At 69.7% G+C, this 57,671-nt stretch carries 45 protein-coding genes, 1 tRNA gene and 5 pseudogenes (1 of these 51 running past the window's edge); 16 read left to right on the forward strand and 35 right to left on the reverse strand.

The window, feature by feature from the left end:
* The 3 genes from JNW87_RS01930 to JNW87_RS01940 all read right to left on the reverse strand — a co-directional run.
* Positions 1 to 678: acetamidase/formamidase family protein (locus JNW87_RS01930; protein ID WP_238452837.1), on the reverse strand; the 678-nt coding region annotated here is incomplete at its 3' end.
* Positions 675 to 2,108, reverse strand: coding sequence for an APC family permease (locus JNW87_RS01935; protein WP_238452838.1), 1,434 nt, complete (start codon positions 2,106 to 2,108; stop codon positions 675 to 677). The genes JNW87_RS01930 and JNW87_RS01935, both read right to left, overlap by 4 nt.
* 121 nt (positions 2,109 to 2,229) lie before the next feature.
* Positions 2,230 to 2,613, reverse strand: a complete 384-nt coding sequence (locus JNW87_RS01940) for a hypothetical protein (RefSeq protein WP_238452862.1) — start codon at positions 2,611 to 2,613, stop codon at positions 2,230 to 2,232.
* Positions 2,614 to 2,869: 256 nt separating this feature from the next.
* Between JNW87_RS01940 and JNW87_RS01945 the strand changes: the two genes are divergently transcribed.
* The gene (locus JNW87_RS01945; protein WP_238452839.1) at positions 2,870 to 5,983 is read left to right on the forward strand and encodes an orotidine 5'-phosphate decarboxylase / HUMPS family protein; all 3,114 of its coding nucleotides are present in this window, start codon (positions 2,870 to 2,872) and stop codon (positions 5,981 to 5,983) included.
* Positions 5,980 to 6,459 (forward strand): GNAT family N-acetyltransferase, encoded by a 480-nt coding sequence (locus tag JNW87_RS01950; RefSeq protein WP_238452840.1) that lies wholly within the window; start codon positions 5,980 to 5,982, stop codon positions 6,457 to 6,459. The genes JNW87_RS01945 and JNW87_RS01950 overlap by 4 nt, the downstream gene beginning before the upstream one ends.
* 215 nt (positions 6,460 to 6,674) lie before the next feature.
* Here the strand turns inward: JNW87_RS01950 and JNW87_RS01955 are convergent, their stop codons facing one another.
* The 8 genes from JNW87_RS01955 to JNW87_RS01990 all read right to left on the reverse strand — a co-directional run bounded on the left by JNW87_RS01955 (position 6,675) and on the right by JNW87_RS01990 (position 15,529).
* On the reverse strand, positions 6,675 to 6,818 hold the full coding sequence (locus JNW87_RS01955) for a hypothetical protein (RefSeq protein ID WP_238452841.1): 144 nt from the start codon (positions 6,816 to 6,818) through the stop codon (positions 6,675 to 6,677).
* Positions 6,819 to 7,374: 556 nt separating this feature from the next.
* Entirely contained in the window at positions 7,375 to 8,313 is a 939-nt protein-coding gene (locus JNW87_RS01960) for a replication-relaxation family protein (protein ID WP_238452842.1), read from the reverse strand.
* Positions 8,314 to 8,761: 448 nt separating this feature from the next.
* On the reverse strand, positions 8,762 to 9,517 hold the full coding sequence (locus JNW87_RS01965; protein WP_309233877.1) for a DUF2637 domain-containing protein: 756 nt from the start codon (positions 9,515 to 9,517) through the stop codon (positions 8,762 to 8,764).
* Positions 9,518 to 10,905: 1,388 nt separating this feature from the next.
* On the reverse strand, positions 10,906 to 11,391 hold the full coding sequence (locus JNW87_RS01970; protein WP_238452843.1) for a hypothetical protein: 486 nt from the start codon (positions 11,389 to 11,391) through the stop codon (positions 10,906 to 10,908).
* 634 nt (positions 11,392 to 12,025) lie between these two features.
* The gene (locus JNW87_RS01975) at positions 12,026 to 12,703 is read right to left on the reverse strand and encodes an adenylate/guanylate cyclase domain-containing protein (protein WP_238452844.1); all 678 of its coding nucleotides are present in this window, start codon (positions 12,701 to 12,703) and stop codon (positions 12,026 to 12,028) included.
* A 265-nt stretch (positions 12,704 to 12,968) separates the two neighbouring features.
* Positions 12,969 to 14,573 carry a recombinase family protein gene (locus JNW87_RS01980; RefSeq protein WP_238452845.1) on the reverse strand — a complete coding sequence of 535 codons (1,605 nt, stop codon included), beginning with the start codon at positions 14,571 to 14,573 and terminating at the stop codon, positions 12,969 to 12,971.
* Between the two features lie 52 nt (positions 14,574 to 14,625).
* Positions 14,626 to 15,078: a SigE family RNA polymerase sigma factor gene (locus tag JNW87_RS01985; RefSeq protein WP_238452846.1), complete on the reverse strand. Its 453-nt coding sequence runs from the start codon at positions 15,076 to 15,078 to the stop codon at positions 14,626 to 14,628.
* Between the two features lie 103 nt (positions 15,079 to 15,181).
* Positions 15,182 to 15,529 (reverse strand): hypothetical protein, encoded by a 348-nt coding sequence (locus tag JNW87_RS01990; RefSeq protein ID WP_375373449.1) that lies wholly within the window; start codon positions 15,527 to 15,529, stop codon positions 15,182 to 15,184.
* Positions 15,530 to 15,803: 274 nt separating this feature from the next.
* On the opposite strand from JNW87_RS01990, the gene JNW87_RS01995 reads away from it, so the two are divergent.
* Entirely contained in the window at positions 15,804 to 16,391 is a 588-nt protein-coding gene (locus JNW87_RS01995) for a helix-turn-helix transcriptional regulator (RefSeq protein ID WP_238452848.1), read from the forward strand.
* On the opposite strand, the gene JNW87_RS41210 is transcribed toward JNW87_RS01995, so the two are convergent.
* Positions 16,363 to 16,677, reverse strand: a complete 315-nt coding sequence (locus tag JNW87_RS41210) for a hypothetical protein (protein ID WP_255543319.1) — start codon at positions 16,675 to 16,677, stop codon at positions 16,363 to 16,365. The two genes, JNW87_RS01995 and JNW87_RS41210, sit on opposite strands and share 29 nt — an antisense overlap.
* On the opposite strand from JNW87_RS41210, the pseudogene scpB reads away from it, so the two are divergent.
* The 5 genes and pseudogenes from scpB to JNW87_RS02020 form a co-directional block, all read left to right on the forward strand.
* Positions 16,580 to 17,152: pseudogene (gene scpB, locus JNW87_RS02000) on the forward strand (SMC-Scp complex subunit ScpB); the annotation flags it as partial. The gene JNW87_RS41210 and the pseudogene scpB sit on opposite strands and share 98 nt — an antisense overlap.
* Positions 17,139 to 17,900 (forward strand): pseudouridine synthase, encoded by a 762-nt coding sequence (locus tag JNW87_RS02005; RefSeq protein WP_109805725.1) that lies wholly within the window; start codon positions 17,139 to 17,141, stop codon positions 17,898 to 17,900. The pseudogene scpB and the gene JNW87_RS02005, both read left to right, overlap by 14 nt.
* 191 nt (positions 17,901 to 18,091) lie before the next feature.
* Positions 18,092 to 18,772 carry a (d)CMP kinase gene (gene cmk, locus JNW87_RS02010; protein ID WP_109805726.1) on the forward strand — a complete coding sequence of 227 codons (681 nt, stop codon included), beginning with the start codon at positions 18,092 to 18,094 and terminating at the stop codon, positions 18,770 to 18,772.
* Positions 18,769 to 20,174: pseudogene (gene der, locus JNW87_RS02015) on the forward strand (ribosome biogenesis GTPase Der). Before cmk ends, der begins: the two are co-directional and overlap by 4 nt.
* A 183-nt stretch (positions 20,175 to 20,357) precedes the next feature.
* Positions 20,358 to 20,431, forward strand: a tRNA-Pro gene (locus tag JNW87_RS02020).
* A gap of 113 nt (positions 20,432 to 20,544) precedes the next feature.
* Here JNW87_RS02020 and JNW87_RS02025 read toward each other — a convergent pair.
* From JNW87_RS02025 to JNW87_RS02040, 4 genes and pseudogenes are all read right to left on the reverse strand, one after another.
* Positions 20,545 to 21,761 (reverse strand): annotated as a pseudogene (locus JNW87_RS02025) (tyrosine-type recombinase/integrase).
* Between the two features lie 3 nt (positions 21,762 to 21,764).
* Positions 21,765 to 21,974, reverse strand: coding sequence for an AlpA family transcriptional regulator (locus JNW87_RS02030; RefSeq protein ID WP_109802420.1), 210 nt, complete (start codon positions 21,972 to 21,974; stop codon positions 21,765 to 21,767).
* Positions 21,975 to 23,214: 1,240 nt separating this feature from the next.
* On the reverse strand, positions 23,215 to 23,574 hold the full coding sequence (locus tag JNW87_RS02035; protein WP_238452850.1) for a hypothetical protein: 360 nt from the start codon (positions 23,572 to 23,574) through the stop codon (positions 23,215 to 23,217).
* A gap of 116 nt (positions 23,575 to 23,690) precedes the next feature.
* The gene (locus JNW87_RS02040) at positions 23,691 to 24,785 is read right to left on the reverse strand and encodes a hypothetical protein (RefSeq protein ID WP_238452851.1); all 1,095 of its coding nucleotides are present in this window, start codon (positions 24,783 to 24,785) and stop codon (positions 23,691 to 23,693) included.
* A 440-nt stretch (positions 24,786 to 25,225) separates the two neighbouring features.
* On the opposite strand from JNW87_RS02040, the gene JNW87_RS02045 reads away from it, so the two are divergent.
* The 3 genes from JNW87_RS02045 to JNW87_RS02055 all read left to right on the forward strand — a co-directional run bounded on the left by JNW87_RS02045 (position 25,226) and on the right by JNW87_RS02055 (position 30,623).
* A complete protein-coding gene (locus tag JNW87_RS02045) occupies positions 25,226 to 28,078 on the forward strand; it encodes a transcriptional regulator (protein ID WP_238452852.1) in 2,853 nt (950 codons plus the stop codon).
* A 231-nt stretch (positions 28,079 to 28,309) separates the two neighbouring features.
* Positions 28,310 to 28,447: a hypothetical protein gene (locus JNW87_RS40370; protein ID WP_109802424.1), complete on the forward strand. Its 138-nt coding sequence runs from the start codon at positions 28,310 to 28,312 to the stop codon at positions 28,445 to 28,447.
* A gap of 118 nt (positions 28,448 to 28,565) precedes the next feature.
* Positions 28,566 to 30,623 (forward strand): NACHT domain-containing protein, encoded by a 2,058-nt coding sequence (locus JNW87_RS02055; RefSeq protein WP_238452853.1) that lies wholly within the window; start codon positions 28,566 to 28,568, stop codon positions 30,621 to 30,623.
* Positions 30,624 to 30,644: 21 nt separating this feature from the next.
* On the opposite strand, the gene JNW87_RS02060 is transcribed toward JNW87_RS02055, so the two are convergent.
* From JNW87_RS02060 to JNW87_RS02135, 16 genes are all read right to left on the reverse strand, one after another.
* Positions 30,645 to 31,667, reverse strand: coding sequence for a C40 family peptidase (locus JNW87_RS02060; protein WP_109802426.1), 1,023 nt, complete (start codon positions 31,665 to 31,667; stop codon positions 30,645 to 30,647).
* Complete coding sequence (locus tag JNW87_RS02065; RefSeq protein WP_109802427.1) at positions 31,664 to 31,960, reverse strand: hypothetical protein; 297 nt, start codon at positions 31,958 to 31,960, stop codon at positions 31,664 to 31,666. Before JNW87_RS02065 ends, JNW87_RS02060 begins: the two co-directional genes overlap by 4 nt.
* A 228-nt stretch (positions 31,961 to 32,188) precedes the next feature.
* Positions 32,189 to 32,533 carry a hypothetical protein gene (locus JNW87_RS02070; protein ID WP_146231106.1) on the reverse strand — a complete coding sequence of 115 codons (345 nt, stop codon included), beginning with the start codon at positions 32,531 to 32,533 and terminating at the stop codon, positions 32,189 to 32,191.
* 94 nt (positions 32,534 to 32,627) lie between these two features.
* Complete coding sequence (locus JNW87_RS02075) at positions 32,628 to 32,849, reverse strand: hypothetical protein (protein ID WP_109802429.1); 222 nt, start codon at positions 32,847 to 32,849, stop codon at positions 32,628 to 32,630.
* A gap of 211 nt (positions 32,850 to 33,060) precedes the next feature.
* Positions 33,061 to 33,459, reverse strand: coding sequence for a hypothetical protein (locus JNW87_RS02080; RefSeq protein ID WP_109802430.1), 399 nt, complete (start codon positions 33,457 to 33,459; stop codon positions 33,061 to 33,063).
* A 119-nt stretch (positions 33,460 to 33,578) separates the two neighbouring features.
* Complete coding sequence (locus tag JNW87_RS02085) at positions 33,579 to 34,562, reverse strand: DUF932 domain-containing protein (RefSeq protein WP_109802431.1); 984 nt, start codon at positions 34,560 to 34,562, stop codon at positions 33,579 to 33,581.
* A gap of 72 nt (positions 34,563 to 34,634) precedes the next feature.
* Positions 34,635 to 34,883, reverse strand: coding sequence for a hypothetical protein (locus JNW87_RS02090; RefSeq protein WP_109802432.1), 249 nt, complete (start codon positions 34,881 to 34,883; stop codon positions 34,635 to 34,637).
* Positions 34,884 to 34,939: 56 nt separating this feature from the next.
* Positions 34,940 to 36,301, reverse strand: coding sequence for a helix-turn-helix domain-containing protein (locus JNW87_RS02095; protein WP_238452854.1), 1,362 nt, complete (start codon positions 36,299 to 36,301; stop codon positions 34,940 to 34,942).
* 175 nt (positions 36,302 to 36,476) lie between these two features.
* Positions 36,477 to 37,067 (reverse strand): hypothetical protein, encoded by a 591-nt coding sequence (locus JNW87_RS02100; protein ID WP_109802434.1) that lies wholly within the window; start codon positions 37,065 to 37,067, stop codon positions 36,477 to 36,479.
* Positions 37,068 to 37,076: 9 nt separating this feature from the next.
* Positions 37,077 to 37,781: a hypothetical protein gene (locus JNW87_RS02105; protein ID WP_238452855.1), complete on the reverse strand. Its 705-nt coding sequence runs from the start codon at positions 37,779 to 37,781 to the stop codon at positions 37,077 to 37,079.
* 96 nt (positions 37,782 to 37,877) lie between these two features.
* Entirely contained in the window at positions 37,878 to 38,579 is a 702-nt protein-coding gene (locus tag JNW87_RS02110) for a hypothetical protein (protein WP_109802436.1), read from the reverse strand.
* Positions 38,580 to 38,897: 318 nt separating this feature from the next.
* Positions 38,898 to 39,755, reverse strand: a complete 858-nt coding sequence (locus tag JNW87_RS02115; protein ID WP_109802437.1) for a replication-relaxation family protein — start codon at positions 39,753 to 39,755, stop codon at positions 38,898 to 38,900.
* 204 nt (positions 39,756 to 39,959) lie between these two features.
* Positions 39,960 to 42,434 carry a type IV secretory system conjugative DNA transfer family protein gene (locus JNW87_RS02120; protein ID WP_109802438.1) on the reverse strand — a complete coding sequence of 825 codons (2,475 nt, stop codon included), beginning with the start codon at positions 42,432 to 42,434 and terminating at the stop codon, positions 39,960 to 39,962.
* A complete protein-coding gene (locus JNW87_RS02125) occupies positions 42,431 to 44,182 on the reverse strand; it encodes a VirB4 family type IV secretion system protein (protein ID WP_236647958.1) in 1,752 nt (583 codons plus the stop codon). The genes JNW87_RS02120 and JNW87_RS02125 overlap by 4 nt, the downstream gene beginning before the upstream one ends.
* Positions 44,179 to 45,069 carry a PrgI family protein gene (locus JNW87_RS02130; protein ID WP_109802439.1) on the reverse strand — a complete coding sequence of 297 codons (891 nt, stop codon included), beginning with the start codon at positions 45,067 to 45,069 and terminating at the stop codon, positions 44,179 to 44,181. Before JNW87_RS02130 ends, JNW87_RS02125 begins: the two co-directional genes overlap by 4 nt.
* Positions 45,066 to 45,224, reverse strand: a complete 159-nt coding sequence (locus JNW87_RS02135) for a hypothetical protein (RefSeq protein ID WP_161557860.1) — start codon at positions 45,222 to 45,224, stop codon at positions 45,066 to 45,068. Before JNW87_RS02135 ends, JNW87_RS02130 begins: the two co-directional genes overlap by 4 nt.
* 255 nt (positions 45,225 to 45,479) lie before the next feature.
* Between JNW87_RS02135 and JNW87_RS40375 the strand changes: the two are divergent.
* The 3 genes and pseudogenes from JNW87_RS40375 to JNW87_RS02150 form a co-directional block, all read left to right on the forward strand.
* A pseudogene (locus tag JNW87_RS40375) lies at positions 45,480 to 45,761 on the forward strand (AAA family ATPase); the annotation flags it as partial.
* A 181-nt stretch (positions 45,762 to 45,942) separates the two neighbouring features.
* Positions 45,943 to 46,125, forward strand: a complete 183-nt coding sequence (locus JNW87_RS40380) for a hypothetical protein (protein WP_236647959.1) — start codon at positions 45,943 to 45,945, stop codon at positions 46,123 to 46,125.
* Between the two features lie 33 nt (positions 46,126 to 46,158).
* The gene (locus tag JNW87_RS02150; RefSeq protein ID WP_238452856.1) at positions 46,159 to 48,075 is read left to right on the forward strand and encodes a VWA domain-containing protein; all 1,917 of its coding nucleotides are present in this window, start codon (positions 46,159 to 46,161) and stop codon (positions 48,073 to 48,075) included.
* A gap of 584 nt (positions 48,076 to 48,659) precedes the next feature.
* Here the strand turns inward: JNW87_RS02150 and JNW87_RS02155 are convergent.
* The 3 genes from JNW87_RS02155 to JNW87_RS02165 all read right to left on the reverse strand — a co-directional run bounded on the left by JNW87_RS02155 (position 48,660) and on the right by JNW87_RS02165 (position 56,385).
* Positions 48,660 to 49,187, reverse strand: a complete 528-nt coding sequence (locus JNW87_RS02155; protein WP_109802440.1) for a hypothetical protein — start codon at positions 49,185 to 49,187, stop codon at positions 48,660 to 48,662.
* A 71-nt stretch (positions 49,188 to 49,258) separates the two neighbouring features.
* Positions 49,259 to 54,550 (reverse strand): ricin-type beta-trefoil lectin domain protein, encoded by a 5,292-nt coding sequence (locus JNW87_RS02160; RefSeq protein ID WP_309233878.1) that lies wholly within the window; start codon positions 54,548 to 54,550, stop codon positions 49,259 to 49,261.
* Between the two features lie 17 nt (positions 54,551 to 54,567).
* Positions 54,568 to 56,385: a hypothetical protein gene (locus JNW87_RS02165; RefSeq protein WP_238452857.1), complete on the reverse strand. Its 1,818-nt coding sequence runs from the start codon at positions 56,383 to 56,385 to the stop codon at positions 54,568 to 54,570.
* An 886-nt stretch (positions 56,386 to 57,271) separates the two neighbouring features.
* Between JNW87_RS02165 and JNW87_RS02170 the strand changes: the two are divergent.
* Both JNW87_RS02170 and JNW87_RS02175 read left to right on the forward strand, forming a co-directional pair.
* Positions 57,272 to 57,495, forward strand: a pseudogene (locus tag JNW87_RS02170) (ADP-ribosylation/crystallin J1); the annotation flags it as partial.
* A 130-nt stretch (positions 57,496 to 57,625) separates the two neighbouring features.
* Positions 57,626 to 57,671, forward strand: partial view of a hypothetical protein gene (locus tag JNW87_RS02175; RefSeq protein ID WP_109802442.1) — the 5' end (the start) only. The gene runs 323 nt beyond the window's last position; 46 of the gene's 369 nt are visible here — the first part of the coding sequence; the start codon lies at positions 57,626 to 57,628; its stop codon lies beyond the right edge, outside the window.

Below are 57,671 nucleotides of genomic sequence, written 5' to 3' on the forward strand. Positions count from 1 at the left end.
GTCGACGGCGATGGTGACGTTCATGGCGGTCTCCACCGCGACGCCGCACACCTCGCCCTGGCCTTGGCGGGCGTGGCCGTCGCCGATGGCGAACAGCGCGCCGGGTACGTTGACGCCGAGGTAGACGGCTCCTGGGCGGATCTCCGGGGTGTCAAGGTTGCCGCCGTGCGCGTCGGGCACGATCGTGGCTCGCGCTTCCCCGCCGCCTGGGGCGACTCCTACGGTGCCGAGCATCGGCTCCAGGGGCATGACGATCGCGTGGTCGGAGCGGCGGGCGTGGTAGGTGACGGTGCCGGCGGTGGTGTCGATGGTGTAGCGCCACACCCTTTCCTCGATCGGCGGGTGCAGCATCGCCGTGGTGTGGGTGCCGGTCAGTGCTCCGAAGTGCGGGAAGGTGGCGGACATGCCCCAGTCGCGGGCGGGGGTGATGGCCGCGAAGTGCAGCGCGAGGGTGTCGCCGGGTTCCGCGCCGGCCACGTGGAAGGGGCCGGTGACGGGGTTGAACGCCTGGCACACCTTCGAGGGCAGGTCGTCAACGGTGCGGACGGCGCCGCCGAAGCAGTCCTCGGTGCTGGTGACCAGGAGGCTGCCAGGCTTGATCTCGGCGACCGCCGGACCGCCGCCGAAGGTGTAGCGCAGCTCGTCCTCGGTCGGCTGGTAGGTGACCGTGCTTGTCATACCGACCCCCGTCCGCCTGAGAGGCCGGACAGCTTGGGCCGGCGGCCGGCGGCGTACAGACCTGCCAGGGTCAGCATGCCGAGAGTGAGCCAGACGAAGCCGAGGCGTTGAGCGGCAACGTTGGCGTTGACCGCGACGTAGGCGAGGATCGTGAACCCGATTCCCGGAAGGATCAGGTGCGCGACGTAGTTGCGGCTGCGGCGGCGGACCAGGTAGTGCCAGACGACGGCGAGGTGCAGTACGAGGAACGCGGTCATCGCGCCGAAGTTGATCAGGCTGGACAGCAGCGTGATGCCGTCGGTGCGCCAGTTCATGTAGAGGCCGATGGCCAGCGACACGACGGCGGTGAGGGTGATGGCGTGGGTGGGCACGCTGTGGCGTACCGACACCGTGGCGAGGAACTTCGGCAGTTGCCGGTCGCGGGACATGGCGTACAGCAGCCGTGAGGTGGCGACTTGAGCGACGAGGGAGTTCGCCACGCCCCAGGCGACGGCGGTGGCGACCGCGCACAGGGTGGCGAGCCAGGGCCCACCGGCGAGCCGCGCGGCGTCGTAGAACGCCGTCCCGTCCGGGTCACCGTTTGCGAGCAGGCCGCCGGGGTCGGGCACCAGCAGAGCGGCCATCCAGGTCTGGGTGATGAACAGAAGTCCGGCGACACCCAGCGCTGCGGCCATGGCTCGGCCGATCTGTCCCGCGCCGCCCTTGTTCTCCTCGGCGAGCATAGAGATGCCGTCGAAGCCGAGGAAGCTGAGCACGGCGATCGACGCCGCGCCGAACACCAGCGCCCAGGTGAAGGTGTCCGGGTTGTAGAGCGGCGTCCAGGAGAAGCCCTGTCCCTTGCCCTGCGCGAGAGCACGACCGGCTGCGGCGAGGAAGATCACCAGGACGATGACCTCGCCGATGAGCATCACGCGGGTGATCAGGGCGGTCATCCGGATTCCCCGGTAGTTGACCACCGTGTTGAGCAGCACGAAGCTGACCAGCCAGACCCAGACCGGAACGACTGGCACGGTGGCGTGCATCGCCACTGCCGCGATCAGGTACAGCAGGCTCGGCACCAGCACGTAGTCCAGCAGGATGGCCCAGCCTGCGAGGAAGCCGACCGGTGCGCCGATTCCTCGCCCCGCGTAGTTGTAGACGCTGCCGGCCAGCGGGAACGCCCTGACCATCTGGGCGTACGAGGCGGCGGTGAACACCAGCGCCACCATGCCGATGACGTACGCCAGCGCGACCATCCCGCCGGCACCCGCGTACACGGATCCGAAGATGCCCATCGGCGCGATCGGCACCATGAACACCAACCCGTAGAAGAGCAGGTCAGCGAAGCTGAGTGAGCGGCGCAGCTCCGGTCGGTACCCGAACCGCGACGAGTCCGGCGGCACCTGCGCCACGCCGATCTCCGGTGGAGGCGCTGTCTGCCTGGTGTACATGTTGTCTCGTTCCTTCCTGTCGGTCCTCGGTGCCGGCGCACTCCTAGCGGTGGTGGAGCTGGCCGAACGACGGCATCGGCTCGGGAAGCACTCGCATGGCCCGGAGTTGCTGGATCGGCTGCTAGAGGCGCCAGACGATGGACAAGTCCTGAGCGCAGCCCCCGACCCGCACGGCGACGAACAAGCGGCGGAAAATGCCGCCGAGTTCCTCCGGCGCCGCGTCCGCCACCAACCTCGGCGCCGGCGCCGCCACCGCCTCCAGGACGAGCTGTTCGATGTCCTCGGCATCCACGGCGGTGAGCCGACAACCGCAGGGCCCTCGGTAGGCAGGCTGACCGAGCATCCGCACGGGCTGCAGCGATATGCCGCAACTGCGGCAGCTCAGCAGTCCCTCAAGGATGAAGGCCCCCGAGACAGGCGGTTCGGGCTGTGCCGGCCGTTCACCGCTGCGGCCGGATGCGACACGGCGAACGCGATCGCGCACGATGTCGCTTCGCACGTCCATGGCCACGGGGCGCCTCCACCATCACCGCTGCTCGCAAACGCGAGGGCTGGCCACAGCGGTGGAGGTGGCGCGAAGTCTGAATCGCCCAATCCATCGCCGTGGTTTTCTCTGCGACCAGCCTGCGGGTCCGGCCCATCCCCTGACGACGCGTGGACGTTCTAGTGTTGTCCTAGTTTCAGCTCGTCTGCGCCCGCCGTCGTCTACTACGCTGCCGACTCCGACAATGACGCTGAGTGCATAGCCTGGGGGATCTCCCGTGGAGACGGTACGGCGGTGGACCGGCCGCGAGGCAAAAGCATTACGCCTGGCTCTGCGCATGAGCGTGCGCGGATTCGCCGAGCACCTGGGCGTCAACCCGGCGGCCGTCTCCAACTGGGAGAAGCGCGGTTCCGCGACCCGCATGCGGTACGAGACCCAGCAGATGCTCGATGTCGATCTGGCACGGTCGCCGACCGAGGTCAAGCAGCGGTTCGCCCAGTCCCTCAAGGCGTCACCGACCGCAGATCCGAGCGCCTCACCCGTGCCGCCCGACGGCAGCCGGCCCAAGAGGCAAGATCTCGGTACCTGTTCCCAAGAACGGACGGCCGCCGTCCTCGCGGCGCTCGGTGGCCAACACCCCGATGATCTCGTGTACACACCCCCGGCCGACGTTGAGCGCCTGGTTGCGGACTTCCTCGCCTCGACCGCGCGCGTCTACCTGATCACGGGCCCTCCAGGCTGCGGCAAGACCAACTTCACCCGCCACCTGGCGTCGCGGGCCCCCGCAGTAGCTGTTCAGCTGCTGACCGCGGACTCGTGGACCGAGGACATCGACCTGGCGCGGGAGATACTCCGCTACGGCTCCCAGCCGGCCGGCGAGGATCCCCTGCTGACTCTAGAAGTTGAGAGCCGGAACCTGTCCCGGCCGCTGCTCGTCGTCATCGACAGCCCGCAGTCCCGCGCCGTGGTGGACAAGGTCTGCCGCCAGCTCGACAGCACGCTGCGGCAGGTGCTCTCGGACAACCTGAGGTTTCTCCTCGTACTGCGCACACCGCCGGAGATCGAGTTCGCGCCTTACCCCGTCCTATCGGCAGCGGTCATGCCCGGTCAGGACCAGGGTGCCGAGCCGTCGCTGCGGCTGGACCGCTGGGACGCCCGCACCGCCCGGGAGGTGTGGAACGCGCAGCGGCATTCCGATGAGCCTCCGTTCGACGCCCTGCCTCCGAGGATTCGCAACCTGGTCCGCCTGCCGCTGTACATGAGCCTCATCCGGGCCGCCAAGTCGACCGAGCCGCTCGGGCAACCCAACGCCTACCGGCTCATGGAATTCTGCGTCGCATCGATCTTGAAGGCGGCGAGCCTGGACGTCGACCGCGCGACGGCGGACCTGACGGCACTCGCGCGGAGGCAGCTCGCTGCGGCATGGCCGCACCCTCTGCTTCCTGCGATCGAAGCCGACCCGCCAGGGAATATCGGGGATTTCACCGCCTCCCCGATCGCGAGACTCGTGCGGTCCGGCCCGTCCGGCAGCCTGACGTTCCATCACGACGTGATTCGTGAGTATCTCTTCGCACGGTGGCTCGCCCAGCTCATCGAGTCTCACGGACGCTCGACCGTCACCATCGAGCTGCTCAACGACCTTGCTGCTCGCACGAGCCTGTCGGGCGACTTGCGAGGCGTCCTGGAATTCCTGCTGCAGGGCTTGGATGCGACATCACCGGAGCTGCTGGCGGCCGTCGCTCAGTCACCGTCTCTCAGCATCACCGAAACGCTGCCGTTGATGCTCGAACTCACCGGCGAAAGCCCAGCCTTCGCCACCGCCGAAGTGCTGCGCGTGTGCGCCTCCCGGTGCCTGCACGACAATGGCCTACCGCTCGCCAGAGCCCTCCTGCACACCAACGCAGCCGCCACGGCACTGGGCTCGGAGTACCCCCGATGGATGCTGCGGGTACTGCGCCGCTTCGGGCCGGCAGTCTGGTCCGACATCGTGGCGTGCGTCGAGACGCAGCTGCCTGTCGCAGCCGTCCACGACTTCGTCCGTCTCGCGCAACTCGACACCGTAGAGGACGCGGTGTTCCTCGCCCGGCACTTCTACGTCTTCCTCGCCGCTGACGACGGCACTTCCCAGGAGCTGAAGGCACTTCTGGCCCACCCCGACTGGCGGGCCCGCGCCGCCCTCGCCGAAGGGATCCGCGCGGGCCACGCGATCACACACCAGACGATGATCTCGATCATGGAGTCGTTGGCTGCGGACCGCGACTACAAGGTCCGCGCCGCTGTCGCCGAAGCCGCCGGCCGGTCGACCGCACCCGGCCTGGAACACCTACTGGCCGCGCTTCTCGAAGACCGGAACTGGCATGTCCGCGAACGCCTCCTCCAAGGGCTGTCCATCAGAGTTGGAGACGACGACTCGGCCGCCGACCTGGTCATCCAGGGCCAAGGAGCGTGGCGTCATGGCCCTCGAAACGTCCGAATCGCCGCGCAGCGGCTCCTACTGAAGTGCGGCAGGGAACCGCTCCAGGACGAGGACTCCTCTCGCAGCGCCCTGTTCGGCCTACTCCGAGAGATTCGCACCGGTGCCATGCGGCTACCCGCGAACGTCCAGTCCGCCTTGATCAGCCAGGGCGTCGCCTCGTCCGACTGGCTCGTTCGCACCGAAGCCAACCTGCTCGACCGACACGACATCGCCACGAGCGCAGCCGCAGGCATCAGCAAGGAAGCCTTCCGGCGTCTCCGAGGCGGACGCGCCCTTCAGGTTGCACTCGATGTCCGCGACATCGACCACGCCATCGCCGTCGCGCAGGCCGCCGCCAGCGCTGGAGTGCAATTCATCGAGATCGGCGATCCGCTCATCAAGAGCGTCGGCGTCCAGGCCATCAGTGCCATCAAGCAGCGGACCCCTGGTGCGTGGATCGTCGCCGAGATGATGTCCGCAGACTGGGGACGCGACCAGGTGGTCCTCGCGACCGAGGCCGGAGCCGACGTCGTGCTGCTCATCGGACCCGCCAGCATCGCCAGCGTCTCCGCAGCGGTCGAGGCGAGCAGACGCCTGGGCGTCCCCATCATGATCGACGTGCCCGAGGGCCGGCTGATCCAGGGCTGGGTCCAGGACATGGAACGCGCAGGAGTCGACGGGTTCGCCATCACCACGAACATCGACCTGGGCGTAGCCGGCTTCCATCCCCTCGACCAGGCGCAACTCATCAGGTCGTGGACCAAGCTGCCGGTCGCGGTCTCCGGCGGCTTCGAACCCACCGACGTCGAAGCCAGCCGACGACGCTCGTGGGACATCCTCGTCGTCGGTCGCGGAGTCACCGACTCCCTGGACCCCGCTGCCGCCGCGCGGGACCTCGCCGCATCGATCGAACTCACCGGAGGGCCCCGCTCATGAACATCACACCGCTCACGGTCGACCGGATCCCCGACCTCGAAAAACTGCTGGCGTTGGGAGAGCCGTACATCAGGCTACGGAGTTCATCGGACTACTGGCTGTACGCCACGCTGTTCGCCAACACCTGCCCACTCGCCATCATCGACGGGCAGGTCGCCGGCAGCGTGATCGCCTTCCGAAGCCAGGTCGACCCCTCAGAGATCTACCTGCAAGACGTGATGACGCACCCCGGCCACCGCCGCGAAGGAATCACGCGGGCGCTCGTAGAGAAAGTTCATCGGCAAGGTTCTGTCTGGGGATGCCGGCGTCTTTTCCTCACGTCGGAACCCGACAACTACGCCGCGCACAGAGCGTGGCTCGCTCTAGGCTTCAGCAACGTTGCCGGAGACACGACCAAGGCTGGCGTGGCCGTGATCTACGACTACAAGGGGCCAGGAAAGCACCGCGCGGTGTATGAGCGATCGATCAGCGCCTAGCGACAAGTGGCCCGCCCAAGTGCCGAGCCCTGGGCATCTCCTTGCCAGACGTCGGAAGTCGCTGAACATCGCCGAATCCCGACGTCGGGAAGACGGCGACAGACCGTGGGCGGCGTGGGCGGCGCGACAAAGGACGCCGCAGCGATGCAGTGCTTGGACGATCGTTAGCGTTCGGGTGAAGCGGCCTGCGCCCGCCCCGTGGGGACGGACGCAGGTCACGCGGCGCGTGGCGGTGCGGGTTTATGCAGGCGAAGCAGGCGGGCGAGTGTGGCGGCTTGATCGACGGTGGGGAGGCCGGCTTCGGCGGCCAAGGCTTGGATTTCGGTCTCGGTGTCGGGGTCGGTCAGGTAGCGGGCCATCGACAGCGTCCCCGGCAGAACGGCAGGTTCGGAGTCGGCGTGTGCGGTCGGGGCCTCGCCGGCGGCTGTCCGCGTGGGCGGGGTCGGCGGCGGGTGTGGTGTGTTCGCGCGTGATCTCTGGTCACGGCGTGTGGCCATGTCCCTCCCAGGACGGCTCGTGGCGTGAGGGTGTGGTGTGGGTCCATGGGCATCTCCTTCTCGGTGGTAGGAAGTGGTTGAAGATCGATCGCCGGATTCCGCCAGTTGGAGTCGGCGGCGGTCGGCGTGCGGTGAGGGGTTGCGGACGGTACCTCTGGTGGCCGCGGACTTGAAGACGTGCGCCACTCACAGCGACTCACAGCGGCGTGCCGCTGATGTAAGTGCGGGCGCGGGCACCGAACAGCACGGCTGACAGACTCTGACAGCTCTACCGACGCGCAGTCCGCTCCCGTCGCCTCGGTGCCCGCCCGTACGGCGGGCGAGATCGTCGCCCCGGGGTTGGGCGGGTGTGGGTGGGTTCGGCGGCGTGTGAGGCCCACCGGCCGGGCGCACGCGCCGCGTGTCCCGCCCGGCCTCATCAGGCAGCCCGCTCACCCTGGGCCGGCTGGTCCTGGGTGGGGTATTCGTCGTCGTGGTCGGTGTCGGTGTAGGGCAGGTCGATGAGGCGGTGACGGCCGGCGCGGCCGGGGAGTTGCCAGATCTGGTGGGCGGGGCTGGCGGCGAGTGCGGTGCGCAGTTCGGCGGTGGTGGTGGCGATGACTGTGGCTAGGTCGGGGACGGCGGCGAGGCGGTGGTGCAGGTTCGCCTCGCGGCGGGCGGAGGGTAGGTGGAACAGCACTGGCCACGCCCAGGTGCTCATCGTGTACAGCCGCTCGTATTTGATGACCTTGTCGATGAGGACCTGCAGGTGTTCACCGCTGGTGTCGTACTCGAGGAAGAACGGCACGGACCGTCCGTGCTCGGTCCATACCCCGGCGCCGTCCGGGCGGGGGAAACCGCTGGCTCCGCCGATCATGATCTGCGGGTTGCCGCCTTCGCGGTAGAGGACGCCGGGTTCGTGGTAGGCGGACGCGGGCTGCCAGCGGACCAGGTCGCCGTCGGGGTGGGTGCGGGCGTGAGCGGCGAGGTCGATGAAGACCTGGTTGCCGCCGAGCAGGTGCGGTAGGTCCGGTCGGCGGGTGAGGGAGTGTTTGCGGCGGCGGGCTTGGTCCCGGCGGGGTCGTCCGAGTCCGCGTTGGGCGTGGACGTGGTCGTAGCCGAGTTGGTCCAGGACGTAGTGGTAGGGGTAGGACCCGCCGTACGCCCGGTTGGGCCGGAACCGGTCGACTGCCCGCAGCAGGGTGAGGCGGCGTAGGCGGCGTTGGGTGAAGTCCAGGGACGGGAACAGGGCGGCGGCGATCTGGTCGGTGGTGAGTACGCCGTGGTCATAGAGCCAGCCGAGGAGCCGGTCGTCGCGGGCGGTGATGCTGGCCTGCAGTCGCAGCAGCGGATCCGCCGATGTTTGTTGTTTACGCATGGGCGGCCCCAGGGGGGAGACCCCAGAGTGGAGGGTCTGTCTGGAGCGGCGTCGACCCGCTGGAAGCGGCGCTGACCTGGGCTGCGAGCGGCGGTGGGGGGTCAGGTTGGGGGTCAGGATCAAGGCGGACGGTGCAACGGAGATCGGCGCTGACTGCGACACCGCCGGGCACACCGGGTCCGCCGTGACGCCGTTGAGGTATGGGTGAGTGGGGCCGGTGACGGAACCGGCGACGCGGGTGACGTTCGCGATGCGGGGTCTTCATCGTTGGTGCTCCAAGGTCAGGGGTGCAGGTGGGCGTGAGGCGGGTGCGCTCGCCGCTGCGTCGGGTTGCAGCGCAGGTACAGGTCCGGTCAGGTTCTGTCAGCTCGCGGATCTGCTGACAGGCACCGCACCCTGGTCTGACAGCGGCGGCTCGGTCTGACAGAAGCCGCAAGTAGGGGTTCTGTCACGCGGCCTCCCGTGGTGACAGCTCCGGTACGGATGCGGTGGTCTCGGCGCGCAGGACGCGCACGAGCGCCGAGGCGGTGGCGTTGGACAACTGGTGTCCGTCCGCGCGCAGCTGGTGGGCGAGGGCCTTGCGGGACAGCCGTGTCCCCTCGACGGTGAGGGTGTCAGCGGCGGTCCGGGCGGCCGGGACCAGCGCGGCGACCTCCGGACCGTCATCGTCGGTCGACGGCTGGCTGTCCGGACGGTCCGGGACCGCCGGAGGTTGGTCCACTACGGCGGGGATCGTGGTCGTGCGGTCCTGGACCGCGGCAGCGGTGACGGGGGCCGGTCCGCGGTGTTCCGGGACCGACGCGTCGACGCTCAGCGGCGGTCCGGGCTCCGCCGGCGCGGGCCGGACGCTGGGGTGGGATGGGGTGGGGTCGGCGCGGCCAAGGGCGATCTTCACCATCGCTAGGAAGCCGAGCGCGGGCAGAGCGGCGGCGATCCAGCCGATCACCGAGGCCTCCGCCTCGACAACCTGTGCGGCCAGGGACAGCAGCACCGCCGCAGTCAGCATGGTGGCGGGGAAGGCGATGCTCTTGCCCAGGCGCCGGTTGCGGCGTAACTCCAGGCCGGCGGCGATCGAGGTCAACTCCAGGACGATCGCGTCGGCCCAGGCCAGCCAGCCCGGCTGCCCGTGCGCGGCGGCAACGTCATGGACATGGGTGAAGGACGCCGCGCCGGCCGCCCCGCCGATCAGCAGCATGATCGCCACTTGGGCGTGGTCCTCCAGTTGCTGCCGCCCCGACCCTGTCGCGCCGGGCGAGTCGCGGCGTCGGTGTTCACGTGTCGCCAAGGGCCCACCACCTGTTGCCGGCTGGCCCGGGCGACGCCGCACGGGGCGTCATCGCCCGGAGGTGGACCGGGACGGTGGGCGCGACGGCTGCGACCGCCGGGCCCGAAGGGATGATGTCGTGTGCAATCACGATCTTCTCCAAGATGGGTTCGTAAGTTTCCAGTGCGGACAGTCGGGGTTGGCCGGGTCGCGCCTGCCCGCCCGGGGTGGGGGCAGGCGCGACCCTGCCGGGTGACGCCCGGCCGGGCGGACCCCTTGCGTAGCAGGGGACGACAGAAGTCACTATGGTCGAGTCAACGAACACGCCAGACCCCACGCAGGGGCAGGCACCAGGGCAAGCAGGCGTCGCCGCGACCCGCACAGCAGGTCTCGGTCAACAGCGTGGACACAGGGCAGACGGCCAAGCGGAGCCACAAAAGATCAGAACCACCACCGACAGCGCAGAAGCCCTCAGGTGGTGCGGCGGCTCAACTCGCCGACGGACGATCCTTCATGGGGTCCTCCCATCACTCGGCGTACCCCGGCAACGTCGGCACCAGCAACGGCAGGCACCCCCGGAGGGGGTGCCTGCCCGCTGAGTCTGTAGCCGACCGCGCCAGCCGGCGCTGCGGGAACGTCCTTCCATTACGCCCCGGGAACCCGCCGGAGTCAACCACCAATTTTTGTCGGATCGGCCGTCGAGTATTGCCGTCAGTCCGGCTGGGTGCTATAGAAGTCGCCCGCGTCCATCGCGGTCCGTGTACGTCTACCCAGTAGCGGACAAAAATTTTGCGGGATGGTCGCCTGCTGGGACGCCGATCTCCAAATGTGGTCGCGTAGTGCGAGTCGGTGCCTCAAGTCGCCCACCGACTTCTACTCTCGGTCGCCCGACCGACACTCAGGCCGCGTTCTTGTCCTGCGGGCCGAACTTCCACCGCCAGTCCAGGCGGTGGCGGCCGAACGTGCGGCCGTTCACTCTCGAACCCGGCGCGCAGCCGTTTGCTGTCTGCGAGAAGGCAAGTGATCTCCCGCCTGACGATGCGTCCGCGTAGCGCGGCGGGCATGCCGGGGTCGGCGGGGCGTTGCTCGTGTTCGACGATCTGCGCCAGCAGGCCCCTCTCGGCACGGGCGTAGGCAATCGCGGTGACCACGCCTCCGTCACCCAGCTTGCGCCAGTCCTCCAACTCCCCATGCAGCCGCTGGCGTCTCGGCAACTGGCGGTCAAGCTCGTGCATTCATGCCGATTAATCTTTTATTAGTCGCTGAAGTGGGGCGTGCTGCCGGCATGGCGCGGTGGCCGCGGCTTGACCTTAAACGAGACTACTGAGTCAACGGATCAAGATTGCAGCAATTCCAAGAGTTGGCGCAGACACGGCGAAGGCGTAGAGGCCTCTCCGGAAGAAGGTGAGCTTCTTCATCGCGATAACGGACAGCGCGCGCGCCTGAATCCAGGCTTCCTCTCGCTGCTGATCTGCATCGAGAGCAGGGACGAACCCTGGGGGCTGGGTCGCGAGTGACGGGTAGGCGTAGCGACTGAAACCAGCGGGCGCTGCCGTGCGAGGGGTGAGGGCCGACACTAAGAAGACTGCACCCACCGCAATCCCGGCAAGCGCCAGGAGCACCAAGAGCCCCGCAAAAAAATCATGCCAACCATCGAAGGGGGCGCTCTCGATGAATTTCCGCAACTGAGCGACCCCCGCCGCACCGAGCGCCGTCAGGCCGGTCGCAAGAAAACCAATTTTGGTATCGGCGTTGATGATCCAGTTGCCATAGAAGGCGATAGCAGAAATTCCATCATTTCGGTCCGGCTGCACCTTTGGCGCGCTCGACTGTCGCTTAAACACTACGCGGCTCGTAGCCTTCCGTGGGCCAAATTCCGTTCATTCTCCAAGCGGTATAGCAGGCTAGCCAATGCGCCGCCCACACGCCCGCCACGCTCGTTTGGTAGCCCTTCCCCTCCCAGTCGGACCGGTCGGCAATGCAAAGCGCCCCGCTAAGGTACAGGTGCGGAGCGGCGCGAAAACTCCTACCCTCATTCCGGCCGAGCCGCTTAGGCTTCACGGCGACAACGCTAGGCAGTGACCCATCGATCTGAGGAAGAATAAGCAGCTCATACTTGCCGCGACCCGTATCGAGCGTAACTCCGTACGCAAGATCGTTGTCGTCGTCAAGCACCATCACTTCTGCGAAGTGTTTCCGCATGTCGGCGACGTCGTCCGCCTTACTCTCTGGAGACTCAACCCACCATGCGCTTCCCATGTCATCGCGCGCCGGAGCAGGGTCATCACCCCCGTGAAATCGATGAGGTTGCATTGTTGCGAGTGGCGAGGCCGAGCTGACTGACTGCATCTGCCGGTCTCCTAGGACTACAGTGCCAGCGACCGTAACTCCGCGCGGGACGTGGATTCCTACCTTACGGAACAGCGACGGAAGTGTCACAGGTGGCTCCTAAAAAATCTCGATCGCGGAAGTGGGATTGCCGGCGATATGCTCAGTCACCCCATCCAGCTCGGGCAGCAGCTTACGCCAACGGACGTCGTAAAACCTGTACCGCTTGGTCTCGTAATTACGCGTATACCGCTTCGGCGACTCAACGTGCTCCGAGAACAGCCCTACATCTTCTAATGCCAGAAGCTCCATGAACTTCTCCCCTACGACGCACTCCCAGGAGTTCGCGTACTTCTCGCACTTGGCCGCGAAGTTGGCCGCGAAGCCGACCACGTTGATCTCACTGACATCATGGGTGCCGATACGCACGAAATCCAGACGGCCGAAATCGGCACCCACGCGAACTTGCACCGGCTCCATCTCATAATCCTGCAACATGGGATTGAGAGTGGACTGCACCGCGTCCATGATCTGGGCTCCGGAGGCGAGAGCAATGGTTGCGTCGACAGCTGGATCGCTTTCCGCGCAACCGAAGCAGGCGAACAGCCCATCGCCGCGGAGCCCGAGGACATGGCCTCCGTTCTGAACCACCGTTCGAGAAACCTCGGCTAGTACGGCGTGCGCGAGTAGTACCATCTCGTGCGGTGGATCCCAGAAAGTCCGTTGTGTGAACTGCTCCAGATCAATAAAGACAGCGACAGCCTCGCAGAACCCCGATCCACCAAGCGGCAGCGTCATGAAATCCGGGTGGCCAGTGGTTACTGCGCTTACTCCTGCCGCTTGAGCGTGCGAGAGTTCGACGCCTTCTTTCGTCGAAGCTCGGACGTTTCTGAGTCGCCCTATGTTGCCTATCACTCGACTCGCGAAGACTCGGTTGTCGAAGGGTTCGCCCCTCACCTGCACCCTCCGCTTCCTCCGCATCGCGACCCCGCGTCACTCAGTCAAGTCTATGGACGGGGTCCGACAACACCGGTGCGGCGGGGGCTCCCCCAGAGCCGACAGCTCAGGCTGCTGCGGCATTAGGCGGAGACGCCGCCGGCCCAAGGTCAGGTGGCCCCTGGTCCTGTGGGCCGAACTTCCACCTCCAGTCGAGACGGTGGCGGCCGAAGGTGCGGCGTTCGCCCTTGAACCCGGCGCGCAGGAGTTTGATGTCGGCGACCAGGCGGATGATCTCCCGCTTGACCGGGATGTCGTCACCGAGTTCTTGCCACGCCTGCACGGCCTGGTCGCCGATGCGTCCGCGCAGGACGGCGGGGATGCCGGCGTCGGCGGCGCGTCGCTCGTGCTCGGCGATCTGAGCGAGGAGGCCTTTCTCGGCGCGGGCGTAGGCGATCGCGGTGACCTCGCCGTCCTCACCGAGCTTGCGCCAGTCCTCCAACTCGCCCCGCAGCCGTTGGGCTTCGGCGCGGGCGTGGGCGACCTCCTCGTCGGTGGCGCTGGCGGCGGTAAGGATGTCGTACACGTCGGGGCGCGACAGCCACGCCACCACCGTGCGCTGCACGTACTCATCGAGGAATTCGGCCTTCACCGCGGCGCACCGCTTGTGCAGGCAGGAGTACACCTGCCCGGTCCAGCCATGCCGGTTCACCCGCTGCGACGACAAGGGTCCCTCGCACACGCCGCAGCGCGCTAGGTACGACAGCAGATGCACCGCGCGGGCGGGCCGGGTCGTCGTGCGCGACGGGTCGCCCAGCATCCGCACCACCGACCAGTAGGTCTCCTCCTCGACCAGGGCGGGCCAGATCCCGTCGCCGACGATCTCGCCGCGCAGGACACGCTTGCCGATGTAGGCCGGGTTCATCACCTGCTTACGCAGGATCCCCCGCCGCCAGATCCCGCCCTCGGAGGCGGGGATCCCGAGTCGGTTGAGTTCGGCCTCGATCGCGGTCAACGGCGTGCCTTCGGAGATCTTGCGGAAGTTGTCCCGCACCAACTGCGCCCGCGAGTACTCCGTCACCGTCCCGTCCGCCGCCACCGCCGTGCGGATCTCCGTGTCGGGCTCCTGGCGTAGCAGGGCTTTGGTGCGCTGGTCGTAGATCCGCCGGTACCCGTAGGTGACCTTCCCGTGCGGGCGACCCGCTTCGGCGGCGCCGACGATGCCGCGCAGCACGTTGTCGCGGATCGAGTCGGCCATCCACTCGGCCTGCACCGCCTGGAAGCCGAGCATCATCCGGTCGTTCTTGTCCCGCAGGTCATACAGCACCCCGCCGACCAGCCAGAAGAACAGGCCGACCTCGTGGCACATGTCGCGGATCTTCACGAATACCGCAAGGTCGCGTTCCTTGCGGGAGATCTCCCAGACCACCAGCACGTCACCCTTGCCCGCGCGGATCTGCTCGATCAACAACTCGAACTGCTCCCGCTCCTTCGTCGCACGCCGGCTCGCCGAGCGGTGGTTGTCCGTGAACGACCCCGCGTCCGTCCACGACCGCTTCGTGATCTCCCCGAGGTTCAGCTTGCCCTGGTCGTGGACGCTCTTGCCCTGCTCCTTCTTGTCCTGACTCGCGCGCTGATACCGCAACGCCCGCACCTGCACGCCACCGGCCAGCAGCGCGTCCTTGGTGTCGAACCGGCCCCGGTTCTCCGACCGGGCCTTACGCCGTACCATCAGAACCGTCCCCCTAGATCGACGTTCGTGCCGGCAACATCGACTATAGCTTCTAACGATTCTTGACAGTGCCGACGGTGACGCCGAGCAGGTCGGCGGCCTCGGCCTCGGTGCGGTCCTCGAAGAACCGCAGGACCAGCACGGCGCGCTGTTTGGCGGAGAGCTTCGCCAGCGCCGCCCGCAGGGTCAGCCGGAGGGTGGTCTGCTGGGCGTGGTCGGGGGCCGAGTCGCCTCCGCGCGGCTCGGGCAGGTCGCCCGGCATCGACTCGGGAACCCGACGCCGTCGCCACCAGGAGACCTGGAGGTGGTACATGATCTTGCGGGTGTACGCCTCGGCGTTGCCGCTGTCGTGCAGCCGGCTCCAGGACCGGTGGGTCCGGGCCAGCGCCGACTGGACGAGGTCCTCGGCCAGGTGCTGGTCGCCGGTGAGCAGGTAGGCCGAGCGCAGGAGCGCGGGGGTCCGGTGACGGACGAACGAGTCGAACTCACTCAGCAGAGGGTCCACACGAGCCGATCCTTGGGGTGAGGTGGTGCATCATCCTGACGCCCCTCCAGACGTCACCCTCAGCCGCGGTGGTTGCCGTGCCTCGATGAGAAGTTTCGGCCGATCACCGGTCGCCGGTCGGCGGGTCGACCAACCCTCTCCGGTACGGACCCCAGGCGACGAACCGCTCGAACAGCTCCCGCGGGGTGGGGCCGTCGTGCGGGTTCAGCCGGAACAGGTCGTGGGTCGCCTCGTGGTAGAGCCCGGACAGGTAGATGGCCAGGTCGACGGGGCTGGCGTCGTAGTCGACCTTGAGGAGCAGCCGGGCCTCGGCACACGGCCACGGCAGCCCGCAGGCCCGGCACACCCACAGCGGGCGGATCGGCAGGTGCGGCGGGTGGCCCGGCGGGTACGGCCGCGGCCGGTCCGGGTACGGCCCGAGGCGGGGCACCGGAAGCGGACCGGAGGGGATCACCGGCACACGACGTTGTCGGTCCGGCACCGGAACGAGTGGAATGGGTTGCGCATCTCGACCTCCTTCAGCAGTACGGAGCCGGGGCCGCCCCTGCATCGGGGGATCACGGGCGGCCCCGCAGCGGGCCGGACGGAGGCGGCCCGCTACGTGACAGTCTGCTGAGGACGGAACTACGCTCGGAAGGCATCGACGCCGGCCGTGGCGAGGTCAGGTCGGCTGTGCCCTCGGCGCGGGAAAGCCGTGGAGACGCCGGGAGAATCGTGGAGGAAGCGTGGAAGGTGAGCCGACCGCGGAGCTGATCCGGGCACAGCTGCGCCGGCTGCGGATGAACGCTGAGCTGAGTCAGGAGGAGTTCGGGAAGCTGGTCCACTTCTCCGGCTCCCAGGTGTCCGCGGTCGAGCTGGGCCAACGGCCGCTCGACCGGTTCCTCCTCAAGCGGGCCGACGAGGTGCTGGGCACGGGCGGGCTGTTGACGTCCCTGCTCAAGCTGGCGGAACGGGACGGACAGCCGAGCTGGTTCCGGCCGTGGTTGGAAGCCGAGCGGCAAGCACAGCAGTTGCGCTGCTACCAGCCGAGCCTTGTGCCCGGCCTGCTCCAGACCGAGAACTACGCCCGAACCATCATCCGCACCGACGCCATGCTCGGCGACGACGAGGTGGAGAAGCGGCTCGCGGTCCGGATGGACCGACAGTCAATCCTGACGCAGCCGAACCTGACGACGTTCGTGGCCGTGATGGATGAACTCGTCCTCAGGCGGGCTGACGAGAGCTTCCGAGGGCTCATGAGCCAGCAGATCGCGCACCTGATCGAGTGCGTCGAACGCTCGAAAGTCACAGGTTCCGTCGGCGGTCGACGGTGACCCGACCGGACCGGCCGGCGTCGCCGCCGATTCGGCCGGAAAGCCGGCGGAGCACGTCGACTCGGTGGGGGAGCCGGCGGAGCAGGCCGACTCGGCGGACGAGGCCGCGGCGCAGGTGGAGCCGGGGGAGCGGGGCGCCGCCGCGGGCGTACCGAAGAAGCACGGCCGGCGGGCGGCGGCGGGCGACGCCCGCGCCGGAGCCGGCGCCCGAGCTGGACGACGCCGAGCTGCGCGGCGCGCTGGAGGCGATCCTGCTGGTGGTGGACGAGCCGGTCAGCGAACTCACCCTCGCCGAGGTGCTGGAGCAGCCGGCCGAGCGGATCGGCCCGATGCTGGACGAGATCGCCGCCGGCTACACCGCGGCCGGGCACGGTTTCGAGCTGCGCCGGGCGGCGGGTGGCTGGCGTCTCTACACCCGCCCGGAATACGCGGCCTACGTCGAACGGTTTGTACTGGACGGGCAGTCGGTACGACTGACCCAGGCCGCGCTGGAGACACTTGCCGTGATCGCGTACAAGCAGCCGGTCACGCGGTCGCGGATCTCCGCCATCCGCGGTGTGAACTGCGACGGGGTGATCCGTACGCTGGTCTCCCGCGGCCTGGTCGAGGAGTGCGGCACCGAACCCGACAGCGGGGCGTTCCTGTACCGGACGACCACGATGTTCCTGGAGAAGCTCGGGCTGAACTCGGTGCACGACCTGCCGCCGCTCGCCCCGTTCCTCCCCGACGACGTAGAAGAGCTTGCCGATGCCACGCGATGACCGCACCATCCGTACCGACGCGCCCGAGGGCGAGCGCCTGCAGAAGGTGATGGCCGCCGCCGGCGTGGGCTCCCGCCGCGCCTGCGAGGACCTGATCTTCCGGCGCCGGGTGACCGTCGACGGGCGGGTCGCGAAGCTCGGCGACAAGGTCGACCCGGCCACCGCCGTGATCCACGTCGACGGCGAGCGTCTCGTGGTCGACACCCGGCTGGTCTACCTGGCCATGAACAAGCCCCGCGGGGTGGTCTCCACCATGGCGGACGAGAAGGGGCGCACCGCGCTCGCCGACTTCCTCGGCAACCGCGTGGAGCAGCGGGTCTACCACGTCGGGCGGCTCGACGCGGACAGCGAGGGGCTGCTGCTGCTCACCAACGACGGCACCCTCGCCCACCGGCTGATGCACCCGTCGTACGGGGTGTCGAAGACGTACCTGTGCGAGGTGGCCGGGCCGATCCCGCGCAACCTGGGCAAGCGGCTGATGGCCGGGGTGGAGCTGGAGGACGGCCCGGTGACGGTCGAGTCCTTCAAGGTGGTGGACACGCTGGGCAAAACCGCCCAGGTGGAGCTGACCCTGCACGAGGGGCGCAAACACATCGTCCGGCGGCTGCTGGCCGAGGTGGGGCACCCGGTGGCCCGGCTGGTGCGTACCTCGATCGGGCCGATCCGGCTGGGTGACCTGCGCGCCGGGCGGACCCGCCGGCTGACCAACGCCGAGGTCGCCGCGCTGTTCAAGGCCGTCGGCGACTGACCGGAGCCGTTCCGGGTACCGCTGAGGGTAGGCTTCCTCGCGGCCGAGGTGGACCGCGCGTGTCGCGGGTCGCGCCCGGCGGCGTCGCGCGCGTGCCCGGACGGCATCGCGGGCATCATTGACGAAGGACAACCGCTCAACGGCGCCGGAAAAACCGGCGACCCGCGAGGTACGGGCTGAGGAGGAACACGGTGGGGGAGAACGAACGGACCGGGCGGTGCGTGGTCGCTGTGGACGGGCCATCCGGTTCGGGTAAGTCCACCGTCTCGCGGCGGCTCGCCGTCAGCCTGGACGCCCGCTACCTGGACACCGGCGCAATGTACCGGGCGCTCACCTGGACGGTGCTGCGCTCCGGGGTCGACCTGACCGACGCGGAGTCGGTGGCCAAGGTCGCCGGCGAGGTGGACCTGCGCATCGGCACCGACCCGCAGGGGTACGGCGTGACCGCCGACGGCGTGAACGTCGACAAGGAGATCCGCGGGCCGGAGGTGACCGGTTCGGTCTCCGCGGTGGCCGCGGTGCCGGCGGTCCGGGAGATGCTCGTCGCCCGGCAGCGGCAGATCATCGCCAACGCCCGCCGGATCGTGGTCGAGGGCCGCGACATCGGCTCGGTGGTGGCGCCCGACGCCGACCTGAAGGTCTACCTGACCGCCTCCGAGGCGGCCCGCGCCCAGCGGCGCAGCGCCGAGGACGCCGCCGACGTGGCGGCCACCGCCGCCGACCTGGCCCGCCGCGACAAGCTCGACTCGACCCGCAAGATCAACCCGTTGCAGCAGGCCCCGGACGCGGTGGTGCTGGACACCACCGAGCTGGGCATCGACGAGGTCGTCGCCCGGCTGCGCCAGCTGCTCATCGAACGGGGTGTGGCATGACCGAGGACAGCACTGGTTGGGTGGAGCTGCGCGAGCCGGACCTCGACACCGAGGAGCCGTCCGGCCCGCAGCCCGTGGTGGCCGTGGTCGGCCGCCCGAACGTGGGCAAGTCGACGCTGGTCAACCGCCTCATCGGCCGCCGCCAGGCGGTCGTCGAGGACATCCCCGGGGTGACCCGGGACCGGGTGCCGTACGACGCCCAGTGGAATGGTCGGGCCTTCACGGTGGTGGACACCGGTGGTTGGGAGCCGGACGCCAAGGACCGGGCCGCGGCGATCGCCGCGCAGGCCGAGACGGCCGTCGCCACCGCCGACGTGGTGCTTTTCGTGGTCGACGCGATGGTCGGTTCGACCGATGTGGACGAGGCCGCGGTGAAGATGCTGCGGCGCAGCGCCAAGCCGGTCATCCTGGTGGCGAACAAGACCGACAACACGGCCATCGAGATGGAGGCGACCGCGCTCTGGTCGCTCGGCCTCGGTGAACCGTTCCCGGTCTCCGCGCTGCACGGCCGGGGCTCGGGTGACCTGCTCGACGCCATTCTTGAGGCGCTGCCCGAGGCGCCGAAGATCGTCGAGAACCGGCCGCGAGGTCCCCGCCGGGTGGCCCTCGTCGGCGGCCCAACGTCGGCAAGTCCAGCCTGCTCAACCGCTTCTCCGGTGAGCTGCGCGCGGTCGTCGACTCGGTCGCCGGCACCACCGTCGACCCGGTCGACAGCCTGGCGGAGATCGGCGGCGAGACCTGGCAGCTGGTGGACACCGCCGGGCTGCGCAAGCGGGTCGGCAAGGCCAGCGGCACCGAGTACTACGCCAGTCTGCGGACCGCCGGGGCGATCGAGGCGGCCGAGGTCGCGGTGGTGTTGCTCGACGCCAGCGAGCCGATCAGCGAGCAGGACCAGCGGATCCTCTCCATGGTCACCGAGGCCGGCCGGGCCCTGGTCATCGCCTTCAACAAGTGGGACCTGGTCGACGCCGACCGCCGGTACTACCTGGACAAGGAGATCGAGCGGGAGCTGCGCCGAATCCCCTGGGCGATCCGGCTGAACCTGTCCGCCATGACCGGCCGGGCCGTGGACAAGCTCGCCCCGGCGCTGCGCAAGGCCCTGGCCAGCTGGGAGACCCGGGTGCCGACCGCGCAGCTCAACCAGTGGCTCACCGCGCTGGTCCAGGCCACCCCGCACCCGGTGCGCGGCGGCCGGGCCCCGAAGATCCTCTTCGCCACCCAGGCAGGGGTCGCGCCGCCGCGGTTCGTGCTCTTCACCACCGCGCCGCTGGACGCCGGTTACCAGCGCTTCGTCGAGCGCAAGCTCCGCGAGGAGTTCGGCTTCGAGGGCAGTCCGGTGGAGATCTCGGTACGCCCGCGCAAGAAGCTCGGCCCGGGCGGCCGCGGCAAGGCCCACGGCTGACCGTACGTCCGAACGCCGGGCGGCCCCCGCGCCGCCCGGCGTTTCCGCTACCCGCACCAACCTCCTAGGACGCTCTAGAGGATGTGCGGGTGGGGCCGGCGGCGCGGGAGGGGGCGTGCGCGCTTCCGGAAGATCCTGCGCTAAGCTGAACCGGCTGTCGCGGGGGAAACCGCGCGGGGGCATCGGGACGTGGCGCAGCTTGGTAGCGCACTTGACTGGGGGTCAAGGGGTCGTCGGTTCGAATCCGGCCGTCCCGACAGAGAAGAAGCCCTGACCAGCGGAAACGCTGGTCAGGGCTTTAAGTTTGTCTATGGGGTTTTGAACCGCCCCCCGAAAACCCCCCATTTAACGGGGTCGTCAACCAGGTTTGTCATCCATGCGCGTCGTTAGGCGCCGCGGGTGCGGGACGTTGCCGCCTACCGCGGTCGGCGCCGAGTCGCTCGAGGATGTCCGAGACGTCCGGGGCTTGGGCGGGCTTGGCGATGTAGTACGTGGCGGTGACCTCCTCGCTGGAGTGCCCAAGCTGCGCTGCGGCGCTCTTCGTGTCGGTCTCTTCCTTGATGAGGGTGGCCACGGTCTTGCGGAAGGTGTGAGGGGTGACCCAGGCGAGGTCGGTGTCGGCGCGAGCCTCACGCCACTGACGGCGGACGTTGTTCGGCGACAGCCAGGTGCCGCGTCGGGAGGCGAAGATCGCGTCGTGGGAATTGTCGGCGGCGATGAGCTTGCGGGCCAGGATCATGCCGACGGCGAACCGGGGCAGGACGACCATCCGCCAGCCGGCGTCGCTCTTGGTCCAGGGTTGGCGGAAGAAGCCCTGGCCTTTGACGAAGACGAGCGTGCCGCAGATCGTCAGGGTGGGGCGTTCGGCGGCGAGGTCGAGGTCTTCCCAGCGCAGGGCGAGGATCTCGCCGATGCGGGCGCCGGTGGCGAGCATCAGGTCGACGATGTCCGCCAGATCGCCGCTGTGCCGTGGTCCGGGCTTGCCGGGGATGGGTCGCTGCCAGTCGCGGATTGCCGTACGGACGGCCTGGAGATTCTCGTCGGTGAGGGCGACGACGGTGCGGCGGGTTTGCGTAGCCGACCGGTGTCGCGTACGGGGTTGGTGGGGACCGCGTCGTGGCGCACGGCCAGAGCGAACATCTGGCTCAGGACGACTTTCGCGCCTTTGGCTGCCGAGGGACGGTCCTTGGCGATGTCACGCAGGAACCGATCCAGGCGGCCGACGCTGGCTTCCCGGATCCGGAGGTTGCCCAGGGCAGGCAGGATCGCGTTGCGCGCGCTGGTCTCGTATCGCTGGATGGTCTGTGGTGCGATCCGTTCCTCGGTGGTGATCTCTTCGATCCACAGGTCGGCGAGTTTGCTGACGCGGGTCTCCCGGGTGATCTCGTCGTCGTTGGGGGTGGTGCGGTCACGTAGCTTGACCTTCAGCGCCCGTTCGGCGGCCGGGCCGGTGGTGTCGGTGGCCTCAATCTCGCGGGTCTTACCGTCGTAGTCGCGGAACCGCGCTCGTGCGCGGAACCGATTGGGTCCCAGCTTCTGAGTGCGGATCTTGCCCCAGGTGCCGAGGGGCAGTTCAGGACGGGCCATGGATCAACGCTCCGCATCGGTGTGGTCGTCGAGCCAGCGCTCGACCTCGCTGCGCCGGTAGCGCAGGGTGTTGCCGACGCGGATGGCGCGCGGTCCCTTGCCTCGGCTGTGCCAGGCGTAGAGGGTGTTCTTGGGCTTGCCCAGCCAGGCGGCGACGTCGTCGATGGTCAGTAGGGGGTCTGGCCGCCATTCGGTGGCGGCTGAGCCGTTCATCGCCGGCCTAACGTATTGGCCGAACCGGGCTGCCGGCGGCGTGTGGCGGGGCCGGCAGCTTGCCGCCGGCCGGTGGCATTCGATGATAGGGACGCGGAATTGGGGCGGGGATAGGGCGGGCATGGATCGGGTGTCCTTTCGGGATTCCAGCCTGGCAGGGGCCGGGAATCGACAGCGCTGCCGCTGCGATGCACGGTCGCGGGATGTGTTGGCCGTGGACGTCTATCGACCCGTTGCGGCCCTGAGACGTCAAGCCTGTCGCTGATCTTTGCAACGGTGGGACTCTGTGGAATCTGCCCTCCGTGTGAACAGGCATCCTTGCCTTGACCGCTCAGGGAGCAGGCCGGCGGATAGGAGACGCCTATGGGGCGTCCGCCTGGCGATTGGGAGATGTCGCGTGAATTCGTGCGGTTCTCGGGCGCACGGGGGCGTGTTGAAAAGGCTGGAATGCTCATCTTCTTGGTCCAATCGAGATCGACGAAGGTAGGAAAACTTGAAATCGTGGGCATAGTGGTTCCCTTTCAAGGAAGTTGGTTTACGCGAGGGGTCGGGATGTGCGATGTGCGAGAGCTCCGTGGTTCTGTGGACGGAGCTGTTTTAGGGGGTCTTGAAGCCGACGTGCTGGCGACCTGCCAGGGCGGGTAGGCAGGTCCGGCCAGCACGTCGGTCCGTGTTGTCGTGTGTCAGGCAGCGGGCAGGGCGTCTGGCTCAGCTGCGAACTAGGGGAATCTGGTCCACTGGGGCGAATGCCGTCCACCTTGGCCGTCCATGCGGAAGCGTCAGCCGAGATTGGGTTGGCCAAAGCGCAACGTAGATGACTTGATTCGCGTTCCCGGAATGTCGAGCGCCACGCGTTAGCAGCGGTGGATATTGAGTGGCCGCTGGGCGAGGTAAACCGACCACGTGGGCTTGAGGAAACCCGGTGCGGATTTCGCCGTCGGAGGCTGAACCGCCCCGGGCTTCAGGAGCGGCCCGAGCGTGAGTTATCTGGGAGAGCGCGCGGATGGGTCGCAGAGGCGCGGTCGAAGTGCGGGTCGGCGAGTGCAGCGATCAGCGCCCGTTCTCGCACGCTCGAAATCGGCACGGTGGTGGCAATATGACAAGTGGCTCGACGACGAATCCTCGAATCGAGCTGCCGTGTCCGGAGCGTCAGCCGCCTTGCCGCGATTTTCAGGAGCTGCCCGGCGATAGAAGCAGGACGCGATCTGGGGGTGCTTGCTCGCCTGCCACGTCCGGCTATTCAGCTGCCGGAGCGATCGACGAGGCGGTGCAGTGCTGCTCCTACGTCTGGGAGGGCGAGTCGCAGGGTGTGGGCGGTGAGTCGGAGTCCCCACCAGGTGAGTGCGATGAGGTAGCCGATGATCAGGGCGCTGTTGGTGTCGGAGGTGAAGACGAGGGCGTAGCCGATGGCCAGACCGGGTGTGGTGATGGTGCGGATTGTGCGGCTGCGGCTGATGGTCAGGGCGGTGGCCACTCCGACGAGGGCTGCGCCGAGGCTGCCGGCGAGGCCGGGCATTCCGGTCAGGTCGACGGGGACGGTGAGGGTGAGCGACGCGCGCATGAGGAAGATGCCGGCGGTGGCGATGATCGCGTGCGTCATGGCGGGGCGGCTCAGGGCGAGCCAGGTCGGCAGCGCGTCGGCGGGGATGCGGGGTGCGGCGGCGGCGGTGAGGGCGGCGCAGGCGGCGAGCGGCAGGGCCGCGCCGAGGGTCCATTTCAGGTAGGGGGTGTAGTCGAACTCGACGGCGGTGCCGGTGGCGAGTCCGTAGAGGGCGGCGGCGATGGCGCGCCGACGGCGGCGGCGAGGTAGCCCCGCCGGATGAGGCTGCCCGTGGTGGGTTCGGTTGTTGACGCGGCGGGTGTTCCGGCGAGCCAGGTGGTGGGGGCGAGGTGCGCTACGGCGAAGGCGGTGAGCATGGCGAGCGCGCCGGCGGTGCCGAGCTGTGGGAGGGAGGTGCGGGCTCCGACGACGTAGGTGAGGACGGTGGTGACGTCGGCGGTGAGGACGGCTTGCAGGAGCAGGGTCAGGGAGCAGGCGCCGATGAGGAGGGTGCCGGTGAGGTCGCTGACGCGCAGCCGGACACGGGGTAGCCGTGCGGCGGCGGCACGGGGCCCGGGTTGGTGGCCGGTGGTGAGGGTCAGGGCGCCGTCAGCGAGGGCGTGCGGGTGGTCGACGAGTGCGGGAGTGGCGCCGGTGGCTTGCGCGAGCCGGTCGGTCAGCGCGGGCAGGGCGTGAGCTGGTCTCAGGATGACAGCGGCGAGGTGCTCCTTGTCGACGTCAGCCGCGTCGAGAAGTCCGTCGACTGCACCAGGGACCTGATCGAGGAGGGGCTGCGCGGCGATCGTGACGTCCTCGCGGGTGATGACCGCAGGCTGTCGGGGCGCGGGCAGCAGGATCGGTGCGCGGTCCTGTGCCGCGAGCAGATTCCTGGCGGTGCGGACGGACTCCAGCAGGGCGAGACGACCCTCCGCATTGACATCCGAGGGTTGGTTGATCGCTGCTCGGAGTGGGTCATCATCGGCGGTTGCCGTGTGAACGACCCGCCGGGTGATGAGGTGGTCGAGGTCGGGTGTGCCGTCGAGCTGCTGTGTTGCCAACTCGCGGTAGCCATCGCCGACGGCCTGTAGGACGGTGAGGGTTGCCGGATGGCGGTCCGCTTGACAGACGAGTACGCAGGAGCCCTCGGGCAGGGTGAGGCCGAGCGTCGTGGCGTAGGCGGCGAGGGCGGCGGGTGCGGTGACCAGGGCGGGGGACGGTAGTCCGCTCGGCCTGCCGCCTCGCCCACTTGTCCGCGGCGGCGTGGTCCCCAACTCGGTGGGACCGTCACGGTGAGCTCAGTGATCGGCTGGCCGACCTGGTTGGCGGCATAGTGAGCGACATGCCGCAGGACGGCAGCGAGCAGATCCACGGGGTCGGGTTGTGCCGCACCGGACGCGTGGGCGGGCTTGCCGAGTAGGTCGGCTGGATCGTCGATGAACCGGTGGTCCGCCGGGAGGGACCTCGCGGCGGTGGTGTCGAGGCCGGCGTAGAGCTGACCGGCGGGGCCGATGGCGACGCCCGGTGGCACGACGAGGCGACCGTCGATGAGGATCGGGACCCGAGCGCCCTGCCGGCTGACGGTGGCGGCGATGGCCGAGGAACTGAGATCGATCGACGCCCTGGCGCCCCCGCTTGGCATGAGGGGCAGTCTCACCCGTGAGGGCGAGGCAACGTCAACCGTGATCCTCTCCGCGTGATCCTTTGTGTGCGGATGGTGAGAATCCTTCTCCGTGCGATAGCCGGAAACACTCATCCTCGTGTATCCGGGGAGATTGACGACCAGCCGCAGGGGGAGGGACAGGTGCCGCAGATGTCCCCGGACAGCGCCGACAGACTGGCCGAGTACGGTCCACGAGCCACGGTCCATCATCCCCACGACCCGCCCCCGCGCCGGCGATCCCTGTCCCGTTCCCTGGCCAGCACCGCTCGCGCAGTCATCGGCGCCAGCATCTTTCTGGCTGCGGTGCCGACGCTGCTGTGGCTCGCCGGCGGCGACCCCGTGCGACGCCTGCCGGCCTGGTCGCAGATCCCGGACTGGTTCGAACGCTCCACCGGACGATTCACCCCCGACGTCCTCATCGGCGCGGCGCTGTGGGCGATGTGGCTGCTGTGGGGCGTGTTCACGCTGCTCCTGCTCGCCGAGATCGTCGCGGCGCTGACCCGGCGGCGCATCCCCGTGCTCAGACTCCCGGCCCCGCTGCACCGGCTCGTCTTCGGCTTGGCGGGCACCGCCGCGCTCGCCGTCACCTCCGCCGGCTCGCTCGACCGCGCGACGAACCCGGACCAGCCGACTACGCCCGTCGCCGCCACCGAGCGCGCCGACATTCCTCGGCAGGCCGCCGCCCGCGGGCCCGCCATCATCCAGGTCGCCGACCAGCGCTACCTCTACACGGTCGAGCGACACGACACCCTGTCCAAGGTTGCCAAGGAGTGGCTCGGCGACGCGGACCGATGGCCGGAAATCTGCCACCTGAACAAGCACCGCCACTTCCCTGGCGTCGGCGGCACTCTGCGCGACTGCGACCTCATCTACCCCGGCTGGGAACTCCAACTACCCGCCGCCGCGCACCCGCCGAAGGCTGCTACACCCGCTAGGCCAGCCAAGCCACCTCCGGCGGCGACGCCCCGGCCGGTGCCGCCGCCCGCATCGCCGGGCGCCACCGCAAAGCCGCCAGGTCCCACCGTGCAGCCACCCGCGACCGCCAAGGAACCCGCCGCCATCCCGAGCACAACGCCATCGGCGGCCGCTAGCGCGTCCGCATCGACGCCTGCCTCCTCTAGCCCCGCCGTACCGCCGCCGGCCTCACCGACCGCCACCGACACACACAACCCGACCACCGCAGTGGACGACCATGGCGTGCAGCTAGCGCCCTTCGACTGGCTGCCGTGGTCAATCGCTGCCGCGATCAGCGCTGCCGCCGCATCGGTTTGGCTGCAGCGCCGCCGCCGCTATTCCGGCGAACCGGACGACGACCCGCCGACCGAACTTCCACCACCGGTGGTCGCGCTACGCCGTGCCGTGGCCCGCAATCCCGAACTCCCGCCCCCTGCCGCCGACGACGCCGAGCCACCCGCGCTGATGGCCGACCTCGCGCCGCTGCCGCCGGGCGGAACCGGCATCGTCGGCGACGGCGCGCCCGCTGCCGCCCGCGCCACGCTCGTCGCCGTGCTGGCCTCCGGCGGCCCGCACCACCCCGACGCACGCGGCGAGGTCGTCATCGACGCCGCCACCCTGGCCACGCTGCTCGGCCCGGACGTGGTGACCCTCGGCCCAATACCGCGCCTGCACGTGAGTACGAACATCGACGACGCGCTCACCGTGATCGAGTCCCGCCTGTTGCACCGCAGCCGCATCCTCGATGAACACGCCCTCACCGACCTGGACGAGCTGCGGCGGACAGTACCCGACGAGGAAGCGCAGCCGCAGGTCATGCTCATCACCGAGACCCCGCCCGCCGGTGCCCGCATGCGCGCCAAAACCGCCCTCGCACTGGGCGGGGGTCTGCACGTGTCCGCGCTCCTGCTCGGCGAATGGGCACACGGCGCCACCGTCGAGGTCGCCCCGGACGGACACACCACGCTCATCTCCGGGCAGCCGGCCGAACCGGTGCCGCCGCGCCTGCCCGTGCTGGAAGCGTCTACGGCGATCCAGATTCTGACCACGTTGCGGGAGGCGCAGACCGGCGAGCCGACCGCTGCCTCCTCACCAACGGTGCCCGTCACGATCGTGCCCCTGCACGCCAGCCGCACCGAGACCACGCCCACCGCCACGGATCCGCCTACCCCGATCACCGTCAAGCCCACCGTCGACATCGCGTCGGGACGGGCGCGGCTGCGCGTACTTGGCACGCCGCGCATCGAAGGCATGACCGCGGAAGGCCGGCCTCTACGAGCCAAGGCCCTGGAACTGGCGGTGTACCTCGCCGTGCATCCAGACGGCGCTGCTACCCGCGAGATCGGCGAATTCCTCGAACCCGACGCCCGCATCAGCCAGGCCGACCAACGCGTGCACACCAACGCCTCGAACCTGCGGCACGTACTCGGCCGCGCCGGCACCGCCGAGACGAAGAACGCCTACGTCATCAGATCCGCCGGACGGTACCGGCTCGACCCCGCGACCGTGGACGTCGACGTGTGGACCCTCCGCGACCTGATGCGCAACGCCACCATCGCCACCGAGCCCCGCCGCCGCGAACTGCTCACCGCCGCCTGCGACCTCTACACCGCGCCCCTCGCACACGGCCAGGACTACGAGTGGCTGCAGCCCCACCGCGAAACGGTCCGCCGATGGGGCACCGAAGCCCACCTACTGCTGGCCGACGACCTACTCGACACCAACCCGCAGGCCGCGTCCGACCTGCTCGACAAGGCCATCGGACTCGACCGCTACAACGAGGCCCTCTACACCAAGGCGATGCACGCCCGCCACGCCCTCGGCGACGCCGACGGCATCCGCACCCTGCTGCGCGCCCTGACCAAAGCCCTCGCCGACCTCGACGCCGAACCGCAGGAAGACACGATCACGCTGGCCACCCAGTTCCGCACCAGCCTGGATGAGAAGTGACCACCACCGCCGCGGCGCCCCGCGCACGCCTGCTACCCCTGCTGGCCATCGTGCCTGTACTACGCTGGGCCATCGCCGCGCACAGCGTGCCCCGCGACCAGCCATGGCGAGCCGCCTGCTCGTGCGGGCAACCGCTGTGGGCAAGCGCCATCCGCCCGTCCGGTCGCTGCACCGGCGGCATGCTGCGGATCGGCGCGCTCCCTTAACGGCGAGGGCCTGAGCCTTCTGCTCGTGGAGCAGAACGCCAAGCTCACCTTCGAGGCCACCGGAACCCGCCTGGTGGTCGAGAACGGCGAGGTGGCGATGACCGGCACGTCCGCACAACTGCGCCAGGACCCGCGGGTACGCCGCATCTACCTCGGCCTGTGACATACCGCGCCGGGCTGCCCGATGCCGGCCATGGGTATGGTATTGCTCTTGTACCCATCGTCGACGACTGATGGAGGACAACGTGCGGTGGCGTCCTTCGCCGGTCACCAGCGTCACGGTGGCGGCAGCCTTCGCGCTGGTGGCGAACCTGGCGACCGGGACCGTACGGGTCGAGGCCGTCTGGTGGCCGCCCGTGTTGTGGACCCTCGCCGGGCTGCTGTTGGTGGCCTCAGTGGTCACGGAGGTGTTCGGCCGGCGGAGCGAAGCCGGCCGCCAGGCGTTCTCGTCCGCCGCCGATCCGCTCGCCGCGGCCGCCGACCAACTGGCGACGGCCGTCGAACGGCAGTGGCAGGATGAGGCGGAACGTCGGCGCATCAACGACCAGAACGTGTTCCCGGTGCCCTGGCAGCCCGCAACCGCGTCGCTGGTCGAGCAGTGGTCCGATGTGGTCGATGCGGCGGTCGATTGGTCCAACCGGGACGGCTGGGCCGCGGCACCCGCCGATCTCGCGGCGTCGGGCGGGCACCTCGGTGCGACGCTGCGGCGGGTACCCAGCGGGCGGCTGATCGTGCTCGGCGGCCCCGGGTCGGGCAAGACGGCGCTGCTGATTCGCCTGGTGCTCGATCTGCTCGTCCACAGGCGAGCGGCGGCGCGCGAGCCGGTGCCGGTGCTAGTGCCGCTCGCCTCGTGGCATCCGGCAGAACAGGACCTGCGCACCTGGCTGTTGCGACGGCTGGCGATCGACCATCCCGCACTGGCCGCGCCGGCTCCGTTCGCGCTCGGGGGACTCGGCCTGGGTGAGGCGTTGCTGACCCAGCGCCTGCTGCTGCCGATCCTGGACGGGCTGGACGAGATGCCCACGGAGCAGCGCCGGCACGCGTTGGTCGGTATCAACGACGCTCTGTGTGCCGGCGACCAGCTGGTCGTCGCCTGCCGAACCGACGACTATCGGGAGGTTGTCGATCCGCCCGCCGGCATGCCGGTGAAGCTGCGGGGCGCGGCGGGCATCGTGCTGAGCGCGCCCGGCGCCGAGGCGGTGCGGAGCTACCTGCGCCGTGAAGCGGGCGGTTCGCCGGCGGCGGCCGAACGCTGGGCGCCGGTGCTGGCCGTCCTCGACGGCGGTTCGACGGTCGGCGTGGCCCTGCTCAGCCCGCTGCTGGTCAGCATGGCCAGCACCATCTACAACCCCCGTCCTGGCGAGGATGCCGGATCGCTGCCGGACCCGGCGCAACTGTGTGACGCCGGGCGGTTCCGCACCATCGAGCAGATCGAAGACCACCTGTTCGGGGCGTTCATCCCGGCCGCGTACCGGCGTAGCCGCCGGTGGGCGGCCGGTCCGGCCGAGCGCTACCTCGCTTTCCTGGCCCGGCATCTGCGGGACGATTGCGGCGGAACCACTGAACTCGCATGGTGGCAACTGCGCCGCTCTGCACCTCGCCGGCTGTTCCTCTTCCTGGCCACCGGCCTGTGGATCGTCGTGGTGGGCGTGGCTGCGCTGATCGCCGGGCTGCACGGGGTGGCTCTGGCCACGGCGCTGGCATTGGCGTTGGGCATCGGGCTGATGTTCGGTGACGCCATCGAGCGCCAGGCCCGGTCGGGACTCGGAAGCTATTCGCCTCGGCACGGATTGCGCTGGTCACTTGGCCGCCTTCGGCTCGGGTTGATCGCGGGAATACTCGCCGCCTTCGGCTGGGGGCTGCCGATCGGGCACGTCGCCGGCGCCTACCCCGGTTTGGGCGTGGGTCTTCTGTTCGGCTCGATAGCCTTGCTCTACTTCGGCGTCGAAGCCGTCGAGGGCGCACCGGCGAACCTCGCCCGTACGGCGGACCCGGACGCCGTACTCGCCGCCGACCGCCGCACCGGCCTGCTGCTCGCGGGGGGGTGGTGGCTGCTGATCCTCGTCCTGTCGATCCTGACCAGCCTGCCGGCCGGCGCGATGCGCGGGGGGCTCGGCTTTGGTCTGGCCATGGGGTTCGTGGCCGCTCATTTCGACGTCTCGGATTCGGCGTGGCCGGTGTACGCAGTGACCCGATGCTGGTTGGCGCTGCGGCACCACGCTCCCTGGCGGTTCGCCGGTTTCCTTGCCGACGCGCACCACCGCGGCGTCCTACGCCAGAGCGGCGCCGTCTACGAGTTCAGCCACGCACAACTGCAACAACGCCTCGCCGCCCGCTGAACTCCCTCTTTCACGACGTCACTACCAGTCGACGATTCGGCGGATCGCCGCGACCTGGTTGAGCCAGCTGCCCGACTTGATGATCTTCACTACGTCGCCTGTTTTCGGGGCCTGGATGATGAGCCCCTGGCCGAGGTACATGCCGACGTGCCGCGGGTTGGACATCGTGCCCTCGCTGCCGGGGATGAGGATGAGGTCGCCGGGCAGCAGCATCGCCGGGTCGGTGATGGCCTTCCCGGCGTTGACCTGGTCGGTGGTGACGCGTGGGATGGAGACCCCGGCGGCCCGGTACGCCGACTGCATCAGCGAGGAGCAGTCGCACTGCTGGTCGGGGTTGCCGGAATGTGGATCGGTGCACGACCCGCCGAAGTGGTACGGGGTGCCGAGCTGCCCGACTGCCCAGAAGATCGCGGTCATCACCTGCGGCGGGGTGTTGACCGGCAGGGTGAACCCGTCCGGCAGGGCGGCGAGCGCGTCGGTGGCGCAGTCGGCCAGGGTGTTGGTCAGCTGCTCGACGAGGTTGAGCGCGTCGTCGGACCACTTCGCGTAGGCGTCGGGGAAGGCCGAGATCTGGACCGCCTGGGCGGCCCGGGTCAGCGGCATCGTCTCCCACCCGCTAACGGTCAGGAGCTTGTCGAAGAATTTCCCAGCCTGGTAGTCCGGTTTGGCCAGTTGCTCGACGGTGCCCCAGCCCTGGCTGGGCCGCTGCTGGAACACCCCGATCGAGTCGCGGTCGTTGCGGTCGCCGAGAAAGGGCAGGTTGCGCAGCCCGGACTCCTGCAGGGCGGTCGCGATGCCGACGACCCAGCCCCAGCGGGGCACGTCTTTGGCGACGCCGACGTCGATGATGGTCGCGGCGATTTCGAGCTGTTCGGTGTCCCAGGTGCCGATGCCGGGCGGCTGGCCGGAGGGGCGCAGGGCGGGCGCGGCGGCGATGCCGCACCCGCCGGGGCCGCCGCCCATCACGGAGGACAGCAGCAGCATCGGTAGGCCGAAGCAGCCGACGATGACGACGGTAGCGATGCCGATGATGGCTTTGGTCATGGCGAACGCCTTTCGGTGAAAACAAAAAAGGGGGTCTTCGCGCGGGTGCGCGGCCGGCGGGGTCGAGACGGAACGAGGGCTGCGGGCGGGTGGATCAGCGGCAGTAGCCCCTCGTGGGTCTCGCGGAGGAAATCGGCGATCAGGTCGCCTGCGTCGAACAGCGGATGGCCGACGTCGACCGGGGTGGGGTAGCGCCAGTCCCAGTGGCCCGGTTGCAGGCCGGGCACGTGCCACAGCGTGCCGTGGTAGTTGAGGAACAGCGCCCCGCCGATCTGCGGGGCGAGCAGGGTCATGGGCTGGCTGGCGCAGTTGGCCAGACAGTGGCAGCCGGGGTCGTTGTAGATCGAGCGCGGCTGGCCCCGTGGGCTGGGCAGTTGCAGTCGCAGGCGCGTTCGTAGGAGCTGCGGTAGGTGCGGCGCCATAGCTGTCTGTCTGGTGTGGGTGGTGAAACACGAAAAGGCCGTGGGCCGCCCTCGCGGGGCGGCCCAACAGGCCCATGGATGTGGTGCGGGTTTCAGCGGCTACGCCGTGCGGCGCGGCTCGTGGGGGTTTTGCAGGATGGTGACGGTCTGACGCAGTTGCCGCTCGATGATCAGGCTGGCGTCGTAGAAGTCGTGGTGCTCGTGGATGTGGTCGGCGTTGGGCCAGTCCCACTGGCCGCCGGGGAGCCGGTTGACGAACCACAGGTCTGCGCCGTTGTCGAGGAACAGGGCGCAGTTCCAGTGCTCGGTGATCAGGGTGGTCGGCTGGGTGGCGCAGGTGATCGCGCACGCGCAGCCCTCGTCGTTGTAGGTCGTGCGGTGGTAGCCGTGGTGTTGCGGGCAGCGGCAGTCACAGAGCCGCTGCCACGGCGGCATATAGGCCATGCGGGTTTTCCCGGAAGGTGACATGGGTACGCCTCGGGGCCGCCGGCGTGGGCGGCTTGCCGAGGCGTACGAGGGTGGGTAGGTACGGCCGCGGTCAGTGCGGCGGGTTGAGCCAGGTCCGGTCGGGGCCGAGGCGCACGTCGCGGCGGACCTGGCGGGTCTCCGCGACGGTGAGCACGTGGGCGGGCAGCCGGGGCACGCCCTCGCGCCAGGCCCGGTAGAGCCGGTGGGTGCCGTCGATGAGCAGCGGGCCGGGCGGCTGGCCGGGGATGGGCAGCTGGGCGACGATGACCGGCGTGGCCAGGTCGGTGGACATGGCGTAGGCACGGTCGAAGCCGTCGCTGGCCGGACGATGACGCCGATCGTGTGCGACGACGGTTCGTCGAGGCTGGTCAGGCCGTACGCCTGCGCCCACGTGGCGACATCGAGGCGCCGGGTGGGGCGGGGTGCGGCGGCGATCAGCGCGATAGCCGCGTGGATGGAGAACACCCACGGGCCGAAGTGGAACCACTGGTGTGTCGGCTCGGTCACGTGCCCTCGCCGGAGGTGAGCCGGGTGTAGATCGCGACGCAGCGCAGGTTCAGCTCGTGCGACGGCAGGGTCAGCAGGCGCTGCCGGTGGTGGTCTTTGAGCCGGTCCCAGATGGTGATGGTGACGCCGGCCGACCACAGGTCGACCAGCACTCCGTCGATCTTGGCGTGCTGGCGTTCGGCGACGATGCGCCGCAGCGAGTCGATGAGCGTGGCGTCGCCGATCGGGTGCTGGTAGTCGTCGGGTCGGGCCGCGTCGGGCAGCAGGGTCAGGCAGTCCTCGCAGCTGTAGTCCGGGCGGGGCGGGTCCTCGGTCTCCCACCGGGTGACGTCGACGGCGGGCACGCCGCATACGGCTTGCCGTTCGTCGCGGGGATGGCGGATGTGGCCGATCATCGTGGCCTCCGATCTGACCGGCGCTCGGTGTTGTGGGTCATGGGATGGCTGGGTCCGTTCGTGACGGGCCGGGACGGCTGTCGCGGGTGACCGCCGCCCCGGCGAAGGGGCAGGGGCGGTCAGACCTTCAGCAGGTCGAAGGCGGCGATCTTGATGTCGGCGACGTTGCCGGTCAGGACCCGGTTGGCGCGGGTCCTGGCATCCTTGGCCTGCTGGTAGTGGTCGAGGTATTCGGTGATGGCCTGGTATCCGGCCCACCGGCTGCCCGCGATGGCCTTCTGCGTGTCGGCCTCGGTGATCAGGTACTTGAGGGTGCCCAGCCGCTCCTTGGCGTTGGCCTTTGTCTTGTCGGAGGCGTTGTCCTTGACCGGCCACACCTGAGCGACGATCCGCTCGAACTCGCGCGTGGTCAGCGCGGTCTGCAGCATCCGCTCGGCGGCCTTCTCGAACGCGCCCATGTAGCGCCACATCAGGCCCAGCGCCTCGCGGGCCTGGGCGATCTGCTGGCCGACGTTGGAGGTGTGCCGGAACGTGTAGTGCCCCACGGCGTGGGCGAAGGCCGCGCGCTGGGTGTTGGCGCAGACCACGCGGATGGGGCTGGCGTCCACGCGCAGCGCGGCGGTGCCGTCGTGGGAGGTGGTGCCGATCAGATAGAGGTCCATCCGGTCGATGCCGGCGATTTCCATCGCGGTCGGCAGCTTCATCGTGACGAACACGGACTTGCCGTTACGCAGGCTGCCCGCCGTCTCGAAGTGGGCGCCGCCGACCTGGTCCACGAGCTGGTCGAGCATGTCGGCGCACTGCTCGTTCTGGATGACCTCGTAGTCCGTCCCGACGATGCCCAGATACTGGGTGGCACCGGTCACCGGGTTGCGGCGTACGGTCATGCGCTTGTCGTCGGCCGGGATCTGAAGGCCACTCATGGGATCCAGGCCGAACACCTGGATGGTGCGGACGCCCCAGTTGCCGAGCAGGGCGGCGCCCATGATCTCGGTGGCGCTCATCGTGTTCTGGGTGACGGTGCCCAGCTGGTGCCAGGCCGACACACGGGCCGACGCGAAGGCCGTGCTTCCGTCAGCGAAGGTCTCAAGTTCGTGCGGCATAAGGGGGCTCTCCTTCTCGAACTGCCGCGGGGGCGAGCCGGACGGCTCGGCCCCCGAAGGGATGGGTTGGGGCTACTGCGGTCCGGCGTCGCTGTCGGCTCGCGTGAGGTGCGCGAACGTCATGGGCGCCGGGTCGACCCGCACGAGGCGGCCTTGAGCGGCCTCGTACAGGCAGATGTTGGTGCCCGCCCCGACGCCGACGTGGCGTCCGTCGAGACGGGCACTGACGCCCTCGGCGATCTGCCAGGGCTTGAGTGCCTGGCCGGATTGCTGGGCCAGGTAGTCCCGGACGAGCCGGGACAGCGATGGTGTGTCGGGCATCGGTGACTTCGCTGGGTGATGCCGGGGCCGGGCATCGCCCGACCCCGGCATCACGCTCAGGACTGCTCGCCCATGGCGTCGTCGGCCGAGACCGCGTGGCCGTCCTCGGACGGGGCGTCGGCGGGGGCCGCGTTGCCGTCCTCGGCCGGGGCCGGGTACTGGAAGGCCCACGGCGACTCGGAGACCATGAGGATGCGGCCGGCGGCACCGAGCTTGCCGCAGTTGTTGCGCACCGCCCCGGAGCTGACCGCCCGGCCGCCGAGCTGGCCGCTGATCGCGGTGGCGATCTCCTGCGGCGTCATCGTGCGGCCCGGGTTGGCCTTGAGCGTGTCGAACGTCAGCCGCTCCAGCTCGCCCTTGCCGAACGGCTGGTTGCCGTCGGCGTTGACCGTGACGTCCGTGCGGCGGACCACCCCGGCCGTCGCGATGCCCGCCGTGCGGATCGGCATCCGCTTGGGCAGCGTCACCACGTGAGCGGTGCCGTCCTCGGCCACGACGTGCAGCGTCGCGTCCGGGCGGACCAGGGGCATCACCTGCGCGACCGCCTCCGGCGACTCGGACAGGCCCTTGACCACCTGGAAGCACAGCGGGCAGCGGGGCGGCTCCGGGTTCGGGTCGACGTCGCTGGCCTTGGTCGGTCCGGCGATCCACCGCCCCGGGGTGCCGGGCAGACGCCGGGCGGCGTCGGCCTGCTCCATCGCGGTCAGCAGCCGAGAGGCGGTCGGGTGCCCGATCCCGCTCTCGGCCACGATCTGGTCGAGGGTCGCTCCGTCCTCGCCGAACTCGGCCAGGACGCCCTTGATGGCCATGACCTTGCGGTCACCCGGACGGCTCGGCTGGACGATGGTGACCCGGCCCTTGCCCTGATCGTCCTCGTCGGCGTCGTCCTCGTCCTCCGGGTCGTCGTCGCTGTCGTCCTCGTCGCCGTCCTCGTCCTCCTCGGTGTCGTCCTCAGCGTCGTCGTCGTCCGCGTCGTCGTCGTCCGCGTCGTCGTCGTCCGCGTCGTCGTCCGAGTCCTGGTCGGCGTCGGTACCGTCCGGCTCGTCGGCGGGCTGCTCGTCGCCGCCGTCGGCCGCGTCGGTGTCGGAGGCGTCGCCGTTGGAGAGGTCGGTGTCGTCCCCGTCGCCGCCGGCCTGGTCGTCGTCGCCGAGGTCGGCGTCGATGCTGAGGTCGGTGCCCTCGGTCAGGACGCCCTCGGCGATGGTCCACCGGGCGGGGGTGCCCTCGGCCGGGTCCGCGCCGGTGTCGACCTCGGTGATCAGACCGGCGCCGGCGAACGTCTTCAGCGCCTTGTGGACGGTGGAAACGGCCTTGCCGGACTTGTCGGCCAGCTCGTTGACGTTGCCCTCGCCGAGGTCGCGCAGAGCTTCGAGGACGGCCCGGGTGGCGGGCGTCATGGTGGACAGGTCGTACTGCATCGGTTCCCTCCTTGGGAACTAGGTGGTGAAAGCCCGGCACGGTGTTGTGCGGGCTGTGGTGCCGGGTCGCGGGCAGCAGTCATCGCGGCAGGCGCGTGGAGCTGTGCGCTGCCGTGCGGTGGTTGCTGAAGGTGCGGCCCGGTGGCCTTGGGGCGGCGAGACGCCGCCCAGGGGGTCAGTCGCCGGAGGCGGCGGACTCGTCGGCCGCGGGCGCAAGGACGTAGAGGCCGTGGGCCGGGTCGCGGTAGATCCCGGCGTCGGCGTGGGCCAGGCGCAGCTGTCCAGAGCCGACCATGAGGTCGAGCTCGGCATCGGTCCGGCCGACCCGCACACGGGTGGCCGGCCCGGCGAGCTGGCGCAGACGGCAGGAGTCGGTGTGCGGCAGGACGACGAGCACCCTGTCGCCGGGGTTGACGTAGCGCCGCCGTAGCGCCTGCCCGTTGTTGGCGTCGGCGTACTCGGTGCGGGCCTGGTCGCCGATCAGCATGTCGGCCCAGTTGCGGGCGTACCGGTACTCGCGGCCCAGCTTCTCCACGGCCGCGAGCGGCCCAGTGACGGCGGCGGTCGCGCCGGTCAGGTCGTCCTCGTTGATCAGGGCAGTCCGTAGCCGGTCGACGGTGAGCAGCAGCTCGGTTCGGGCGCGCCGCAGACGGCTCGCTGCCTGGGGCAGGTGCGCGGCGGCGGGAATGGAGTCGGTGGCGTGCTGGTCGAGGCTGCGGCCGGTGCGCCGGGTGATCCAGCGGCCGACCGAATCGAGGGTGAGCATGGCAGCCTCCTATGCGGCGAGCTGGTCCAGTTCGGACTCGGTGAGCTGGTCGGGGGTGCGGCTGCGCCAGGTGGCCGAGTGCCGTAGTTGCCACCAGCGCAGCAGCGACCGGCAGGCCGGGGCGAGGTCGTCGCAGACCGGTAGCCGGTAGGTGATCGCGGGCTGGGCCTGCAGGTGCTCCGGGTTGGTGTACGCGGTCGGCAGCCAGCCGTCGTCGGTCCAGGCGACCTGGCCGATGATGCGGCACCGGGAGGGCACGCCGAACGCCTCGGCGGCCTCGGCGTCGGGGAGCACCCGCCATGTGTGTGGCCCGTGTGCGCGCAGCACGGCCACGCCCCGCGACGGGTCGCCCGGCTGTAGCAGCAGGTGGCGCTCGTCGCGGTGCTGCTCGATCTGGCGGTGTCTGCGCCAGGCGCGGTAGGCGTCGATGAGCAGGTCGGCGAGGATGCCGTGGCGCTGCACGGCGGCGAGCACGTTGGGCAGGGCCTGGCCGTAGTCGGCCAGGCGGAGGTCTGGGCGGGCGGTCAACTCCTGCACCGCCTTGTCGAGGAAGGCCGTGGTGTTGTTGAACCCGAGCGCGGTCCTGTGCAGGATGCGGGCGAGGTCGCCCAGGGCGTCCTCGGTGGCGGTGTCGTAGCGCCACAGGTGCTCGGCAAGGACGTCGTTGGTGACGGCGGCGATGCGCCGCAGGGCGGGGTCGGTCAGGAAGGACATGGGTGCCTCCTATGGCGGATGGGCTGGGTGTGGGCATGGCGAAGGCCGGTCGCAGCGGGGCTGCGACCGGTCCTCGGGTGTTCGGGTATGGGGTGTTTAGGCGATGGTCACGGCGCACAGGTGTGCGCTGGACTTGAGGCTGCGCAGGTACTTGATCGCCTTGTTGAAGAAGCGGAGCCGGTCGGCGAGGCTGTCGCTGGCGGGTTTGAGGAGCTTGCCCTCGGCGGTGATCAGCAGATCGCCGACGATCGCGATGCGCCAGTGCAGTCCGGCGTAGGTTGCCTCTCCGGCCTGGTAGGCAGCCAGCTCGTAGGGGTCGAAGGTGTGGGCGCCGGCGTAGGCGAGCATCGCGAGGATGCGAGGCTGCTGCTCGAACCGGCGGCGGGCCTCGGCCAGGCTGAGCTTGGCCGGATCGGCGTGGTGCAGGGCTTGGAAGTCTTCCCAGGTGCGGGCGGGCCTGGTGGTGTTGTTGATGTGCTGGTTCCAGGCGTGCCAGCGCAGGCGGGCGTCGTTGGCGGCCTTGACGGCGCCACCGTTGAGGTCGAGGCGACCCTTACGGCCACCGGCGGCCATGGTGTGCGCGCCGAACGTGCGGACGGCGTCGAGCAGGTAGTACCCGAAGAATCGGGTGAGCCAACCGATGAATCGGCGGTGGCGTACGTGGTAGCGCCGAGCTGGGGTGCCGTTGACATTGAGAAGGTCGTCGACCTTTTCGCAGGCGCTGAACCAGTCGGCGTCTTCGCCGGGGGCGAAGCAGACGGTGACGACCTGGTCGGTGAGCGGGGTGGGCTTGGGCATGGCGGGGTGCTCCCTTCGCGAAGGAGTGATGGGGGTTGGTGATGCTGTGGTGTCACCGGATCGCGGCGTCTGGACCGGGAGTGCTGCCGTGCAAGGCGCGGGCGTGGATCACGAGCCGACCGGGAAGGTGGGCTGTGGGTGATCGGCGCGGGCGCGGGCAGGTCCGAGAGGGACAGACGGGCGGGGGGTGCGAGCAAAAAATGAAAGAGAAGAAGCTGCACCGTAGCCATGCGACCTGACAGCACAGCCTCTGTCAGGAACCGCCTGCATGCCGTTGACCAGCGCTGACAGGTTCGACGTCTGGGCTGCCAGGGTCTGTCAGAGTAGGAAGACCCCGTTTTCGTCGAAGTTGGCGTTGGCGGCCACCGCCCGGCCGTGGTCGCTGGGCAGCTCCACCAGCCGCACCCGCTGGGTGTCGCCCACGGGAAGCCACACCGCTTCAGCCGGATCGCTGGCGTGAGTGGCCGTGGCGCAGGCGACGACTTCGGGCCGCCGGCCGCGCAGGTGCGCGTGGAGGTGCTCTTCGCGGTCCTCGCTGTGCACCCAGAACAGCACCGGATAGCGGGGGCCGTCTTTGCGTACCAGCTGCGCGTACTTGTCGATCTTGGCGGCTGCCTTGCCCAGCGGCTCGCTGCCGGTGTCCACCTCCAGCCACCAGCCCACCGTGGTGTCGCCGACGCTCCACAGCCCGTGCCCGTCCGGGGTGATCGACAGGAAGCGGGCGGTCGTGGTCGCCTCCGACCACCACCGTTGAAGCTGGGCTGCAGGGTGGCGGCGGGCGTACGCGGACAGCCGGACGCCGAACTCGTTGGCGGTGAGCAGGTGTGTCAGGTGTGGGTTGGCCGACAGTCGCTGCACGGTCTGACGGCTCGTGCGGGCGGTGGGCTCGGGACGTTTGTGGGCGGCGGCCTGGAACCGGTGCCCGTTGTGGCCGAGCGTCCAGTGCCACGGCTGGCTGCCTCCGCCGTCGCGGGCGAACCGGAACCGGTCCAGCAGGCCCAGGGCTCGCAGCTCGGTGAGGCGGATCTGGCAGGTCCGCCGGGCGTGGAAGAGCAGGTGATGGATCTGGTCGGTGGTGAGGACCTGGTGATCGTCGAGAAGCTGGAGCAGTTGACGGTCACGGGATGTGATGTGCGGGTAGATGGCCAGCAGGCCATCAGAGCGCGACTGCGGCATAGGTGGATACCCCTGGAGAGAGAGACCCGTTAGGGAGTCTGGATAGGTTGATCTTGCTGTCTGGCCGGCGGCGGGCCGGGTTCGGGCAGCTCAGGCACCTGACAGGCCAGTGCGAGGGGGCTCGCTTGAGGTCTCGTGTCGCAGACACCCCCAAGCGAGCCCCCAATGCCGCATCCGGCCGAGGCCCGAAACGAGCGGCCTTGATCAGCGTTCGCGGGCTTCCATGCGCCGTTTCATCGCCGTGCGGGCCAGTCGTTCCATCGGTGGTTCCTCGGTGTCGCGGCTGTGGGCGGCGGCGACCTCTTGGCGGATCGCGGTCGCCTCACCCACGATCTCGGCTGGTGGGTTCGTGGTGAACGTGAACGCCGGCAGTTCCCGGTTGCCGACCAGCAGGCGGGCGGCAGCGGTGTAGACGTCGAGATGGGCCAGATCGTGCTCGTCCAACTCCGGTTTGGTGTGCCGGGACAACTCCCGGGCGTCGGCCGGGTCGACGTTGAAGTACAGCTTCGAGCGGGCGTTGGCCGATACCGCCGCAGCGACGTCCTTCGGCAGTTGCGCCAGGTCCTGGTGAGCCAGGACCAGACCCAACCTGAAACCCCGCGCCTCGGCGAGCATGTCCCCGACGCTGCCGGGCAGTGTCAGGAAGTTCTGGCACTCATCCACAAACATTGTGGCGTCTTTGCGCTGGTCTTCGGGGATGCTGGCCCGTGCGATGGCGGCCTGCCAGACGCGGGCGACGATGAGCGAGCCGAGGATGCGGCTGGTCTCCTCGCCGAGGATGCCTTTGGGTAGCCGGCACAGCAGCACTCCACCGTCGAGGATCTTGCCCATGTCGAACGAGCTGTGGGCCTGGCCGATCACGTTCTTGACGAAGTCCCGCAACAGGAACGCCCGCAACCTTGCCAGGACCGGCGCGATGACCTGGCCCCGGAACTGCTCGTTGATGCCGTCGTACCAGACCCAGAACCCGCCGAGCCCGTCCGGGTCGTTCAGGCCGTGGGTGAACCTGGCCCGGAACTCCTTGTCCTGCAACAGTGACGGGACCAGGCTCAAGGTCGGTTTGGCATGCCGCATCAGCGTCAGGCACGCCACCCGCATGGTGTCGTCCATACGCGGACCCCACTGGCCCTGGAAGATCTTCGCGAAGATCCCGACCAGGTTGTCGACGGCCAGGTGCGGGTCCCCGTTGTCGTCGAGGGGGTTGAAGCAGCCGGGGTTCTCCTGGTCGGGGTCGATGATGACGATCTTCTTGGCGTAGGAGGCGGGGAGCCGGTCGAGGATGTCGGTGACCAGGTCCCCGCGCGGGTCGATGACCACCGTCCCGCGCCCGGCCCGGATGTCGCCCAGGATCATGTTCAACAGGAGCGTGGACTTGCCGACGCCGGTCTTGCCGACCACATGGATGTGCTGGCGGGCATCGGTCACATTCAGGCCCACCGAATGGTGGCCGATCTGCGAGCGTCCGATCACCTTCACCCCGCGCCCGCCGGAGGGCACGGCCACCGGCGCCGGCACCGCCTTGGCCCGAGCCCGGTCCAGGCCCGGCACGGCGAGGTCTTGCGGCAGCGCGGCGAGGGCCGCGAGCTCGGGTACGGTGGCCAGGAACCCGCGCCGCAGCCTGCGTCCGGCGACGGTGGCCACCGGGGCGGGCATCTTCATGCGCCGCAGCCGGTTCGGGCCGGTGTAGGCGGCGGCGGCCGAGGCGATGGTGTGCCTCAACCCGACGAGCCGCTCGCGGATCTGTTTGGCCCGCTGCTTGTCCGGCGGGGACTTGTCTGCGTCAGCCGCGACGGCGAACCGGACCGCGATCTCGTAGTGCGGCACCCGCACGGCCTTGTCCACGACGGTGCGGGCGTCGGCGGTGGCCACGGGGTCACGGTCGGCCGACCGTGCCGCCGTACCCGCGTGCGCGGGGGTTCGTGGCCGGGACGGGCCGGGCGTGAACACCTCCAGAATCCACAGCACTGGTTCGATGGCCAGCCGTGCTATCCCGGAAACGGCGCGGGCGGCCACATCGGGCCGCCCGTGGGGATGGGTGGCGCTGGTCGCCGCCGCCCGTCTGGCGGCGCGTACGCGGCGGGCCGTGGCGGGCCGGGCGAGGATCTGCACTACCGCGTGTTCGCGGTGGCGGACCTCGGCCCCGGCCGACAGCAGTGCCCGCAGCGGGTCGGCGTCGTGCTCGGTGCGCAGCGGCAGCGCGTCGGTCGACTGCGGCCAGTGCGCCCCACCGACCTGCTCACCCACCCTCGATGGGATCGGCGCGGCGGCGTCGGCGGTGGTGAGCGTGGCGGCGGGCCAGGCCGCCCGGACGGCGGCCTCGACCGCGCCGGGCGGCACCGTGCCCGGCACCCACACCCGGATCGTCAGGGCTCGGCCGGTCCAGGTGTACTCCCAGCCGACGTGCGGGATGCCGTACACCCGCCGCCGCCACACCGAAGGCGTCAGGACGCCGACGAGGGTCGTCCAGAACGCCGGCGCCGATTCCGGGGTGACCTCCGGCGGCGCGGCGATGGTCAGCCACCGCGCCCCGGCGGCGTACCGCTGGTGCCGCCAGGCGAGCAGCCGATCGTGGCCGAACACCGCCGCGACGATCGCGGCGGCGGCGATGAAACCCAGCCACGGCCGCGCGACGATCCACTGCCAGACCTCGCCCGGATTGGTGAGGATGTCGGCGTTCATTCGGCCTCACCGATCCCCGTCACGGCGATCTTGTGCTCTGCCGACGACCCGACGCTGCGGAACGGGATTCGCGAACGGCCCGCGACGAGCAGACCTTCGCCCCTGGGTGCCGACAGCAGCAGCCGCGACTCCCCGGCGGTGAGGCTGAACGCCTCAGCCACCGCGTCGATGGACTGCGTGCTCTGACGCATCAACACCTGGGTAGCGGCGTTGGACACCACGGCCAGGCCGAGGTCGGTGGACAGCACGTCGGCCGCGTCCTGGGTGATGACGCACAGCCCGGCCGAGCGCTTGCGGGCGGCCTTGGCCATCCGGAACAAGAACCGCGCGCCCTCGCCGTCGCGCATCAGCAGCCACGCTTCGTCCACGACGACGAGTTGCCGCCGCCGGCGGGCGCCGGTGGACGCAGTGTCGATGCCCGACCAGATCGAGTCCAAGGCGAGGAGCGTCCCGACGGTGCGCAGCTCGTCGGGCAGGTGCCGCAGGCTCCAGACCACCAGGTGTCCGCGCGGGGTGGTGGTGGTCGGCCCGTCGAACAGGGCGCTGAAGTTGCCGCTCGTCCAGGGGGCGAGCCGGGCGGCGAGCTGCCCGGCGGCCGGGTCGTCGTCGGCGGCCAATGTGTCGGCCAGGTCGCGCAGCAGTGGGGCGGGCTGGGTCCAGGTGGCCGGGTCGCCGTTGATCCCTGCCGCCGCGTAGGTGGCGGTGATGGCCCGGTCGAGGGCGGCGCGTTCGGTGGGCGGCGGTGGTGCGCCGAGCATGACCGCGATCAGCGTGTGCAAGTACAGGCCGCGCCGGGTCAAGGTGTCGGCCCGGTCGTCGGCGGGCAGATCGAGGGGGTTGACCCGCACGCCGGGCACGCCCAGCTGCACGACGGTGCCGCCGACGTGCTCGGCCAGGGGCGTGTACTCGTCCTCGGGATCGATGGCGCTGACGCTGGTGCCCTGGTACAGGTTCCGCAGCACGTCGAGCTTGACGAAGTACGACTTGCCCGCGCCCGAGCGTGCCAGGACCACGCTGTTGTGGTTGTCCTGCGCCCACCGGTTCCAGATCAGGACTCCGTTGCTGGTGGTGTTGACCCCGTAGAGCACGCCTTCGGGCGGGGCGAGGATGCCCGGTGCCGGGGCGGCGAGGTCGGCCGACGCCAGCGGGAACGCCGCCGCGAGGGCGGTGGTGTCGAGGATGCGGCGCATCCGCAGCGGGTCAACCCCGATCGGCAGCGTGGAGATCCAGCCCTGCTGGTGGCGGAACGTCGCGGGCTGCAAGTCCAGCAACACACTGGCGGCAGCCGACTTGACGCCCGCGGTGACGGTCCGCAGCTCGTCGAGGGTACGGGCATGGAGGGTGACGTAGATGCCGGTGTCGAACAGCTTCGCCGCGCCCCGGGCGACCCGCTCGGCGAGGTCGGCGGCGTCGGCCGCCGCCGCGTCGACCATCGGGTCACCGAGCTTGCCCTGGTCGGAGTCGAGCCGCCGCGACGATTCGAGGCGGGCGCGCTGGCGTTTGAGCATCGGCGCGGCCAGCTGCGGCGCGACGGGGTCGATGTGCACGGCGACGTCCACGCGGCCGGGGTAGGACAGCAGCGGGTCGAGCCAGGCCGGACCCACTTCGGCCGGGTATCCGCACACGGCGTAGGTGGCGGCGTAACCGTCGCCGACCTGCACGTGCCACGGGGTGACCGACACAGCGGCCGGGGAGGGCATGCCCTCCCCGGCCGCAACAATCTTGTTCTTGGACTTCACCAGGTTCATGTGCTGCTCCGAAGGGTGATGGGGGCGCCGGGGACCGCTCGCGGGCCGGGCACCGGTGGACAGAAGGGATCGACCGCGTTGGCCAGGGCCGAGGCGACCGCCGGCCCGTCCAAGGCGGCGGCTTCGACACCGAGCCCGGACAGGGCGCGTACGGCGGTGTCGGCGACGTGTTCGCCGGTGACGACCGCGATCACCTGACGGCGCAGCGGATCGCGCTCGGCGTCGAGGTCGAGGAGAAACTCGGCGTAGTCGTCGGCGGCGGCCTGCAACGCCGGATGCGGCAGGCGCGGTGCGTGGTCGACGATCGCCTGCGCGTGGGCGGTCAGGTCGTGCCGCTGGGCGGCGACGACGATCTGCGCGGGGCCGGTCAGCGAGTTGAGGAACCGGCCGAAGCCGTCCAGCAGCGCGCCTTGCTCACCGCCACTGCGCAGGTGGATGTTGGTGGTGCCGCAGGCGATGAGCACCTTGGCGCGGCCCTCGCTGGTGAGGACTCCGGTCGGGCTGACCGCCGTGACCGGCGAGCGTAGCGGCGCCGGAACGCTCGTCGTGCCGGCCACGGCCGCGACCGAGGTGGCCCGCGCCTTGCCCGGTGTCAGCTGGCGCGGGCTGCGGGACAGGGCGAAACAGTGCCGCATCCACACGTCCAGCGGTAGGCCGTCGCGGCGGCCGAGGGCCACCACGATCGCGATGGCGAACACGATGAACCCGGCCACGATCCAGACGACCGGCGGCAGTAGGTGCCCGAAGGTCTGGTACAGGCCGAATCCGCCCAGGCCGACGCCACCGACGATGCCGAGCTGCCGGAACGTCAACCCGAACGCGATACGGTCGGGCTCGTTGACGTTGGCCGGGACCACGGCGCGGGGTGTGGTGTCGTCGTGGGTCATCGCCCACCTCGCACCGCGCGGCCGAACGGAATCTGGCGGGTGACGGTCTGGATCAGGACCGCCCGCAGCAGGATGCCGCCCAAGTTGGCCCCGCCCTTGCGGGTCACGAACCGGCTCATCATGCTCGGGATCTTGATGGTGACCCAGAGCAGCACGGCGACGAGCAGGAGGTTCAGGATGTCGGAGCCGGGCAGGCCCAGCAGGACCGGCAGGCTGGCGTCCGGGTCGGTCAGCAGCTGGATGCCGGTCGAGAACGCGATGGCCTGCAGGGTGGCGGTGCCGAGGCAGCCCAGCAGGGTCCCGGATCGGCGTCAACGCCGGCATGATCCTGGGACGTCGAGGAACTGCGGCGGCTACGTACCCAGCAGGTGCCCGTGCTGCTGTACCCGCCCGGCACCGGCAAGACGGCCATGGTCGAGGCCGCGTTCCCCGACCTGCTCGCCGTCGCCGGCACCGGCGACACCGTCGTCGGCGACTTCCTCGGCTCCTACAACCCGATCCCCTGCGGCGGCTACGAGTTCGTCCACGGACCTTTCGTCACCGCCATGCGCGAAGGGCGGGTGCTGCTGGTTGACGACGCCACCCTCATCCCGCCCCGCGTCCTCGCCGTGCTGTACCCGGCCATGGACGGCCGCGGCGTCATCACCATCCCCGCCAACGGCAACGAGACCGTGGAGGCCGTCGACGGGTTCTACATCGTCGCCGGCCACAACCCGGGCGTGCACGGCGCGGTGCTCACCGAAGCCCTGGCCTCCGGTTCACCGTCCACCTGCACGTCACCACCGACTGGGACCTCGCCCGCCAACTCGGCGTACCCAAGCCCGTCGTCAACGCGGCGATCGACCTCAACGCCGACCTCGCCGCAGGCAAACCGTGTGGGCGCCCCAGCTGCGCGAACTGCTCGGCTTCGCCAAAGTCCGCGACCACCTGGGCATGACCGCCGCCCTGGCCAACCTGGCCGGCATCGCCCCGGAGGACGCCCGCGACGACGTCACCGCCGCCCTGTCCCGGCACACCGGCACCCCCATCACCGCGCTCGCCCTCGGCAAGCGCTGACCCCATCCACCCCCCTCTGGAAGGAGCCAATCCGTGTCACACCCCAACACCCACCTGCGCACCGGCACACCGCCGGCCCGGGCCGGCGCCCGCGACTGGCAGGCCTGGTCCGCAGCGTGGACCCGGCACGTCCCGCTGCTGACCGGCCGCACCGACCTCACCGTCCTCGTCGCCCCCGGCGCCGCCGGCACCGCACGCGAATGCTTCTACCCCGACCTCAACCGCATCGAGGTCGACGCCACCTACATCGCCGACAGCCCCGACATCACCGACCCGGCCAAAGCCCGGCACAAGCGCCTCGTGCCCACCGGCTACGGGCTGCTCGTGCACGGCGCCGCGCACGCCGCGCAAAGCCGCTGGACCACCCCGCCGATCCTCGCCGACGTCGCCGACATGCTGGAGGATTCCCGGGCCGAAGGCCGCCAACGCGAGCGCCGCCGAGGTGACCGCCGCTGGCTGCGCCACGTCGTGAAAACCCTCCTCGACCCCGACGACGCGGCCGTCGACGACCCGTGGCACGCCGGGCAACTCGCCGGCCTGCTCCTCGCCCGGGTCGACGTCCGCATCGTCACCAGCAAGGACGTCCGCGCGGTCCGCGCCGCGGTTTCCGGCGTCCTCGGACGCAAACGCCTGCGGCAGCTACGCGACATCTGGCGGGAAGCCCACACCTGCGACGACACCGACGCCGACACCATGATCAGCCTCGCCCGGCGGTGGTGCCAGGTCCTCGGCATCGACCCCGACCAGCAGTACGACACCCCGGAGCCGGACGCCGGGCAGTTCGCCGGCCGCCTCGCCGCGGCCCTCGTCGACTACCTCGCCGTCGCCTCTGGCCTCACCCCGGCCGAGTACGCCGCATCGCTGCTGGCCCGCCGGCACAGCCCACCGTCGGAGTGGGACCGCCGGGACCCGACCGAGCAGGAACACCGCGCGGCCCGCGACCTCGCCAACCGGCTGCGGCAGGCCCGCACCCAGCACCCCGAACCCGGCCGGCGGCCCTCCGCGATCCCACCCGGCCGGCTCCGCACCCGGCAGGCCATCACCGCCGAAGCACAAACCGCCGCCGGGCAACTGCCAACTGCTGCCCCGTGGCAGCAACGCGCCCAACTGCCACCCGAGAAACCACGTCTGCACCTGGCGATCCTGGTCGACCTGTCCGGCTCGATGGACCGCCACACCGAGGCGATGTCGTCCGCGGCGTGGATCTTCGCCCACGCCGCCCGCCGCGCCGAGGCAACGACCACCACCATCGGCTTCGGCGACCGCACCACCGTCCTGGTACCTCCACGCACATACCCGAAGCAGATGCTGCACATGCGCACCGACTTCGCCACCGCCACGTTCCCAGAAGCGGTCAAGGTCGCCGACCAACTCCTCGACCTGCGCCACGGCCACGCCCTACGGATGCTCGCCGTCGTCTCCGACGGCTACCTCGACGACATCCCCGCCGGCCAACGCCTAGTCACCACCCTCCACCGGGCAGGCTGCGCCGTGCTGTGGCTGCACCCCGCCGACCCGCCCGCCGCCGGCGAGCCGACCGACCCGGACCAGGTCTGGGGGAAACACCTTCACGCACGCCACCACCCTGACCCTCACCGACTCGGTCGAGGCCATCGCCGCGATCGCCGACGCCGCCGTCACCGCGCTCAGCCAGGCCTAGAACCGACCCGGGCCGGACCCGTCCGGCAGCCAACCAGTCCCACCCCACGCCGCGGCGCTGCAACGGCTGCGGCCGGGCAGCGCCGCGCGGGGCGACCCACGACGTACCCAAACCCCGGGAATCACGGGGCTGCCGCCGGCTATCCGCCCGCGTCTCGCGAGGCCGGCAGGGGACGGCCTCCGCCGCCGGTCCGCGACTTGACCATCCCGCGCCATCGAAGCGTGCATGCATCGCGTCCCCAACTGGCCCTGGCAGGCCGGGCCCGGACGCGAGACGACGCTGCGCCATGACAAGGAGTTCATCCCATGCGCTACGGCACCGACAGCGAACACCCCTTCGACACCGACAACCGGGCCTGGCGACGCCTCGGCGACGTCACCAGCGAACACTTCGACGCGATCACCGGACCCGTGACCCGGACGAGCGGCCGGTCCTGCTCACCCTGCGCGACATGCAGACCGGGGACACGGTCACCCTCGCCGTCCTCGACTCCCTGGAAATCCGCGACCCGCACGCGCGGTCTTGCCGAGCCCGGCGACTTACCCCCGGGGCCGGTGGCTCCCACCCGGCAAGCAGGCGGTAATACTCGCCAGCGACCTGGCCGGGCTGCCGCCCGCCACCTACGACGACCCGACGACGGCAGCGCCGCAGATTTCACCCGCCGACGACGGGCGCCGGTGTACCACCTGTACGTCGAGCGAGACCACCGACAAGATCAACGCTGTCGAGGCCACCTGCAGCCGCAGAGACAGCGCCGTGCCCCTCGGCCGCTGGGTTGGCAGATCGTCCAAGACGCCTCATGAGGGCTCCTTTGACCGAGCGGCGGACCGTCGGCCGCCGACGCCCCGATGGAGGGCCGGCGGCCGACCTGGCGCTAGGCGGGCCGAGCCGCCGCTCGGGCGGCGTCCACCGCCCGGTTGCACCGTGATGCGCTCAGCTTCGCGGCCCGCATGGCCGCCTCCCGCCGCTCGCCGTCCGGACTCTCCACCTCCTGGTACGCGGTCCGGTAGAGCTGGAGCCCGGGAACCGGGCCGTCGAGGACCGTCACGGCCTCGTGTGGCTCCGCCATGTTGCTGGCCTCCTGCTCCGCAGACAGCCCCACCGTGTGCAGCGGTGGCCCCGCGACGACCTCCAGCCCGGCCGACAGCGGGTCGGCCGAGACACTGGCCAGCACCGCAGCGGGCGGCCACCGCTTCGGTGCTCTTCGGTCGTGCTCGTAGCGGAGCTGCCATACCCAGACCTGACCTGGCTGCCACTGCCAGCAGACCAGGTCCGGTCCGCCCGCTCGTTGTACGTCGGCTGTCACCAGCAGCTCGGGGCGGGCGGTTATGAGCAGGTGGGCTCGCAACGCCAGGGCGGTGCCCTCGGCGAGCGGGTTCGGACCCGCGTCCGTGTCGTCCAAGAGAGCCTCCTTCCTTCGGGAGTGGGGCCGCCCGGACCCGGTCGCGTCCGACCGGGCCCGGGCGGCACTGGCTAGAACCAGTGGGACAGCGCTCGCCCGGCGGAGTTCGCGTAATGCTCCAGCTTCGCGATACCGGAGCTGACGTACTCCTCGGAAGCCGCCGCACCCGCTCCCGCTTCGCCGGCGAACCAACCGGCACCTATCACCACTGCACCTCGGATCAGTACGTACCCGGCGACGATCGCACCGGTGAACAGGGCCACGTCGCCCCAGAAGCTGCCGCCGACCACGGCGCCGTCGTCCAGCATCGCCCGGCTGTGTGAGCCACGCGAGTGACCGTGGGAATGCTTCCTCGGGCGCGGGTTGCGTGACGTACGTCCTGGCCGGTTCTTCTTGGTTCCCTTGGTGCGCGCCTCCTTGGTTCTGCGCTTCGGAGGTACGTACCCCGCCGCTTTCGCCTTCTTCTTCTCCTTGGAGGCCGCCAACTTGGCGGCGTCGCTCTTCTCATGGTGCTCCTGAGCGGCGGGGCTGTCCTCGTCCTGCTGGTCGGTCCGGTAGAGCTGAAGACCGGCTACGTTTGCCGCGTCGTGCACCGTTACCAACTCTGCGGGCTCCGCCACATTGGTGGCCGTCTGCTCGTAGGGCTTGCCGATCGACGCGAACGACGGTCCGGCCTCCACCTCCAACCCGGCTGAGAGAGGGCTCTTCCTGGCCTGCTCGATGTGCTCCTGCAACTCCGTCGCCAGAGATCCGGCACCGTCCCGGTTGTTCTCTGACTTGAATTCCCAGACCCACACCTTGCCAGGCTCGCATTCCCAGCAGATCAGATCCGGGCCCTGCTCGTTGAGGGTGGAACCCCAGATGATGGCCTGCCCGTCATTCATGCCGACCAGAACCTGCATGCGAAGCATGATGGCCGTCATGTGAGCGGGCGTGTTTCCCGCGTCCAGCCCGGTCGGGTCGCTGCTCGACGTCGGGTTGTTGTCGGCATACGCGTACCCGTTGCTCTGCTGCGGGTCGGCGACGTTAAGCAGGTGGTCCGGGCTGATGAAGCGTCCGGTGTCCGGGTCGTACATCCGGGCGCCGAGGTGGACCAGGCCGCCGGGTTCGGTGGTGCCACCCACGAATCCGTGCGGGTCGGGCCAGGTCGGGGTGGCGCCCCTGGCGTTGCCGAACGGATCCTGCTTGCGGATCGTCGTCTGCAGCGTGGTGGAGTCGACCACGATCTGCGCGGTGCCCTGTTGGTCGGTGGCGTGCCACATGACCGGGCCGGTGTTGGTGCGGGTCGCCACGACCGCACCGTTGGCCAGGTAGTACCTGGTGACCCCGGTCAGGGCGCCGTTGGCGTCACTGGTCAGTTCGGTGCCGCCGAGGTAGAGCGTGCTGCCCTGCGGTCCGCGCTGGATGAGCTCCGTGCCTGCGGCGTCGTAGAGGTAGCTGGTCTGCTGGTCTCCCGTCGTCGCATGGATGGTGGCGGTGTCGACCTGGCCGCCGTCGGTCCAGGTGTAGTCGGTGGACAAGCCGCCCACCGTTCGGTTGGTCGTCAGCCCGGCCGCGTTGTAGGTGTAGCTGGCGGTCGTGCTGCCGTTCGGCCCGGTGGTCGCCACACTCGAGAGCGCGTGCGGCTGGCTGCCGCCGGCTGCCGGGAATGAATACGTGGAGACCGTGTCCGCCGCCCCGTCCAGCCCGTGGCGGGTCAACCCGGTGCGGTTTCCGACCGAGTCGTAGCGGTAGCTGTTCCAGTAGGCGTCGGGCCCGCCTACGGTGCTGGTGGATGGTGCCGCGACGCAGCCACCGGCCGCGGGCGTGGTGGTCCACGCCTCGGTCAACTCCTGCAGGTTGTCGTAGCCGAAGCAGTGTGAGTCCGTGGTGGCCCCCGCCTGCTGGCTGTCAACGGAGGTGAGGTTGCCGGCCGGATCCCAGTTGAACTGCTGGCTGAGTCGCTCGTCGAAGGTGCCCGGCGTGGTCTGGTTCTCCGTGGCGACCTGGACGCTGCGCGCCCGGTGTGTGTCGTTCCAGGCGTCGGTGGTGACCTGGACCCGCTTGCCGCCGGAGCCCAGCGTCATCTGGTACACCGAGCCCCACGACGTGAAGGACGTGGCGGAGACGTAGGTGTCCTGTCCCGACGCCGTCAACTGGTAGCCGTTGGCGTCGTAGCCGTAGGTCACGGTCTCCGCGCCTAGGGCGCCCGCCGCCGGGTAGGTGAGGGAAGCGGGTGAGCCGTCCGCGTTGTACGCCGCCGTGGTGGTCCAGGTGCCGGCGAGGTCCTTCTCGCTGGTCGGCACGGTGACCGAGGTGCCGAGCCGCCGGTATGCGTCGTCGTACCCGGTCGCTGCGGTCACGTACTGGTCGGTGCCGTGCCAGCGCGTCGTGGAGCCCACCTGACCGTTGACCACCGTGCCGTCGGACAGGGTGTCGTACCTCCAGGTCGCCAGGACGTATCCGGGCGCGCTGGTGCTGCCGTGCCACTCCCCGGTCTCCCGACCCAGGGCGTCGTAGGTGTAGGCGAGCGTGACGCCGCGCGAATCGGTCGCCGTCAACCGCTGCCCGGCGTCATCGTAGGTGTAGGTGCTGGTGCCGGAGTCCGGGTCGGTCTCCGAGATCAGCCGGCCGCGCAGGTCCGAGGAGCGGGACCAGGTGTTGCCGTCCGGATCGGTCACCGACACCAGGTCGTTGAGCCGGTCGTAGGTGTAGGTGCTGTGGGTGTACGAGCCCGACAGGTTGCTGCTGCTGTAGTGCCGTACCTGGGTGATGTTGCCGCGGACGTCGAAGATCGACTGAGTGGTGATTCCGCCAGTCGGCGCGATCTCCGCAGAGCGGTCACCCTGGTACGAATAGGTGGTCTGCCATTTGGCCGTGTTGGCCGAGTAGAAGGCGTCGACGACCTTGCGCTCCAGGTTGTCGTAGGTGAGGCGGTGCTGGGTCGGCACGTCGGTGTCGGCAAAGCTGACCAGCGTGCCCGACGGCCCGGAGGCGTTGTTCCAGAAGCTCGAAACCTTGGCGGTCAGAGCGCGACCGTCGTACGTAGTGTCGGTGATCATCCGGCCGCCGACCGAGACCGGCGCAGGTTCCTGGGTCTGGCGGGTCCGCATCATCCCGTCATAGATGGTGTACGAGGTGATTTGATTGCCCGACGGCCCGAGGAGCTGTGTCCGGACCCAGTTCGGCGCAGTCGCCGACAGGTTGTAGGTGTACTGCTTGTCCGGGTTTCCCGAGGTGGCCCGGTTGTTCAGCCACACCTTCGTCAGCCGGCCCAACGCGTCGTACTGGGCGGTGGTGACCTTGCCGTTCGCGTCGATCACCGAGGTCGGCGTGGCCTTCCCCGGGTCCACTGTGGTGGTGCTGGTCCAGCCCAGCGGGTTGGTGGTCGTCGCGCTGGTCACCGGACCGCCGGCCGCGGGTGTGTAGGTGACGGAGGTCTTGTGGTCCAGCGCGTCGTAGGTCGCCTTGGCCCGGCCGTAGCCGTCGTAGTCGGTGCGGTCCGACTGCTTCCAGGTGCGGGTCCCCGAGCTGACCGAGGCGAGGTCGTTCGAGGTGGTTGGCAACCCCTTTGTCGGTGCCTGCCCGTTCGCCAGGCCGTCGTAGTTGGTCTGGCTACCGCCTAGGTAGTCACCATCCCCAGGATTGGTCGCGCAGTTGGTGGTCAGCGTCTGGGAGGGAAAATCGACCAGGTAGTTCGTTCCCGTGGTGTTGCGAACGTAGTCGGTGTGCTCGCAGACGTCGTCGCCGTTGGTGGAGATGTCGGCGAGGTCCTTGACGTCGGTCGGCAGCCCGTAGCTGTCGTAGCTGGTGAGGCTGTCGGTCCAGCGGTACGACGACGAGGTGGGCAGCCAGGTCCGGGTCTGCTCCTCGGTGTCGGTGACCATGTACGCGTTGATGTCCTGCCCACCCGTGGCCGGGGTGGCCCGGGTGGCGGTCAGCGTCACCGTCGGTGTGTTGATGGTGGACCCGACGACCGTCGAGCCGTCGACGGAGTCAGTCTGCCGTTCGAAGCCCTGACTGCCGTCGGCGTCGAGCAGGCGCGCCTGCCACTTCTCCGTGACCAGCGTGCCGCAGTCGTCGATCTCGAGCTGGGTGCCGTTCGCGGCGGTGTTCGAGCCGGCGGTGTTGAGGCACCGGCCGGCGTGCGGGTTCTTCAGCGTGCCGTCGGACTGCGGCACCCAGACCTGTCCGACACCGCCGGAGCAGTCGTACAACTGCACCTTGGTGCCGTTGGCGGTGCCGGCCCCGACCACGTCGAGACACCGCCCGGAGACCGGGTTCAGCAGAGTGCCGTCGGCGCGCAGCTGCCACGCCTGGTTGGCGGCTCCCGTGCATCCCCAGCTCTGCACCTTCGTGCCGTTGGCCGTGCCGTAGGCGGAGAGGTCGACACAGCGATTGGCTTGGGCGACCGCGAGGGCTCCGCTGTTGCGGGGCTGCCACAGCTGGGCGAACCCGCCGGAGCAGTCGTAGAGCTGCACGTTGGTGCCGTCGACCGTGCCGGACAGGTTGGTGTCGAGGCACCGGCCCGAGACGGGGTTCTTGAGCGTGCCGTTCGGCTGGCGTTCCCACACCTGGTTGGTGGCGCCCGTGCAGGTCCAGAGCTGCACGTTGGTGCCGTTGGTGGTGCCGTAGGCGCTCAGGTCGAGGCACTTGCCGGTGGCGGGGTTGACCATGATCGGCCGGCCGTTCGCATCGAACTGCCGCTGCCACACCTGGTTCGTGGCGCCGGTGCATGACCAGACCTGGATGTTGGTGCCGTCCGCGGTTGCGTTGCGTGAGATGTCCAGGCACTTGAACCCGATGCCGGAGATGGCGGTCGTGGCGCCCGGCGTGCCCAGCGGTGTGAGGAGCCCGACCCGCCGGCTGTTCCAGACGACGGACTGGTTGTCGGCGCTGGCGATGCCGTCACCGTCCATGCCCCGGTAGTACAGATTGGTGGTGACGGTCTGCGGACCGCCGGACGCTCCGTGGGTGACCGTGACGGTGGAGTAGCCCCGCCATTGCGACCACGACCGGTATGCCAGGGTGCTCGTCTCGTTGTAATCGTGGCGCCAGAGCGCCTCGTCGGAGGAGCCGGCTGTCGAGTACGTGTACGAGGAAACCTCGTCCGGCGAGCCGCCGGTGAGGTCCCGGTTGGTGACCGAGGTGACGACGTACTTGTTGAACCAGCCCCAGCCGGCGGGCGCCTGCTTCGGCTCGAAGTACACCGGGAAACACCGGTACGGGTTGGCGTACGGCACCGGCGGGTAGGCGCGGGTGCAGTCGGAGGTCGAGTAGCTGATCAGGGTCTGGCCGCCGGTGCCGTTCACGATCGACGTCAGCCGGTAGTGCACGTACGGCGGTACGCCCACGTCGTTGCCCCAGTCGACCCGGTTGTACATCTGGGTGCCGCCGAAGGTCACCGCCGGCTCGGCCAGACTGGTGCCGTCCGGCGCGTAGCCGGTGTGGGTGACGCTCTGCAGCCAGAGGTTGGGCGACGTGTCGGCCCGGCCGGGGAGATGTTGTCCCCGCTCGACGGGTACGTGTAGGTCAGGTCCCACTGGTCGACCTTGTGGTACGCCGCGGCCGCGCTGTCCCACACCTGCGTGTAGACGGATGACAGCTTGTACCGGGTGAAGAACGCCGGGCTCAGCAGACTCGGACACGACGTGGTGGACGAGCAGTACAGGTCCCACGGGGTATCCGGGTAGTCGGTGGTGTTCTGGCCGCAGGAGTTCAGGCACCGGTTGGTACGGGTGAACCACGCCTGCATGGGCGCACTTCCCGTGGCCTCGGAGCCGGCCCTGGTGCCGTAGTCGATGTGGTCGAGCGTCCCGGCGAGGTCGTACGGGGCCACGCCGGTGTTGTTGTTGTGGCCGTAGTAGCCGGAGAACTTGTTGTAGAAGTACGTCATCGAGTTCCCGGTCGGGTCGATGACGTAGTCCAGGTTCCAGCGGTAACCCTGCTGGCAGGAAGCGTTGGCGAAGGTCGCGTTGTAGCAAGGCTCACCGGACTGATTGCCGTACACCGGCTCGGTGAGGACCGAGTTCGTCGCCGCGGTGTCCGTGCTGTAGCGCTTGTTGACGCCGAAGTAGTACTGCGTCCCGTCCTGAGTGGTGACCCGCCAGTACTCGCCGTCGTTGTCGCCGTTGCCCTTGGAGGTGTCGAAGACCTGCTCGACTTTCAGCGCCGAGTCGTCCTGGCCGTGCCAGACGCCCGTCGTATTGTCCCGCACGAGCATGGTCGCCTGCCCGTTGAACACGAGCGTGGCGTTGTACGGGGAGAACCAGCACATATCAGGGGTGGTGCCGCCGTCGAGGTTGCACGATCGGTAGGAGCGTTCCACGTACCCGGTCTGCAGGTCCCATCCCTCGCCCGCCCAGGAGGTCTGGCCGTTCTGCGCCCAGGTCTGGGCGTCGACGGCGCCGCTGTCGTAGCTCAGCGCCAGGTCGGGGGCGGGGCCGCCGAGCGCGGTGGGCACCTTGATCGGGTAGCCGAACCCGAAGGAACCGCTCTGGTTGCCCGCCGACCAAGAATAAGACGGCGACAACGACGTCGCCGAGTAGTCGGACCCCGACGATGACGTTGCCGCCGTCAGTGCGAGCGCGGTCACCCCGACCGGGTCTGAGGAGGAGGAGACCGGGACGCCGCCCTTGCCGGTAAGGCGGACGTCGGCGGAGACCGCGCCGGAGGCGTTGACGGATCCCACCTCGATCTCCCGCTGGCACGCCGGCTTCGCCGGAGTGGTCAGCGCGCAGGCAGGCAGCTGCACCAGGCGTAGCCGGTTGCCGTAGTCACCGCCGTACGCGTTGGCGAACGAGGTGTAGTCGAAGCGCAGGTGCACCTGACCGGCCGCAGCGGAGCCATCGGCGCGGGACACGCCCATGAGCACACCGCGGATGCCCGCCGCCTCGGCGCGCGCCCGATCAGCGACGTCGACCCGGACGGACGCGGGTCCGGCCGTGAGCCCGGCTAGGTGCTGGCTGGTCTCGCGGTCCTCCTCGAGCGGCAGGGCGGTCGCGACGACCGGCATGCCGCCAACCCCCACCGCGCCCTTGGCCACCCGGACGACGGCCGAGGCCTTCGCCGGCAGGGTCGTCCGGGTCTGCCGGGTCAGTCCCGGACCGTCGGTCTGCGACCGGGTAGCGTGCCGCGAGCGGGTCTTGCCCACCCGCACCGACACGTTGGCACGGGCCAGCGCGGCGTGCTTGAGGCCGGCGGTCGCGGGCGTGGCCACCGCAAGCGACAGCACAAGGCTCAGCGCCAGGCTAAACGAGAGGGCCCACCGGCCGGGCCCGCTCAGGGACAGTAAGGATCCGTGTAGGCGGTGCCACCACCGCGAGCGATGACGCATGGGATCTCCTAGATCGGCTGATCGGTTGTGGACGGAACCGTAGGGTCTTGCGCATCCCGCCGCAAGACCCTGTTTGTGAGACCGATTGGCCAGATCAACCACAGCGCAACGGCTGAGAGCCGGGGCGCTCGCTCGCGATGGTTTGCCATCTGCGCGCTTGTGGACCATTCGCTTCCACACCACGGTCGCCGCATCGGAAATGTTGACTCTCCGATACTTCCGACACATGCCGATACGCCCCTTACCGGTCTCCGGTCGTCAACTACCCCGGGGCCGACCCGCCGGGCCTCCGCCACGGTCCGGTACCTCGACGGACGCCTTACTGGGCCGCGCGAGCCATTTCCGGCTGCTCCGCCGTCGCCACGCTGAAGTCCTCCTGCCACACGTAGCGGCTAAGGTTGCCCGCGTCGCGGCCATTGACATGCGCCGCGGCGCGGCGCTGTCAGCGGGCGGCGGCCAGTACCGGCGTACCGTCCGCTCCGACCGGCCGATCCGAGCGGCGATCGTCGCGGGATGCAGGCTGGGGTCGCGTCGGTACCAGTAGGCGACAGCGGCAGCGGTTTCCGCCGGCACCTCTTCGCCCGGCGCCTCGCCCGTGGCATCCGGCGGCTGCGCCGCAAAGCCCTCACTACGGCCTACGAGCGTTGGCGGTGCCTCGTTGGTTGTCCCGTCGTCCTCTTGCGGCGGTGTCACTTTGTCGATCTTTTCGCCGTACCGACCGCCGCTGTGGGTGACACCATGCCGAGGGTCTCGATCCAGGACCGGCACGATGATCGCCCGGGACTGGACGTGCCTGCCTCGGGCGTCGGCTACGTCACCCGGTTCGAGATCGACCGCGAGTTCGCCTCCCGGTACCCGGTCCGGCAGGTCGGCGGGCGCGACATCCTCGAGCTGTGGGTGCCGGCCGAGGAACTCGACGAGTTCTACCAGCACATCGTCGGGCTGATTGAGGTCGTCCACGAGTTCCGGTCCGGCAGTGGGGTCACAGGGTGAGCGGGGTTGGACTCCTCATGAGCGGCTGGCGAGGCTTTAGCATCTGCTGGCCGGCCTGCCAGGACCCTACGGTAACGAGCACCTGTGGACCTTCATCCGCCTCGCAGGTAGCGAGAACCCGATCGCGGACGTGTTCACATTCCTGATCGACTGCGGTGTCATCGACTCAGCCAGCT

Origin of the sequence: Micromonospora sp. ATA51 (assembly GCF_016802855.1) — a bacterium.
GTDB classification, from domain to species: domain Bacteria; phylum Actinomycetota; class Actinomycetes; order Mycobacteriales; family Micromonosporaceae; genus Micromonospora; species Micromonospora sicca.

Bases quoted from the DNA above. Each gene is read 5' to 3' on its own strand.
- JNW87_RS01935 (WP_238452838.1), bottom strand. From the start codon at position 2,108: ATGTACACCAGGCAGACAGCGCCTCCACCGGAGATCGGCGTGGCGCAG.
- JNW87_RS01940 (WP_238452862.1), bottom strand. From the start codon at position 2,613: ATGGACGTGCGAAGCGACATCGTGCGCGATCGCGTTCGCCGTGTCGCA.
- JNW87_RS01950 (WP_238452840.1), top strand. From the start codon at position 5,980: ATGAACATCACACCGCTCACGGTCGACCGGATCCCCGACCTCGAAAAA.
- JNW87_RS01955 (WP_238452841.1), bottom strand. From the start codon at position 6,818: ATGGCCCGCTACCTGACCGACCCCGACACCGAGACCGAAATCCAAGCC.
- JNW87_RS01960 (WP_238452842.1), bottom strand. From the start codon at position 8,313: ATGCGTAAACAACAAACATCGGCGGATCCGCTGCTGCGACTGCAGGCC.
- JNW87_RS01975 (WP_238452844.1), bottom strand. From the start codon at position 12,703: ATGACGCTGCCGCTTGGTGGATCGGGGTTCTGCGAGGCTGTCGCTGTC.
- JNW87_RS01980 (WP_238452845.1), bottom strand. From the start codon at position 14,573: ATGGTACGGCGTAAGGCCCGGTCGGAGAACCGGGGCCGGTTCGACACC.
- JNW87_RS02005 (WP_109805725.1), top strand. From the start codon at position 17,139: ATGCCACGCGATGACCGCACCATCCGTACCGACGCGCCCGAGGGCGAG.
- JNW87_RS02030 (WP_109802420.1), bottom strand. From the start codon at position 21,974: ATGAACGGCTCAGCCGCCACCGAATGGCGGCCAGACCCCCTACTGACC.
- JNW87_RS02035 (WP_238452850.1), bottom strand. From the start codon at position 23,574: ATGACGCACGCGATCATCGCCACCGCCGGCATCTTCCTCATGCGCGCG.
- JNW87_RS02045 (WP_238452852.1), top strand. From the start codon at position 25,226: ATGGTGAGAATCCTTCTCCGTGCGATAGCCGGAAACACTCATCCTCGT.
- JNW87_RS02060 (WP_109802426.1), bottom strand. From the start codon at position 31,667: ATGACCAAAGCCATCATCGGCATCGCTACCGTCGTCATCGTCGGCTGC.
- JNW87_RS02065 (WP_109802427.1), bottom strand. From the start codon at position 31,960: ATGACCCTGCTCGCCCCGCAGATCGGCGGGGCGCTGTTCCTCAACTAC.
- JNW87_RS02070 (WP_146231106.1), bottom strand. From the start codon at position 32,533: ATGGCCTATATGCCGCCGTGGCAGCGGCTCTGTGACTGCCGCTGCCCG.
- JNW87_RS02075 (WP_109802429.1), bottom strand. From the start codon at position 32,849: ATGTCCACCGACCTGGCCACGCCGGTCATCGTCGCCCAGCTGCCCATC.
- JNW87_RS02080 (WP_109802430.1), bottom strand. From the start codon at position 33,459: ATGATCGGCCACATCCGCCATCCCCGCGACGAACGGCAAGCCGTATGC.
- JNW87_RS02085 (WP_109802431.1), bottom strand. From the start codon at position 34,562: ATGCCGCACGAACTTGAGACCTTCGCTGACGGAAGCACGGCCTTCGCG.
- JNW87_RS02090 (WP_109802432.1), bottom strand. From the start codon at position 34,883: ATGCCCGACACACCATCGCTGTCCCGGCTCGTCCGGGACTACCTGGCC.
- JNW87_RS02095 (WP_238452854.1), bottom strand. From the start codon at position 36,301: ATGCAGTACGACCTGTCCACCATGACGCCCGCCACCCGGGCCGTCCTC.
- JNW87_RS02100 (WP_109802434.1), bottom strand. From the start codon at position 37,067: ATGCTCACCCTCGATTCGGTCGGCCGCTGGATCACCCGGCGCACCGGC.
- JNW87_RS02105 (WP_238452855.1), bottom strand. From the start codon at position 37,781: ATGTCCTTCCTGACCGACCCCGCCCTGCGGCGCATCGCCGCCGTCACC.
- JNW87_RS02110 (WP_109802436.1), bottom strand. From the start codon at position 38,579: ATGCCCAAGCCCACCCCGCTCACCGACCAGGTCGTCACCGTCTGCTTC.
- JNW87_RS02115 (WP_109802437.1), bottom strand. From the start codon at position 39,755: ATGCCGCAGTCGCGCTCTGATGGCCTGCTGGCCATCTACCCGCACATC.
- JNW87_RS02120 (WP_109802438.1), bottom strand. From the start codon at position 42,434: ATGAACGCCGACATCCTCACCAATCCGGGCGAGGTCTGGCAGTGGATC.
- JNW87_RS02125 (WP_236647958.1), bottom strand. From the start codon at position 44,182: ATGAACCTGGTGAAGTCCAAGAACAAGATTGTTGCGGCCGGGGAGGGC.
- JNW87_RS02130 (WP_109802439.1), bottom strand. From the start codon at position 45,069: ATGACCCACGACGACACCACACCCCGCGCCGTGGTCCCGGCCAACGTC.
- JNW87_RS02160 (WP_309233878.1), bottom strand. From the start codon at position 54,550: ATGTACAACCGGGTCGACTGGGGCAACGACGTGGGCGTACCGCCGTAC.